Genomic DNA, 57060 nt, shown 5'->3' on the forward strand with positions numbered 1-57060 from the left:
TTACCCCGGGGGGGGGGGGGGCGCCCCCCCCCCGGGGGGGGGGGGGGCGCCCCGGGGGGGGGGGGGGGCCCCGGGGGCCCCCCCCCCCCCCCCGGACGCTGTGTTTTCGATGGGCGGGAGGCGGTGCCCCGCGCGTGCCACCAGACGCGCGGGGCACCGCCTCCCCTGTTGCCGGCGTCGCCCTTACGCCGGCGGTGGCCGCCTTCCCGGGAACCGTCACCTCCCGGGCGGCAGCACGCTGTTGACGGCCGGAGAGCCGGCGGCGGACCGCCCCGTCCGCCGGGGTGCCCGCGCTCCCCGGGAGCGACGCCGGCCGCGCCCGGCCGTCCCGGCCGTTCACGCTCCGTTCGCGCCCTCTTGATCGGATTTCTACCCCCCAGCACCGCGCATTCCACCTCTACGGGCCAGTAAATATGCCGACTGCGCGGGTACGGAACGCTGGTGACGCTCCCTCACCTCATGCCCCAGAAGGTCACGGTGCGTCAGGAGCGTGGCGCGCAAGGGACGTGGCGCGCCGGGGGTGCGGTGCTCCAAGGGTGCGGTGCGTCGGAGGCGCGGTGCGCCAGAGGCCCGGTGCGCCTGAGGTCCGGTGCATCAGAGGCGCGGCGCGTCAGAGGCGTGCCGTCCCGTGGCGGCCGGAGAACCGGCCGGGGGAAGCGGTCGGCAGACGGCCGGGGACACAGCGGCCGGAGAAGCGGCGGTCAGGGAATGACGACCACGGGCCGCTGCGCCCTTCTGGCCAGCCGCCCCGCGACCGAGCCGAAGATCCGGCCCACGATGCCGTGCGTCGAGCCGACCACGATCGCGTCGGCCTCGTACTCGTGTCCGACCTCTTCGAGCTCGTGGCAGATGTCGCCGCCGCGCTCCACGAGGACCCACGGAATCTCCGCGAGGTGGTCGGCGCAGGCGAGCTCCAGCCCCAGCACTTCCGTACGGTGGTCCGGCACGTCCACGAAGACCGGGGGCTCACAGCCCGCCCAGACCGTCGTGGGCAGCCGGTTGGCCACATGGACGATGATCAGGCCGGAGCCGGAGCGCCGTGCCATACCGATTGCATACGCCAACGCTCGTTCGCTCGACGTCGATCCGTCGAAGCCGACGACGACACCGTGCCGGAAGGCGGGATCGCAGGAGTGACGTGTCTGATCCGCCGCTTCGAGGTCAGCCGTCGGATCGGCGACCTGCTTGCGGTCCGCGGGTTCGGGGATTTCGTGACCGGCCATGGTGTCTCGGCGAAGGAGGTCCTTGCGGAGGGGCGGACGGGGAGCGGCGATTGACTTGATCCGGCAGTTGACTGAGCTGGCTTGATCGAGAGGTCGGCCCTGTAGTTCAAAGGGGAACAACACGACCGGGAATCATCTTCCCAATGCCTTACCCCAAGAGTACGGCGCCAGCCCTCCGCTGCCCAGAGCCCCGCGCGGACGGCGGACCCCTGATGCGGGAGCGGCCCCCCGCGGCCACACGGGCGGAGTACCGCTCGAACATTCCCCGGAGCATGCCGGAGCGTGGGCCGGATGGCAATGCCCCGGCCTGCCCCCGTACGTACCCATCGCGGTGACCCATGGACCCCCACAGCCGTTGTAGTACCAGCCTGCCTGGAGGGAGTACGCCGTGCCCGGTCCTTCGAACACATCAGCCGATCCGGTGAGCGATCTCGTCCGCTGGGCGGCGTTCAGCTGTGCCGTGGTGCCCCTCGTCCTCGTCCTGTGCGGCGCGTCCGCCGCCGGGGCGCTCGGCACCGCCGTGGGACTGGCGACGGTGACCTGTGCCTGCCGGGCCCTGCTGCGCCAGTCCGAGCGCACCGCCGCCCGTCCGTCGCCCGACGAGATCGCCCCACACCGCGGCCGGCACAGCCGTACCGGGACCGGAGCCCACCGGGGAGGGCGCCGCTCCGAGGGGCGTACGCCGGAGGAATGACGCGCCCGCAAGCCTGCCCAGGTTCGTTTTCGGCCAACTTCGTGTCCGAGTGCATCCCTTGGCAAAAGCGACCCGCAACCCGGGCCTGAGCTGGGAGGAAAGGACCGCGGGGCGTGGTTGCGCCCTACGGCTGACGGGCAGAGGCGAGAGGCGTACTTCCCAGCAGGCCCGACGAGTGGAACGCTTCGTGATCGAATGCTTCGCGCCAAGTTGCCATATCGACATACGAGCGGGTGGTGAACTTGGCACTCCATCCTCACGGGACGCAGTAGATTCGATCTTGGCAATCACGGCGGGGGAACAGTGCAGGACCGAGAGGGCGAGACGACCGAGGGGGGCTTAAGTGCCATGAGCCAGGACTCCGCTGCCGTACCAGATGCCGCACGCAAGCTCGCCGCCCGACGACGCCGCGAAATAGTCGCGGTGCTCCTCTTCAGTGGCGGCCCGATTTTCGAGAGCTCCATTCCGCTCTCGGTCTTCGGCATCGACCGCCAGGACGCGGGTGTTCCGCGGTACCGACTACTTGTGTGCGCGGGCGAAGATGCGCCTTTGCGCACCACCGGGGGGGCTCGAACTGTCGGCCCCCTACGGGCTGGAGGCGATCGCCCGCGCGGGCACCGTCGTCGTTCCGGCTTGGCGGTCCATCACACAGGCACCACCACCGGCCGCGCTGGACGCGCTGCGCCGGGCGCACGAAGAAGGGGCCCGCATCGTCGGGCTCTGCACGGGGGCCTTCGTGCTCGCCGCCGCAGGGCTCCTCGACGGCAGGCCCGCGACCACCCACTGGATGTACGCGCCGACGCTCGCCAAGCGTTATCCGTCCGTCCATGTCGATCCCCGCGAGCTCTTCGTCGACGACGGCGACGTGCTGACCTCCGCGGGGACCGCCGCCGGCATCGACCTGTGCCTGCACATCGTCCGTACCGACCACGGGGCGGACGCGGCCAACGCGCTCGCCCGGCGGCTGGTGGTCCCGCCCCGGCGCACCGCGTCGGACCTGGGACACCAGAGGTACCTGGACAGGTCATTACCGGAGGAGATCGGTGCGGACCCGCTCGCCGAGGTCGTGGCCTGGGCGCTGGAGCACCTCCACGAGCAGTTCGACGTGGAGACGCTGGCGGCCCGCGCCTACATGAGCCGCCGTACCTTCGACCGCCGTTTCCGGTCCCTGACCGGGAGCGCTCCGCTGCAGTGGCTGATCACCCAGCGCGTCCTCCAGGCGCAGCGGCTGCTGGAGACCTCGGACTACTCCGTGGACGAGGTCGCCGGACGCTGCGGTTTCCGGTCGCCGGTCGCCCTGCGCGGCCACTTCCGGCGGCAGTTGGGTGCCTCACCCGCGGCCTACCGCGCGGCGTACCGCGCGCGCAGGCCGCAGAACGGGGTGCCCGAGCAGGTCACCCGGTCGGACCGGCCGGAGCGCGGTGAGCGCCCCGGTGCCGGTGCGGACCGGTTCGCCGCAGCCGCGGCGGGCCATCTGCCGGGAGGCCACGGACCGCTGCACCACGGGCAGACGTCGCACAGCCAGGCGTCACACACCCAAGGGGGACTCGGCCCTGGCGGGCATACGCAGGGTCATCCCCAGAGCGGTCACGGTCCGGGCGGGCACCCCCAAGGTTCGCACGGGGGGCACGGCGGGCCGGGCGGGCACGGGTCGGGCGGCCAGCCGGGGCACAGTACGGCGGGCCACAACCAGCCGGTGCACAGCCAGGCCACCGCGCTCGCGCCGACAGAGCCGGGCAAACCGGAATCCGACGCCTACGCGCCGCGGCTTCCGGAACAGCCCGCCGGGCGGCCGGCCGGCCGCCCGGTGCTGCCCAGTCAGCGGGAGCGCCCCGTAGGGTGAGGCGTATGAACGATCGCATGGTGTGGATCGACTGCGAGATGACCGGGCTCTCGCTGGCGAACGACGCGCTCATCGAGGTGGCCGCCCTGGTCACCGACTCGGAGCTGAATGTCCTGGGCGACGGGGTGGACATCGTGATCCGCCCCCCGGCCGAGGCCCTGACCACCATGCCCGAGGTCGTGCGCCAGATGCACACCTCCTCCGGGCTGCTGGCCGAGCTGGACAGTGGCACCACGCTGGAGGACGCACAGGAACAGGTGCTCCAGTACCTCAAGCAGCACGTACCGGAACCCGGCCGGGCACCGCTGTGCGGCAACTCCGTCGGCACCGACCGGGGCTTCCTGCTCCGCGACATGCCGGAGCTGGAGAGCCACCTGCACTACCGGATCGTGGATGTGTCGTCCGTGAAGGAACTGGCCCGGCGCTGGTACCCGAGGGCGTACTTCAACAGTCCGGAGAAGAACGGGAACCACCGGGCGCTGGCGGACATCCGTGAATCCATCGCGGAACTCCGCTACTACCGGGAGGCGGTCTTCGTGCCGCAGCCCGGCCCGGACTCGGACACCGCGAAGGAGATCGCGGCCAGGCACGTCCTGCCCGCGGACCCGGAGTGACGCAGCTCGCTCCCGGCCTGACCCAAAGCCGGGAGCGAGCACCCCTCCAGACCCTGTACACTTTTTCTCAGCCGGTGGGGAACAAGACACCACACAGCACCGGTCATGGTGGGTATAGCTCAGCTGGTAGAGCACCTGGTTGTGGTCCAGGATGTCGCGGGTTCAAGTCCCGTTACTCACCCCAACGAGTAGGGCCCCCGGACGTGAAAGCGTCCGGGGGCCCTAGTCGTTGGCGGGGGTGGAAGCCTGGGGCCGGGGCTGGCGGATCCGAGGGCCCCCCGCGTTGGCGGGTGTGACGGCTGACACAGTTGCGGGGTGGGGGTCCTTCGGGGCGGTGCTCCGGGGGACTGAGGGGTCGAGGGGGTGGTGGCCCGGAGGGTCGAGAGACCGAGGGGCCGCCGGTGCCCCGGGGGCCGCCGGCCCGGAGGACCGAGGCCCAGCGCCCCGGCACCCCGGAGGCTCGGCGCTCCGGAGGCCCGGCGCCCTGGAGGCCGGCACCCCGGAGGCCCGGCGCTCCGGTGGCCCCGCAGTCGGCAGCTCAGTAGCCGACGGTGAAGCGCTCCCCGATGTGCTGCGGCTTCTCGATCTCGTCCAGGAGGGCGACGGCGTAGTCCTCGGCGGTGATCCGGCTGACACCCTCCGCGTCGGTGACCAGGTCGTCCAGGGCGGTGCGGTAGGTGCCGGTCCGCTCCCCGGGCTCGATCAGGGCGGCCGGGCTCACGTTGGTCCAGCGCACGTCCGTGACGGTGCGGTAGAAGTCCAGCGCGTCGCCGTGCGCGTGCATGATCTGGAGCAGGAACTCCGGCAGGCCCTCCGCGTCCCAGACCTGCTTGCCGTCCGGCGTACGGAGCGAGCCTGCGCCGCCCACGGAGATCAGCCGGGGCGCGGCCTCGCCGAGCGTGCGCACACCCGCGACCAGGGACTCGGCCGAGGGCTTGATCGTCGCGAGGTGCCCCGGGCCGTCACCGCCGCCCACCGCGCTGACCAGGACGTCCTGGCCCTGGGCCGCGGCCGCCACGGAGGCCGGGTCGAGGATGTCGCCGGTGGTCACGGTCAGGTTCGGGTCGGTCTTGGTGATCTTCGCGGGGTCGCGGACGACCGCGGTGACCTGGTGCCCGCGGCGCAGCGCCTCGTCGAGGACGCGGCTGCCGATGGTGCCGTTGGCTCCGAAAATGGCGATCTTGGACATGGCGGTACTCCCTGTGCCCCTGCCGGGGCGTGGTCTGGCTCGGGTCCGGCTTTCCGTTTTCCGTCATCAGCCGGGCTGACGTCTTCTACGCTAGGGGCGCGAACTCGACATACCGGGGTAGGCACGGGACCAACGATGGTGAAAAACCGACACGCCGCACAGGACGCCGGGGAGAGCATCCCGGAAGTCCCCTTCACCGCGCCGGCCGGACGACCCGCCGGGGTGGAAGTGCTGACCCTCGCCGAGCTGCGCGACCGCGCCGACTCCTGCGCCCTCGCGGTACCGCACCGTCCGGACTTCCACCATCTCCTGGTGGTGGACACCGGACATCTCCGGCACACCGTGGACTTCCGAAAGTATGAGCTGTCCGCGAATGACTGGATGTGGGTGCGTCCGGGACAGGTTCACCACTTCGGTGATTTGTCCCGGGCCGAGGGGCGGCTGGTGCTGTTCGAATCCGGCTTTCTCGATCCGGTGACGGCGGCCGCGGCCCGGCTGGAGGACTGGTTCGGCCCCGCAGCGCTCCGGCCGGCGGGAGAAGAGGCGCAGGCGGTCGAGACTGCCCTGCGCCACCTCCACCAGGAATTCGGGGCGCTGCGCGGCCTGCCCCTGGAGACGCACATCGAGGTGCTGCGGCACCTGCTGGCCGTACTGGTCCTGCGGGCCGCCCGGCTGTCCGTACGGGACGAGGGGGCGCGGGGCGGGGGCGCGCGGGGCCCGGGGGCGCGGGACGGCCGCGCGGCGGACGGCGAAAGCGGCGGTGTCTGCGAGGCGAGCGAGACCTTTCTCCGCTTCCGCGACGCGGTGGAGCGCGGCTTCACCCGCAGCCGCCGCGTCGAGGACTACGCGCGGGCGCTCGGCTACTCGCCCCGCACCCTCTCCCGCGCGACCGCCGCCGCCACCGGCGTGGGCGCGAAGGAGTTCATCGACCGTCGCGTGGTGCTGGAGGCCAAGCGGCTGCTGGCCCACGGCGACCAGACCGCCGCCCGGATCGCCGTACGCCTCGGCTTCGCCGACGCCGCGAACTTCGCCAAGTTCTTCCAGCACCGTACGGGCAGTACGCCGATCTCCTTCCGTGCGGAGGTACGCAGCCCGGAGTGAGGCCGCGGCGTGCGGAGCGGGGCGGAGGCCGGGCACGCCGGAGGGGGCGCGCGCCGGGCCGTGTGCCGGAACCAGTGGGAGCGCTCCCAAGGATTGGGGCGGGCGAGCGGGCCGTCAAGAGGGAAGGGGCACGCGTCCGACACGGGCTCCTGTGGCGAGAATTAAGCAACTCGCCTTTGAAATACGGTGAGTTGGCACTAACCTCCCGGCAACCAGTGGGAGCGATTCCATCCGTCGCGGGCCACCGTGCCCGCGGACGACCCGAGGAGTCGCTCATGCGCAGACCGTTACGCCTGTACGCGCTGGCGGTGACCGCGGTACTCGCTCTACCGGGCGCGTCACCGTCCACCCCGGCAGCCCCGGCCGCCTCGGCCACACCGCCCATCTCAGCCCTCTCGGCCACACCGCCCACCGCCTCGGACCCAGCGCTCACCGCGGTCTCCCCGGCCCCCTCGGTCACACCGCTCACGATGGCCGCCTCGGCCGTCTCGGTCACCCCATCCACCCCAGTAGCCCCACCCGCAACCGTTCCCTCGGCCGCTTCCCCCGCATCCGGCGCTTCCCGGGCCGCGCCGCCGCAGTTGCGCGTCGAGGGCCACCGTTTCGTCGACCGCGCCGGCACCCCGCACCGCCTGCTCGGGGTGAACCGTTCCGGCGCCGAGTTCTCGTGCGTACAAGGCCGCGGGATCTTCGACGGCCCGGTGGACGACGCGTCCGTCGCGGCGATCGCGGGCTGGGGCGCCAACGCCGTCCGCATCCCGCTCAACGAGGAGTGCTGGCTGGGCACGACCAACATCGACCCCCGGTACGCGGGCGCCGCCTACACCTCGGCCGTGCGCGACTACGTACGGCGGCTGACGGCCCACGGCCTGACGCCGGTACTCGAACTGCACTGGAGCCACGGCCGCTACACCGGCCCCTCGGCCGGCTGCGCCGACGAACACGCGAGCTGCCAGAAACCCATGCCGGACCGGCGCCACTCCCCCGCCTTCTGGTCCTCGGTCGCCGGCACCTTCAAGAACGCGCCCGAGGTCGTGTTCGACCTGTTCAACGAGCCGTACCCGGACCGCGCGACCCCGGACACCGAACGCGCCTGGGCCTGCTGGCGGGACGGCGGGAACTGCCCCGGCATCGGCTACGAGGTCGCCGGGATGCAGACCCTGGTGGACGCCGTACGGGCCACCGGCGCCCGCAACCCGGTCCTGGTGGGCGGTCTCGCGTACGCCAACGACCTCAGCCGGTGGACCGCGTACGCGCCGAAGGACCCGGCGGGCAATCTCGCGGCCGCCTGGCACGTGTACAACTTCAACGCCTGCGCCGACGAGGGCTGCTGGTCCCGGACGCTGGGGCCGGTCGCCGACCGCGTGCCGCTCGTCACCGGCGAGATCGGCGAGAACACCTGCGCCCACGCCTTCACCGACCGCGTCATGCGGTGGCTGGACGGGCGCCGGGCGTCGTACCTGGGCTGGACCTGGAACACCTGGGACTGCGCCGCCGGACCGGCCCTCATCCGCGACTACGCCGGGACGCCCACCGCGTACGGCGTGGGGCTTCGTGACCACCTGCGCGCCCTGAACCCGGCGTGAGTCCGGGGCCGAGACGCGTACTGGATCCCGTACCCAGAAAGGACGACCCGCTCATGAGACGTTCCGCTGAACACCTTTCCACCGCGCCCGACCGGCGCCGCACCGCGCAGCACCGCACCCGCTCCGTACGGAACCGCGCCGCCCGACGCCGCAACCGGGCCGTCGCGCTCGCGGCCTGCGCCCTGCTGACCGCCGCCGGGGCCGCCGACGTCCTGCGGGGCACCGCATACGCCGCACCGGACGCCGCCCGCGTCGACAACCCGTACGCGGGTGCGGGCGTCTACGTGAACCCGGAGTGGTCGGCGAAGGCCGCGGCCGAGCCGGGCGGCGGCAAGGTCGCCGGTCAGCCGACCGGCGTCTGGCTCGACCGCATCGCGGCCATCGGCGGCACCGGCGGCTCGATGGGCCTGCGTGGCCATCTGGACGCCGCCTTACGGCAGGCGGCGGGCCGGCCGCTCGTCGTCCAGCTGGTCATCTACAACCTGCCGGGGCGGGACTGCGCGGCGCTCGCCTCCAACGGCGAACTGGGGCCGACGGAGATCGACGCGTACAAGACCCGCTACATCGACCCCGTCGCGGCCGTCCTCGCCGACCCGAAGTACGCGTCGCTGCGGATCGTGACCACCGTGGAGATCGACTCGCTGCCCAACCTCGTCACCAACACCGGCGGGCGGGCCACCGCCACGCCGCAGTGCGACGCCATGCTCGCCAACGGCAACTACGTCAAGGGCGTCGGGTACGCGCTCAACAGACTCGGCGCGGTCCCGAACGTCTACAACTACGTGGACGCCGGGCACCACGGCTGGATCGGCTGGGACGACAACTTCGGCGCGTCGGCGCGGCTGCTGCACCAGGCCGCCACGGCCGAGGGCAGCACGGTCGACAAGGTGCACGGCTTCATCACCAACACCGCCAATTACAGCGCGCTGAAGGAGGAGAACTTCGCCCTGGGCGACAGCGTGGCGGGCCGGTCGGTACGGGAGTCGAAGTGGGTGGACTGGAACCGTTACGCCGACGAGCTGTCGTTCGCCCAGGCGTTCCGGCAGGAGGCGGTGCGGGCCGGGTTCCGCCCGGATGTGGGCATGCTGATCGACACCTCGCGCAACGGCTGGGGCGGCAGCGCGCGGCCCGCCGGCCCCGGGCCGCGGACGAGTGTGGACACGTACGTGGACGCGGGCCGGTACGACCGCAGGCTGCACGTCGGAAACTGGTGCAACCAGGCGGGGGCGGGGCTGGGCGAACGCCCTCGGACGGCTCCGGCGGCGGGCATCGACGCGTACGTATGGATGAAGCCGCCGGGTGAGTCGGACGGTTCCAGCTCAGCCGTCCCGAACAGCGAGGGCAAGGGCTTCGACCGGATGTGCGACCCGACGTACGAGGGCAACCCGCGCAACAACCACCACCGATCGGGCGCACTGCCGGACGCGCCCCTGTCCGGACACTGGTTCCCGGCGCAATTCCGGGAGCTGCTGAAGAACGCGTATCCGGCGGTGTAGGGCGACGGGGGCGGGCCGGCCCCGGGGCAAGGCGGGGGGGCAAAGCGCCCCAGGGGAGCAAAGCACGGGGGGCTGAGGCACGGGGGGGCGTAAGCCCCCCGGGGCCGGTCCCAGGATCGGGGACAGTCCCAGAGCCGGAGCAAGCCCGGGGTCGAGGCAAGCCCGGAGCTCGCGGCGGGCCCGGGCCGGGCCGATCCCGGGCCGGGCCGGCCCCAGGCTCGGGGCCGGACTCCGACCCGGGACCAGTCCCTGAGACGGGGACGGACCCATAGCCGGGGCCGGCCCCAGCCTCGGGGCCAGTCCCGGGGCCGGGGCCGGCCCCGGGGCTCGGGGCGCGGCCGGGCCGGTTCCAGGCTCGAAGCCGGACCCAGCTCCTGGGGCGAAGGCGGGCGCAGAGCCGGGGCCGGACCCAGGCCCCAGGCCAGCCCCGAACTCGGGCCATGCCACCGGACTTGGGGGCGGTCATTCGCGACGCTCAGGACGACTCCCGTCGCACCAGCTCCGTCGGGAGCACCAGGTGGCGCCCGGCCGGGGCGGCCTCGTCGGCCGGGCCCGCCGTTCCGGCTGTTCCGGCCGACCGGGCCGAGCCGGCCGCCGAGCGCGGGTGCGGGCCGCTGCCCTCCGTCTCCCCGGTGATCTGTGCCATCAGCAGTCCCGCCATCGCCCGGCCCATCTCCTCGATCGGCTGGCGGACGCTGGTGAGCGGCGGGTCCATGTGCCGGGCGATGGCGGAGTCGTCGAAGCCGACCAGGGCCACGTCGTCCGGAATGCGGCGGCCCGCCGTACGCAGTTCCTGGCGGGCGCCCGCGGCCATCACGTCCGAGGCGCAGAAGACGGCGTCCAGGGCGGGGCGGCGGGCGAGCAGTTCGCGCAGGGCGCGCCGGCCTCCCTCCTCGGTGAAGTCGCCGTGGGCGACGAGGGCGTCGTCCTCGGGGTGGCCGGCGGCGCGTACGGCCCGGCGGTAGCCGTCGAGGCGGCAGTGGGCCACGTACATGTCGGGCGGCCCGGCGATGGTGGCGACCTGGCGCCGGCCGCGGCCGATGAGGTGTTCCAGGGCACTCTGCGCGCCGCCGGTGTTGTCGGAGTCCACGTACGGAACGGTTTCCCCGGCGGTACGGCGGCCGTTCAGGACGGTCGGGATCGCCATCCGGCCCAGCAGGTCGGGCAGCGGGTCGTCACCGTGCACGGAGACCAGCAGGACGCCGTCGACGCGGTGCGCGGCGAGGTAGTCGGCGAAGCGGCGCCGCTCCTTGGTCGTACGGATCAGGGTGAGCAGCAACTGCATGTCGTGGTCGGCCAGTCCGGCGCTGACGCCGCGCAGGATGCCGGAGAAGTAGGGCTCGGCGAAGAGCCGGGTCTCGGCTTCCGGTACGACCAGGGCGACCGTGTCGGCGCGGTGGCCGGCCAGGGCGCGGGCGGCGCGGTCGGGTACGTAGCCGAGGTCGGCGACGGCCTGCTGCACCAGGGAGCGGGTCCGTTCGCTGACCCGGGGCGAGCCGTTGATCACGCGGGAGACCGTGCCGCGGCCGACGCCCGCGCGCGCGGCGACCTCTTCGAGGGTGGGTCTGCCGCCCCCGCGCCGTCCGCCTGCTGCCATCGCCGCCTCCGCCTGCCGTCCTGGCCGTACATTCAACAACGAACCGTCCGGCGGGTGTTGGCGCGCGAGCCCTTGACATGCGCACCCTGGAACGGCGACCCTTCACCTCATCACGACTGGGAGCGCTCCCACAGTACTGGACACCCCACATCCCGCACGTACGGTCTGCAGGGCACCAGGAGGAGACGCCATGCGAACGACGATCCGCGGCACCCGTCGGCGGGCGGTGGCCCTCACCACCGCCGCCGTGCTCGGGGCCGCGCTGCTCGGCGGCTGCGCCGAGGACAGCGACACCCCCGGCGTGAAGGGCTCGTCGGGAGCCGCCGCCGGGAAGACCACCCTGACGGTCGGCGTCTTCGGCGTCTTCGGCTACAAGCAGGCCGGGCTCTACGACGCGTACATGAAGCTGCACCCGGACATCACGATCAAAGAGACTTCGATCGAGCGGAACGAGAACTACTACCCGCAGTTCCTCACCCACCTGAGCACGGGCAGCGGGCTCGCCGACATCCAGGCGGTCGAGGTCAACAACATCGCCGAGGTCACCGCCACCCAGGCGGGCAAGCTCGTCGACCTCTCGAAGGCGCCGGGCGTACGGAAGGCCGACTTCATCCCCTGGAAGTGGGCACAGGCGACCAACGCGAGCGGCAGGACCGTGGGCCTGGGCACGGACATCGGGCCGATGGCGATCTGCTACCGCAAGGACCTCTTCGCCAAGGCCGGACTGCCGACCGACCGGAACGCGGTGGCCAAACTCTGGGCCGGCGACTGGGGGAAGTACCTCGACGTCGGCAAGCGCTTCCAGGACAAGGCGCCGGCGGGCACGTCCTTCGTGGACTCCGCCTCCGGTGTGTACAACGCGGTGATCTCCAGCAGCGCCGAACGCTATTACGACCGGAACGGCAAGCTGGTCTACAAGGACAGCCCGTCGGTGCGGCAGGCGTGGGACGCGGCGATGCGGGCGGCGACGGGCAAACTGACCGCCCGGCTCCAGCAGTTCCAGAAGTCCTGGGACCAGGCGTACGCCAACGGGCGCTTCGCGACGGTCTCCTGCCCGCCGTGGATGCTCGGCTACATCAAGGAGAAGTCCGGGGACCAGGGCCGCGACAAGTGGGACGTGGCCGCCGCACCCAAGCCCGGGAACTGGGGCGGCTCGTTCCTCGCCGTCCCGGAAGCGGGCCGGCACAAGAGCGAGGCGGTCAAGCTGGCGGCCTGGCTGACCGCGCCCGAGCAGCAGGCGAAGCTGTTCACGAAGCAGGCCAGCTTCCCCAGCGCCCGGGCGGCGTACGGGCTGCCCGCGGTGTCCGGCGCCAAGCACCCGTACTTCGGGGACGCGCCGATCGGCAAGATCTTCGCCGCGGCGGCCGAGGGAATCCCCGACCAGGTCCTCGGCCCGAAGGACCTCACCGTCAACCAGAACATCACCGATGTGGGGGTGCTCCAGGTCGACCAGCAGGGCAAGACCCCCGAACAGGGCTGGCGGGCAGCGGTCGAGTCGATCGACAACGCGCTGGACCAGTGAGCCGTGGACGGCCGGACGACCCGCACTTCCGACAGCCCCGCTTCCCACAGCCCCGCTTCCGACGCCCCCGCCGCCGTCCGCGTGCGGGAGCGCCGCAGCCGCCGCTACCGGCGGGACCTGCGCTGGAGCCCGTACCTCTACATCGCCCCGTTCTTCCTCTTCTTCGCCGCCTTCGGGCTCTTCCCCCTCCTCTACACGGGCTGGGCCGCACTGCACCGTGTGGAGCTGACCGCGCCCACCGACATGGAGTGGGCCGGGCTGCGCAACTTCACCCGGCTGCTCGGCGACGACTTCTTCTGGAACGCCCTGGGGAACACCTTCGTCATCGGCGTCCTCTCGACCGTCCCGCAATTGCTGATGGCGCTGGGCCTCGCGCACCTGCTCAACTACCGGCTGCGCGGCTCGATGTTCTTCCGGGTGGCGCTGCTCACGCCGTACGCCACCTCGGTTGCCGCCGCGACGCTGGTGTTCGTGCTGCTCTTCGGGCGCGACTACGGGCTGGTCAACTGGCTGCTGAACACGGTCGGCGCGGACGGCGTCGACTGGGAGAACGGGCCCTGGAGCGCCAAGCTGGCGGTCTCCACGATCGTCGTCTGGCGGTGGACGGGGTACAACGCGCTGATCTACCTGGCCGCCATGCAGGCGATACCGCACGACCTGTACGAGTCGGCGGCGCTCGACGGCGCCTCCCGGTGGCAGCAGTTCCGGTACGTCACGGTGCCGTCGCTGCGGCCGACGATCCTGTTCACCTGCGTGGTCTCGACGATCGGTGCCACGCAGTTGTTCGGCGAGCCGCTGCTGTTCAGCGGGAGCGCCGGGGCCTCGGGAGGCGCCGACCACCAGTACCAGACGCTGGGCCTGTACCTGTACGAGCAGGGGTGGGTGAACCTCCATCTCGGCCGGGCCTCGGCCATCGCCTGGACGATGTTCCTGATCCTGCTGGTGATCGCCGCGGTCAACGCGCTGATCGCCCGCCGGCTGCGCACGAGCCAGTGAGGAGGAGCCATGACCGCCCGACGCGCCGGCCGGCACCTGCACGGCGGCAAGGTGACCTACGCGGTGCTGATCCTCTTCACCGCGGGCTCGCTCTTCCCGCTGCTGTGGACCGCCGTCGCCGCCTCCCGCAACAACACCCGGCTGGCCCAGACGCCACCGCCGTTCTGGTTCGGCGGGAACCTGCTCAAGAACCTCGGTACGGCCTGGTCCGACGCCAACATGGGCGCGGCGCTGCTGAACACCACGGTGGTGGCCACGACGATCGCGGCGGGCACGGTGGTCTTCTCGACCGTCGCCGGGTTCGCCTTCGCCAAGCTGCGGTTCCGGGCGAAGAAGCTGCTGCTGTTGCTGGTGATCGGCACGATGATGGTGCCGCCGCAGCTCAGTGTCGTGCCGCTGTTCATGACCGTCGCCGAGCTGGAGTGGACCGACCAGTTGCAGGCCGTCATCCTGCCCACCCTCGTCAGCGCCTTCGGTGTCTTCTTCATGCGGCAGTACCTGCTCCAGGCGCTGCCCACCGAGCTGATCGAGGCGGCCCGCACGGACGGCGCGAACAGTTGGCGCGTGGTGTGGCACGTCGTCTTCCCGGCCGCCCGGCCCGCGATGGCGGTGCTCGGCCTGCTCACCTTCGTCCAGGCGTGGAACGACTTCTTCTGGCCGATCATCGCGCTGACGCAGAACGGCAACCCGACCGTGCAGGTCGCGCTGACCGGCCTCGGCCGCGGCTACATCCCCGACCAGTCCGTGATCATGGCGGGCGCGCTGCTCGGCACGCTGCCGCTGCTCGTCGCGTTCGTCCTGTTCGGCAAGCAGATCGTCGGGGGGATCATGCAGGGCGCGGTCAAGGGCTGACCGGTGAGCCACCGCGCCGCTCCCCCGGGGCCGTACGGTCCGTACGTGCTGTCGTACGGGCCGGACCGCGTCCGTGAACCACTCGCACCGTCCGCACCGCATGTACTGCCTGCACCGCTTGCACCAATCGCGCCACGCGCTCCGCACGGCCCGCGCCGTGCGCCGCGTCCTCGTGAACGGGAGTACCGCCATGTCCTGCCCCCTTCGCTTTCCGCCCGGCTTCGTCTGGGGTGCGGCCACCGCCGCCTATCAGGTCGAGGGCGCCGCCCGGGAGGGCGGCCGCACCCCGTCGATCTGGGACACCTTCAGCCACACCCCCGGCAAGGTCGCCGGGGGCGACACCGGTGACGTCGCCGTCGACCACTTCCACCGGCGCCACGAGGACGTGGAGCTGATGTCCGCCCTCGGGCTCGGTGCCTACCGCTTCTCCGTCTCCTGGTCACGGGTGCAGCCCACCGGCCGCGGCCCCGCCGTACAGCGCGGACTCGACTTCTACCGCCGGCTCGTCGACGACCTGCTCGCCCACGGCATCAAGCCGGTGCTCACGCTCTACCACTGGGACCTGCCCCAGGAGTTGGAGGCCGACATCCACGGCGGCTCCGCCTCGGGGGGCGGCTGGCCGCACCGGGACACCGCGCAGCGCTTCGCCGACTACGCGGCGATCGTCGCGGACGCCCTCGGCGACCGTGTCGAGTGGTGGACCACCCTCAACGAGCCGTGGTGCAGCGCGTTCCTCGGATACGGGTCGGGGGTGCACGCACCGGGCCGCACCGATCCGGAGGCCGCCCTGCGCGCCGCGCACCATCTCAACCTCGCGCACGGACTGGCCGCCCAGGCGCTGCGCGCCGCGCTGCCCGCCCGCGGCCGGGTCATGATCAGTCTCAACCCGGCGGCCGTACGCGCCCGCACCGGCGCACCCGAGGACCTGGAGGCTCAGCGGCGGATCGACGCGCTGGCGACGCGTATCTTCACCGGGCCCCTGCTGCGCGGCGCGTACCCCGCGGATCTCCTCGCGGACACCGCGCGTATCACCGACTGGACCTTCGTCCACGATGGCGACCTCGCCGTCATCAAGCACCCCCTCGACGCGCTGGGCATCAATTACTACACACCCACAGTGGTATCAGGCGGCACTGACAACGCCCCCCTGCCGCGGCACGACGGGCACGGCGCCGGGGCCCGTTCGCCCTGGCCGGGAGCCGATCGGGTGGCCTTCCACCAGCCGCCGGGCGACCGTACGGCGATGGGCTGGTCGGTGGATCCGACCGGCCTCCACGACCTGCTCATGCGCTTTCACCGGGAGGCTCCCGGGCTGCCCCTGTTCATCACCGAGAACGGCGCGGCCTACGACGACCGGCCCGACGCCGAGGGCGCGGTGCACGACCCGGAGCGCATCGCCTACGTCCACGGCCATCTCGCCGCCGCGCACCGAGCGGTCACCGACGGCGCCGACCTGCGCGGCTACTTCCTTTGGTCGCTGATGGACAACTTCGAATGGGCGTACGGCTACAGCAAGCGGTTCGGCTCGGTGTACGTGGACTTCACGACGCAGGTCCGTACGCCCAAGTCGAGCGCCCACTGGTACGCGGGAGTGGCGCGCACCGGCGAACTGCCCGCCCTGAACACCGATGTGACCGCCTCATGAGGGCGGCGGGACACAGCGGTGGGGGGGGTGGCCGCTGTGTCCCGCCCGGGGGTGTGGCTCGGTGCTGGTCCGGCCGGGGGTATGACTCGGTGCTGGTCCGGCCCGCTCTGGCGCGTGCTGCCGGTCAGCTCTCGCAGGTACCGGGCTTCAGTACGCGCCGAGCGCCTTGGTGAAGTCGAGCGGCTTCTGCGCGACGGAACTGCACGTCGGCTGAGCGGAGTTCTGCGGTCCGCCCGGGCACGCCTTGTCGCGTGTGGCGGACCACATCGAGAGCCAGCCGAGGCGCTTGGACTGAGCGAACGTGACCAGTTCCTTGGCGTCCTCGACCGTGAAGATCTCCTTCTGCACGTCGTTGACACCGATCATCGGGGTCACGGCGACGGCCTTCCAGGCGGCCGCGTCACCGAGGCCGAGGGCCTTCTTGAGCTGCGCCTGGGTGGCCGTGGCGGCCTGGACGGCGTACTTGCCCATGTCGCCGTCGTAGGAGGCGCCGTAGTCCATCGCCATGATGTTGACGGCGGAGATCCGCACGCCGTTCTTCTTGGCGTCGGCGATCAGGTTCACCCCGTCCTGCGTCAGGCCCTCGGGCATGACCGGCAGCGTGAAGGAGACGTCCAGCCCCGGGTGCTGCTTCTGGAGCTGGGCGATCGCCCGGGCGCGGCGGGTGTTGGCGGCGGCGTCCGGCAGCGCGCCGCCCTCGATGTCGAAGTCGGCCTTTTCGAGTGCGAACTTGTCGATGACCTTGCCGTACGCGGCGGCCAGCTCGCCCGCCGACTTGCAGGCCAGCCCCAGCTCGGAACCGTTGGCGCCGCCGAAGGAGATCCGTACGTCGCCGCCGGCCTGGCGCAGCGCCGGTATCTGCCGGGCCACCGCGTCGTCGCCCAGCCCGCCCGAGCCGCCCCACTTCGGTTCGCAGCCGCCGCCTCCGGAGGTGACGAAGGCGAGGTTGAAGGTCTTCACCCCGGTCTTCCTCGCGGTGCCGACCAGGTCGTACGCGGGGTACAGGGACGTGTCGACGTACGGGGAGAAGGCGCCGCCGGCCGTGGGCTCCGGAGCGGCTTCCGGCGCCTTGGTGGCCAGCGCGGAGCCGGCGGCGGCGAAGGCGCCGCCCGCCGCCAGCGCGGCCGCCGCTGCCGTACCGATCAGCCTGGCCTTGCGGCTCGTGCGGCGGCGGTGTGCCGAGGAACTCATGTCGTGCCTGCCTGTTCGTCGTGGGGAACGGTGGTGCGGTGGTGCGTCCCGCACGCTAGCGATCAGGAAACGGACACATGCCGGTTTCGGTACGGCAGTCGGAAGACTTATGGCGCCGTTAAGGGAGCGAAAGGGACCGGTTAAGCACAACGGCCGAACCGGCCCGGTGGGGGCCCCGCCATCGGCCCGGTGGGAGCCCGGCAATCCGCCCGGTGGGAGCCCGGCAACCGGCCCGACGGATGCGCGGCCGCGGCCCGGGCCGAAACGTTCATTCCCCGCCGCCACCGCCCTGCGCACGCCCCGCCGCCCGCCGCCCCCGCGACCGTCCGAGGCGCCGTCCCAGCCGCCGGCGCAGCCGGTGCCCGGTGTGCCGGCGGCGCCCGGCACGTGCCCGCCGCGCGCCGTCCAGCGCCAGCCACACCCGTACCTCGGTGCCGCCCAGTACGGACCGGCCGATCCGGACGTCCCCGCCGGTCGTCTCCGCGAGCCGCCGCACGATGTCCAGGCCGAGCCCGGTGGACCCGTCACCGCCGTCCCCGTGGCCGCGCCGCAGGGCCGCGTCCGGGTCGTCGATGCCCGGGCCCGCGTCCGAGACCAGCACGATCACCGCGTCCTCGGCGTTGTGCACGTCCACCGCGAAGGCGGTGCCCTCGGGGGTGTGCCGGAAGACGTTGCCGAGCATCGCGTCCAGCGCCGCGGCGAGGTCGGAGCGCGCGACAGGGATGCGTACCGGCCGGTCCGCGCCCGCGACGCGCACCGTGCGCCCCTCGTCCTCCGCGAGCGCCGACCAGAAGTCCATCCGCTCCCTGATCACCTCGGCCGCGTCGCAGCCGGCCACCGCGGCCATCTGCTGGGCGTGCGCCCTCTGCTGCCGCGCGGTACGGATGATCTGGTCGACCTCGCGTTCCAGTTGGGCGACCGCCTCGCGGGTCTGGTCGGCCGCGGGGCCCTCGCCGAGCGAGGCGGCGTTCAGGCGCAGCACGGTCAGCGGGGTGCGCAGGCGGTGGGAGAGATCGGCGGCCAGCTCGCGTTCGTTGGCCAGAAGCTGGACGACCTGGTCCGCCATCGCGTTGAAGGCGGCCGCCGCCGCGCGCAGTTCCCTGGGGCCGTCCTCCCGTACCCGTACGCCCAGCTTGCCCTGGCCCAGGTCGTGGGCGGCGCCGGCCAGCCGTTCGGCGGGCCGCACCATCCGGGTGCCGAGGCGGTCGGCGACGGCGACCGAGCCGACGACCAGCGCGAGGCCGACCACCGCCAGCACCACCCAGGAGGTGGTGACGCCGTTGGTGAGCGCGGCGTCCGGCACGTACACCTCGACCACCGCGATGCCGGAGGCCACCGCGGTGGGCTGGAGCAGGACCGAGCCGCCGGGCGCCGCCGCGATGGAGGCACGGCCGAGGTCGACCGCGGCCGCGACGTCCTCGGGCCGGGCCCGCCGGGAACCGATCTCGGCCGGTTCGCCTCCCTTGTCGTCCGCCGGCACATGGACGCCGATGTACCCGCCGGTCCCGCTCTCGGTGCTGGCGACGGCGCGTTCCAACTGCGCGTGACCGGTGGTGATGGCCAGGACGGGCCCGATGGTGGCCGCCTGCCGCTCCGCGTTGGAGAACGCGCGGTCCTTGGCCATTTCCTTGACGACGAGCCCGAGCGGTACGGCGAAGGCCACCACGACCATCGCGGTGACGGCCAGGCACACCTTGACCAGGGCCCATCTCACGGCGACGGCTCCAGGGGAAGGCCCCGGAAAGGTCCGGCGGCGCGCGCGGGCGGCTCCGGCGCGCACGCCCCCCGGCGCCCGGTCCGCGCGGGCGTCACAGCGGTGGCTCCAGCTTTACGCCGACTCCGCGCAAGGTGTGCAGATACCGCGGCCGAGCGGCCGTTTCGCCCAGTTTGCGGCGCAGCCAGGAGAGGTGGACGTCGATGGTCTGATCGTCGCCGTACGCCTGCTGCCAGACCTCGGCGAGGAGTTCCTTGCGGGGCACGACGACACCCGGGCGGCCGGCGAGGAAGGCGAGCAGGTCGAACTCGCGGCGGGTCAGGTCGAGTGCGGCGCCGTCCAGTTCGGCCTGGCGGCGCAGCGGGTCGATGCTCAGGCCGCCCACCTGGAGCACCCGGGACGGCGGCTCGCCGCCCGTCGCGGCGCCGCGGGAGCGGCGCAGCACGGCGGCCATCCGGGCGGAGAGGTGCTCCACCGAGAACGGCTTGGTCAGGTAGTCGTCGGCCCCGTCGTTCAGGAGGCGGACGATCTCGGCCTCGTCGTCCCGCGCGGTGGCGATGATCACGGGTACGTCGGTGATCCCGCGCAGCATCTTCAGGGCCTCGGCCCCGTCCAGGTCGGGCAGGCCGAGATCCAGGATGACGACGTCGAAGCCGACGTGGGCCACCTCGCGCAGCGCCTCCAGGGCCGTGCCGACGCTGCGCACCGTGTGGGACGCCTCGGTCAGATGCCGGATGAGGGCCGAGCGCACGAACTGGTCGTCCTCGACCACGAGCACACTTGCCATGGGCGGCACCGTACGCCATTCGAGGGCACTTCTTTACCTGAGGTTGACGCCGCGGGCCGTACCATCAGCCCTCATTTCGACGGGTGTTGACTGCCGCATCCATCCTGTCCCGGAACCTCCCGCGACATCACCTTCGTTCGCCCTCTCCGGGCCCTCCGGCCCTCTGCCCCGGTGGAGTGCGTGATGCAGTATGAGCCAGATGCACAGAGCACTGGTTCACACGGCGGCCTGGACGCTGGCGACGGGCGCCGCCGTCACGCTGTCGTGGTTCGGCGTGCACACGGTGCTGGCCGGGACGGCGTACGACCCGCCGCGCGCGCTCCCGCTCTCCGACAGCGCGCCGTCCGCGTCCGCCGGGACCGACGGCGGGGTCGCGCCTCGCGCCTCCTCCACGCACCGGCCCAAGCCGTCCGCTCCGGCCTCCCCCCGCCCCGGGCAGTCCACCCGACCTGGCGCTCATCCCAAGGGGGACGACGGCAGCACGTCCGACGGTGGTGGCGGAAAAGGTACGGGCAGCGGCCCGCACCCGCCGTCCGGCGCCGCCGCTTCACCCGCGACGGGCAGCACGGTGAAAAGTTTCTCCACCGCGGGCGGCCGTGTGGTCATCGACCTCGGCTCCCGCTCTGCCCAGTTGGTGTCGGCCACCCCGGACGCGGGCTGGCAGATGCAGGTGTGGCAGCAGGACCAGTGGCTCCGGGTCGACTTCCGGGGCGGCGCGGGACACACCTCGGTCATCTGCGCCTGGAACGGGCACCCGCCGACAGTCGAGACGGACAACCACGCGACGTGAGGCAGGCATTGCCCCGGGCCCTCCCCGCGCCGCCGGGCAGCCCGCGCGGCCTCCCCGGCTCGCTCAGATGAAGACGGCGGGCGGCGGGGACGGCGAGTCCACCGCGGTCGCGTCCGTCACCGGCTGCGCTCCCCCGGTGAAGTCCAGGAGCGCGCGCCCGTGCTCGACCCGGCCCTGCTGAGGGTCGGTCGCGGCCCGCCGGGTCAGTTCGGCGACCGGGAGCGGGCCGGCGGCGGCGAGCAGTACGGCGTTCCCGAAGCGCTTGCCCCGGAGGACGGCCGGGTCGGCGGTCAGACACAGCTCGGGGAAGACCGTACGGACCGTGGCGACCTGCGCCCGCACGAAGGCCAGCGGCGGGCCGTCCGCGAGGTTCGCCGCGTACCAGCCGCCGGACCGCAGCGTCCGCGCGACCTCGCCCGCGAACTCGGCGCTGGTCAGGTGCGCCGGAGTCCGCGCGCCGCTGAAGACGTCCGCGATCACCAGGTCCGCCCAGCCGTCCGGGATCTTGGCGAGCCCCGCGCGCGCGTCCGCGTTGCGCACCCTGATCCGCCAGCCGCCGTCCAAGGGCAGCTCCCGGCGGACCAACTGGACCAGCGGCGCGTCGATCTCCACGACCTGCTGGGTGGAGCGCGGGCGGGTGGCCGCGACGTAGCGCGCCATCGTCAGCGCCCCGCCGCCCAGATGCACCACCTGGAGGGGCTTGCCGGGCGGCGCGGCGAGATCGGCGATGTGACCGAGGCGGCGCTGGTACGCGAAGTCCAGGTACGCCGGGTCGTCGAGGTCCACATGGGACTGCGGCGCCCCGTCGACGAGCAGGGTCCAGCCGCGCGGCCGGTCCCGGTCGGGACGCAGTTCGGCGACGCCGCCGTCCACGGTTGCCACCACGGCTTCGGGCCCCGTACGGGACCGGCCGCGCCTGCTCTTCGCCATGCCTCCAGTATGCCGCGTAGCCGCAGGTCAGAGTGGACGGCAGAGGGCAGCGGCCGGGGCGGGCCCGGGACCGGGACCGGCTGCACGGGCAGCGGCCACGTCGGGGCCGATATCAGCGGCAGCGGTCGACGGCCTCGATCGTGCGGGCCGCCTCGCCGAGGGCCTCGCGCAGGACGACGGGGTCGGTGGCCGTGCCGCACGCCCCGTCCGGGGACACCAGCCAGTCGGTGCCCGTGACGGGCGGCTCGGCGGGGGCGCCGCCGGCGTTCCGCGCGCCCCCTTCGGGCGCCTCGCGCTCGTACGTCTGGGTACAGGCGCTGCCCGGCAGGTCCCAGCCGTCGGCCGTGCCCGGCGGCACGAGGAAGCCGAGGGTGTCGCAGGCGTCGTCGTGCAGGACCGGGCCGACACCGGCCCGCAGCCGCAGGATGTCGACCGCCTCCAGTCCCTGGCGGGCCGGCACCGTCACCAGGTCGCAGGTCCGCGGCGCCTCGGGGAGCGGACCGCGGTCCGCGGAGGGCCAGCACCGGTCCGCGGCCGGTGAACCGTGCGCGCCCGGACGGCCGTTGGGGTGCGCCGCGCGCCCGGCGCGCCCGGCTCCGCCGCGCGCCGTCCCCCCGGCACCCGCCTCGCTGTTGACGGCGGTCCTGACGTCGGCCACACCGGTCTCCCGCACGGAAACCCCTCCTCTGCACACGCCGCTCCCTTTACTTCCTGTTCAACGTCCGGACACGTCAACGGCTACGGCGGCGGGCCGCCGCAATGGATGGCACTTCATGGCGGATCGGGGGTGAGATATCCGTTTTGTAGCCAAACCCTGTGTGTCGGTCCGGTCACAGCTAGTACCGTCGTCCCGCCGCACCGCCAGGCCGCGGCACCGCCACGGAGAGGGCACGGAGGCTCCGCCATGGCATCGCCAGCCGCGAGATCAGCGTCGTCCCAGCACGTTCCCGCACAGCCCAACCACGCCTTCCGGCAGTTGCGCGGCCGGCTGTCACCGGGTGAGTTCGCGGCGTCGGTGCGCCGCGCCGCGCGCGACATCGGGGAGCAGGTCGCGTGCGACGCCCGTTACGTGGGCCGCGTCGAGGCCGGGGAGATCCGGTGCCCGAACTACGCCTACGAACGGGTGTTCCGGCACATGTTCCCCGGACTCACCCTCGCGGACATGGGGTTCGCGCCGCGCGAGACGGTGCGCGGGCGGCGGGCCCGGGCGGCCCGTGCGGACGGCGGAAGGGAGGCGGGCGGCGGCACCGGGGCGCCTCCCGGTACACGGACGGGCGCCGGACCGGCGGCCGGGCGCCCGGAAGGGCCCGGGGCCGGACCCGGGCGTCGTGACACGGACATCCAGACCGGCAAGGAGAGCGACGTGCTGCGTCGCGCGTTCATCACGGGCGGCCCGGCCGCCGCGCTGGGGCTCACCGCCCTGCCACCGTTCGTCCCGAAGGCCGCGGCCGGTCCCGGCCTGCCGGACGCGGCGCCCCGCGCACCGCGCCCCTCCCCGGCGGACGGGCCCGGACGGGCCGGCGCGTCGGAGGCGGCCGCCGTGGAGGAGGCGGTGCGCCGGATCCGGCTGCTGGACGACCGGCACGGCGGCGAGGGCCTCTACCGGCGCGCCGTGCAGCCGCTGCGGACCGCCTACGAGCTGCTGGACGCCGGGGTGCAGCGCAGCTCCGTCAGCGACCGCCTGTACGCGGGAGCGGGCGAACTGGCCATCTCCGTCGGCTGGCTCGCGCACGACTCGGGCCGTTTCGGCGACGCCCGGTCGCACTACGCCGAAGCGCTGGCCACCGCCCGGGTGGCCGATGACGCGGCCCTGGAGGCGCACGCCTTCTGCAACACCGCCTTCCTGGCGCGCGACGCGCACCGCCCCCGAGAGGCCGTACGCGCCGCGCAGGCCGCCCAGCAGGCCGCGAAGAACCTGGGTTCGGCGCGCCTGCTGTCCCTCCTGGCGCTGCGCGAGGCGGGCGGCTGGGCGGGCCTGGGCGACCGCAGGAGCTGCGAGCAGGCGCTCCTGCGGGCGCAGCGGCTGTTCGCCCGGGGGCCGTCCGACAACGACCCGGAGTGGATGTCCTTCTACGGGGAGGCCGAGCTGGCGGGTCTGGAGGCGCAGTGCTGGTCCGCACTGGGCGAGCAGGGGCGCGCGGCGACGCACGCGCGCCGGGCGGTGGCACTCCAGGACCCGCACTTCACCCGGAACATCGCCCTGTTCACCGCGGAACTCGCGGGCGATCTCGCGCTCAGCCGGGCACCGGAGGAGGCCGCGACGGCCGGTACCCGGGCGCTGGCCCTCCTGGAAGACGTCCGGTCGGCCCGTATCCGCACGATGCTGGACTCCACGGCGCGGGCGCTGCGGGCGTACCGGAGCGGCGCGGGAAGGGCGGGCGACGAGGTCGGCGCGTTCCTGGACCGGCACGCCGCCACCCGGCCGCCCGTACGGACGACGGTCGGCAAGGGCGGGCGGCGGACGGCCTACGGTGCGCGGCCGGGGCAGCAGAGCGATGCGCACACGGCCTGACCGGGCTCCGGGCGGGAGGGGCCGGGGGGCAGGAGCCTCCAGGGGCGGGGTACAGCCCGAGAGGCAGCGGGTACGGCCCGAGGGGTGGCGGGGTACGGCCCGAGGGGCAGGCACGGGCCCTGCGGCTGCGGCGCGCCGCTGTCCTCCGGGCCCGTCGCACCGGGGTTCAGCCCAGGTGGCCGGTGTCGTTCCAGCGCTCGATGGCGGGCTCCCCGTACGCCCAGCCCAGTACGGACAGGGACGTCGGCTCCAGGCGGATGCGGGCGGCGAAGGAGACGTCCAGGCCGAGCCAGCGGGCCCCCAGGGAGCGCAGGATGTGGCCGTGCGCGAAGACCAGGACGTCCCGGTCGGCGGAGCGCGCCCACTCCACGACCTCGTCGGCCCGCGCCGCTACCTGGGCCAGCGTCTCGCCCTCGGGGACGCCGTCGCGCCAGATGAGCCAGTCCGGGCGCCCGGCCTTGATGTCGGCCGGGGTCAGGCCCTCGTACGCGCCGTAGTCGACCTCCATCAGCGCGTCCCAGTCCTGGGCCCGGTCGCCGAAGCCGGCCAGCCGGCAGGTCTCCTTCGCGCGCACCAGGGGGCTGGTGCGGACCTCGACGTCCGGCAGGCCGTCCCAGGGCTCGCGGTGCAGCCGCTCCCCCAGGAGCTCGGCGCCGCGGCGGCCCTCCTCCAGGAGCGGAATGTCCGTACGGCCGGTGTGCTTGCCGGACAGGGACCACTCCGTCTGCCCGTGCCGGGCCAGCAGAATGCGCGGTGCCATGGGGAATACCTCTGGCCGATTGCTCGGCTCTTCCGTCTTCGGAGCCCGCTCCGGGGCTGTGCTGCTCGACTGATGCGCGTCCGGTGCTCGTCCGGCGCCCGGCTCGCGTCGCCTCGTTGCGGTGGCCGTCCGTTCCATCATCGCGCATCGCCCGGGACCAGCGGGGTGGCCCCTCCCCGCCGGGAGCATCGCGCCGTACGACGTACGGTGGAGGGTCGGCGTTTTCCGCGCCGACGGGTGCCGCTCCGCGCCGCACCCCCTCGCACCAGGCCCGCGACCGATCCGCCACGGGCCACGCATGTTGGAGAACGACCAGGATGGACGCCGTAGCGCGCCGCCCAGCGGCAGCCGGCAGCCGGCTCCGGTGGTGGACGGAACTGCCACTGCTCGCCCTCGTGTACGCGGCCTACTCCGCGGGCCGTCTCGTGGCCCGCGGCGACGCGCTCACCGCCGCCGGGCACGGGCAGACGATCCTGCGGTGGGAAGAGCTGCTGCGTCTCGACCCGGAACGCGCGCTGAACCGTCTCTTCACCGCCACGCCCGCCCTCGGCGTCCCCGCCGACTTCGCGTACGCCGCGCTGCACTACCTGATCACGCCCGTGGTCCTGGTGTGGCTGTGGAACCGGCGCCCCGCGCACTACCGGGCGCTCCGTACCTGGCTCATGATCGCCACCCTCATCGGGCTGGTCGGCTTCACGCTGCTGCCGACCGCGCCGCCCCGCCTGCTGGAGGCGGGCAGCGGGTTCGCGGACACCATGGCGCACTTCTCGTCCTACGGGTGGTGGGGCGAGGACGCGAGCGCGCCGCGCGGGCTGGGCGGCATGACGAACCAGTTCGCGGCGATGCCCAGCCTCCACGTGGGGTGGGCGCTGTGGTGCGGCGTGGTGCTGTGGCGGCACGGCCGGTCGCGGCCGACGCGGGCGCTGGGGGTGGCGTACCCGCTGCTGATCGTGCTGGTGGTGATGGGCACCGCCAACCATTACCTGCTCGACGCACTGGCCGGTACGGCCGTGATGGGCCTGGGCCTGCTGCTGACGCGCCCGGCGCTGCGGCTGGTGGACGGGGTGCGCGGCCGGTTCCGGGCGGGCGGCACGGGGGCGGGCGTCGGCCGAGACGCGGGCGTCGGCCCGGGCAGCCACGCGGCGGGCGCCACTCCCCTCGCGGCAGCGGACACCCCCGTGACAGGCGCGGGGAACGCCCCTCTCGCGGGTGCGGAAAACGGCTCTCTCGCGGGTGCGAAGCGTGATCTTCGGGCCGCCGGGGCGCCGGGGGCACACGCGAATGTCAGTGGCGGATGCCAGACTTCCGCGGGTGAACGTTTTCCGCGACAGCCGACCCGCCGCGGCCGACCGGCCGCCGGAGCCGCCGCCGCAGCCGACGACGGGGCTGCGGCAGCGGCTCGGTGAGCTGCGCGGCCCCGGCGTACGGCCGCGGCCGCTGGACGCCCGCGCGCTCGCCGCGCTGGCCGCCAACCCCGGCTGCCGCCGCCGCGCGCTGCTGGACGGCGCCGGGGTCGACAAGACGGCGCTCGCGGGCGCGCTCGGCTCGCCCGCGGCTTTCGGGCAGTCGCAGTTCGCGCTGGCCCGGGGCAACTCCTTCGAGGCCCGCGTCAAGGCGGACGGCGGCGCGGACCTGATGCTGCTGCTGTACGAGCGCTCGGGCGGCGGCGCGGAGGCCCCCGAGCCCGGCCGGGTCGCCGTCCCCGACCTGTCCGCCGCCGGTCCCGAGGGGCGTGCCGCCCGTACGGCGCTGGCCCTGCGCGAGGCCACCACCGCCGGCGGCTGGACGCTGCTGGACCACCCGCTGATCACCCTGGACGTGGCCGGGTCGCCCGCCTACCTGGAGCCGGACGCTGTCGTGGTGCATCCGGACGGCGGCTGGACGGTCGTGGAGATCAAGTCCTTTCCGATGATCGACGGTTCCGCCGACCCGGCCAAGGTGGGCGCGGCGGCCCGGCAGGCCGCGGTCTACGTACTGGCGCTGGAGCGGGTCGCCGCCCAGGTGCTCGCCAGTACGGGCCGTACGGTGACGGTGCGGGACCAGGTGCTGCTGGTCTGCCCGAAGGACTTCGCGAACCTCCCCACCGCCGAGGCCGTCGACATCCGCAAACAACTGGCGACGACCAGGCGGCAGTTGCAGCGGCTCACCAAGGTCGAGGAGATCGCCGGGCAGCTCCCGCCCGGCACCACCTTCGACCTGCGGCTCGCGGACGACGGGAAGACGGTGACGCGGTCCGCCGCCGAGCTGGCCGAGGCGGTCGAGTCCGTGGACGCGGCGTACGCGCCGGAGTGCCTGTCCACCTGCGAGCTGGCGTTCCACTGCCGGGAGCAGGCGCGCGCCGCGGGCGCCGTGGAGTCGCTGGGCCGCGGGGTGCGCGGTGAGCTGGGCGGGCTGCGTACGGTCGAGGAGGTCCTGGCGGCGGCGCGTACGGAGAGCGCGGCGGACGACGCGACGGACGGGTCAGCGGGCGCCGCCGCGACCGCCTGCGCCCCGGACACGAACGCGGGCGCGGGCGCGGATACGGACGCGCCCGCCGCCGAAGCGCTGCGCCGGGCGGCGGCCCTGCGCGCCGAGGCGCTGGCCGGTGCGGGGGCGGGGGCGGGTGGCGCGAGGGACACGACGAGCCGGTCCGTGGGACGGGCCGACGGGGCCGAGGGGGTGCCGGCATGTCGTTGATCGAGGTGCTCGCCAGGATGGAGGCGGTGGCGGCGGGCCGTGCCCAGCCGCTGACGACCGTCCGGCACCGGCATCTGTCCGCCCGCCCGCTGGTGTTCGTCCCGCTGACGACCGCGGGTGAGGCGGGCGCCCCGCTGGGCGCCCTGGTCGGCACGGACCGCGAGAAGCCGCTGCTGCTCGCCGTACCCCAGCCACGCGACCGTGACCTGCGGTTCGCGTTCCTCGCCGAGCTGGCCGAGACCGTCCTGCCGTACGTGGACGGGTACGCGGACACCGTCGAGACCGAGCAGCGCAAGGAGACCGACCCCGAGACCGGCAAGAAGGTCCCGGTCGAGGTCGAGCTGTGCGCCGACGCGCCGCAGATCGTGGTGCCCAGCACGGCCGGCGTGGAGTACGTACGCCTGCTGGGCCGGTCCATGCGGTTCCGGCGGACCGCCGACCAGGACCCGGACACCCCGCATCCGGCGCCGCCCCATGTCCCGATGCTGGGCCGCTGGTTCACGCACTTCGGCGAGCGGGCCCGGGTCCCGGGCGCGAGCCTGCTGCTGCCGATGACCGGGCTCCTCGCCCGCCACTGGGCGACCGGCCAGAGCAACCTGGAGGACCAGCACCTGGGCGCGCTGCTCGCCTGGATCGACCCGCCCGAGGGCGAACCCGGAGCGACGGCCGCGCGGCGCGCGGAGACGGCACGGGACGCGGACGGCCTACTGCTGTGTCCGCCGGCCGGCCCGGCCACGGACCCGGCGTTCGACAACAAGCGCCTCGCCCCGGCGATGGCCCGGTACGACGTGGGGCTGCCCGGCGCCGAGGCCGCGATCCGCGAGCTGGTCGAGAGCCAGCTGCGCCCCGCCTGGGACGCCGTGTGGCACGGCATCGACCTGCTGCGGGCCTTGCCGGAAGGCTCCAGAGTGGCCGACCGCTGGAAGCGCGACCGCTGGTCGTACACCGCGCACCGCGACCGGGTACGGGCCGGTGAGCCGCCGCAGCCCAAGCGGGACGACGCCATCACGGCCGCCCGCAAGCTCGCCTCCCGGGAGACCGCCCAGGCGCAACTGGACGCGCAGGAGGCGTTGGACGACCCGCTGGTCATGGCGGGCCGGCGGCTCGCCGGCGAGGCGCTGGCCGGCGAGGTGACCGGTGTCGAGATGGCGTATTCGGAGGGCAGGCGGCCGATGCCGCGCCCGTTGGTGACGCTGGCGACGGACGACCGGCCGCAACTGACCGAGGGCGGCAAGCTGTACCGCGCGCTGCCGGACGGCAAGGCCCAGCCCGCCGAGTTCGTCGGGTACACGGCGGACGGGCCGGGTGAGCTGGTGGTCCGGCTGACCGGCGGGATGGGGCGGGGGAAGACCCCGGAGTCCGGGTCGGTGCCCGAGCCCGGCGACATCGTGTGCTGGACTCTGTTCGAGCACCAGCCGCGCGGCGGACCGGAGTTGCCCGAGCCCGAGGACACGCCGTGGACGCATGGCGGGCCGCCGGCGGCCGACACCGCCGTACCGCCCGTGGACCAGCCCGATCCCGTCACCGCGGAGGACTTCCTGTGACCGAGGCCCGCCCCGCGCACCCGGACGTGCCGGCCGCCCGGCGGCCGGACGGCGCACCGCACACCGCCCCGGGCGCGGCGCCGTCCGCCCCCGGCGCGGCGTCCTTCGACCCGAGCGCGGCGGCGGCCGAGGCCACCGACGCGATCGTGCGCAGCACGCTGCACGGCACCCACCGCGGCGTCGTAGTCGACTCACCGCCGGGCGCGGGCAAGTCCACCCTGGTGGTACGGGCGGCTCGCGAACTGGCCGCGGCCGGACGCCCATTGATGATCGTCGCGCAGACCAACGCCCAGGTGGACGACCTGGTGCTGCGGATCGCCGAGAAGGACCCCGAGCTGCCGGTGGGCCGGCTGCACAGCAGCGAGCCGGGCGCGTTCGACCCCGCGCTGGCGGAGCTGCCCGCTGTCCGTACGTCGTCGAAGGTCGCCGACCTGGCCGGGCTGGACATCGTCGTCTCGACGGCCGCCAAGTGGGCTTACACGAAGGTCGACGAGCCGTGGCAGCACGCCATCGTGGACGAGGCGTACCAGATGCGCTCGGACGCCCTGCTCACCGTCGGCGGGCTGTTCGAGCGGGCGCTGTTCGTGGGCGACCCCGGGCAACTGGACCCGTTCAGCGTGGTCGGCGCCGAGCAGTGGGCCGGGCTCGCCTACGACCCGTCGGCCAGCGCCGTGACGACCCTGCTGGCGCACAACCCCGGCCTGCCACAGCACCGGCTGCCGGTGTCGTGGCGGTTGCCCGCCTCCGCGGCGCGGCTGGTCTCCGACGCGTTCTACCCCTACACGCCGTTCCGCAGCGGCACGGACCACGGTGACCGGCGGCTCGCCTTCGGGGTGCCCTCCGACGGCTCGGGAGTCGACCGGGTGCTGGACGAGGCCGCCGCATCCGGCTGGGGCCTGCTCGAACTGCCCGCCCGCCACACGCCGCGTACGGACCCGGAGGCGGTGCACGCCATCGCGCGGGTGGTGCGGCGGCTGCTCGACCGGGGCGGCGCGGCCACCAGCGAGCGCGGCCCCGATCCCGCGCCGCTGACCGCCGACCGGATCGCGGTCGGCACGGCCCACCGCGACCAGGCGGCGGCGGTACGGGCCGCGCTGGCCGGGCTCGGCGTCGGCGGCGTCGCGGTGGACACCGCCAACCGCCTCCAGGGACGGGAGTTCGACGTCACGGTCTTCCTGCACCCGCTCTCCGGCCGCCCCGACGCGACCGCCTTCCACCTGGAGACCGGCCGGCTGTGCGTACTGGCCTCGCGCCACCGGCACGCCTGCATCGTGGTCAGCCGGGCCGGCATACCGGAGCTGCTGGACGAACATCCCTCGGCGGACCCCGTCCAGCTGGGCGTCACGGTCAAGTTCCCGGACGGCTGGGAAGCGAACCACGCGGTCCTGGCCCATCTGAACGAACACCGGGTGGCGTGGCGGCCCTGACCGGTCGGCCGGGGCAGCCGGGCGCGGTCGGGTCGGCCGGGCGCGGTCGGGCGCGGTCGGGTCGGCCGGGCGCGGTCGGGCGCGGTCGGGTCGGCCGGGCGCGGTCGGGCGCGGTCGGGCGCGACCGGATCGCGAGGCTGTCGGAGCCGGCCGGTGCGCTGTCCGGGTCGGCCCGCGCGGCGTGGCGTGCCGCCGCGCGCGAGAGCGGGCGGGGGGCGGGAGCCGGCCGGAGCGGCGCACTGGTGCCCGGGTGCGCCGCGTGCGGCCGTACGGTGGCGGTGCAGGCGCGGAACGGGGGCGCGCGGCATGCGACGTGCCGCTCCCGGCGGGCGGCTGAACCCCGTAGGGGCGCGTCGCCAGGCGCACTTGCGCGACGCGGGACAATGGAACGCGGCACACGATCCAGGAGGTACGTACATGTCCGAGCCGCAACCGGCTTCCGACCCGCGCGGAGCCGCCTCCGCGCCCCGGCGCCTGAAACCGGCTCCGCTGCTCTTCGAGCCTCCGGAGGCCACGTCCGACCCCGAGCACTTCTTCGACCTGGAGTCCATCGAGGACCCCAAGGAGCTGCTCGCCCGCTCCACCGAGCTGACCCTCGCCTTCCGCGCGGCGGCGGACCGGGCCACCGAGTTCCAGGCGATGGCGGCGGCCCACCTCGCCGATCCCCGGCGCTTCGACCGGCTGCCGCTCTCCGTGATCGCGGAGCGCGCGGACTGGACCGAGGACTACGCGGCGAAGATGGTGGAGTTCGGCCGCGGCCTGCTGCGCGGCGGTGGCGGCAGCCGCCTGGACGCCACCACCGACTGAACGGTTCAGCGGCTCCGGCGCCCGCTTCCCGCCCGCTTCGGCCTCACCTCGGCCCTCGGCCCGTGATCCCACTCGTTGATCATGGGTCGCTGGCATATGCGAGCGCGGGAACATACCCCACACCGCCCCGTCCTGTCCCGATTTCGGCCATTCCGCAGAAACGGAACACCGCATACCGGTAAACCGGGCCCATGAGCGACTGGCCCTCCGAACACCCTCGCCGCCCCGCCCCCGCGGCGTTCCACACCGCGGCGTACGTCACCCTCGCCGGCGCCGACTGGCTCGCCTCCGCCGACCCGTGCCCCGAGAACGTGCACGCCCGGTGGGCTTCCTGTCCGGAGGCGCCGAGCACGCTGCCGTGCGGCACGGTCTTCGACGTGATCAACGCGCCCGCGCTCTTCGGCCGCGACCTGGTGGACCGCTTATGGACCGCGGGGCCCGGGTCCGGCCCCGTCGCCACCCATCGCGGCCGCATCCTGCTCTTCGCCGAGCCCGGCACGGCCCGGCGGCTGCCCGCCCTGCTCGACTGGGAGGAGTGGTCCGGCTCCGTACCGCCGCTGCTCTGCCACGGACCGGGCGACGCGGTGACCGTCCCACCCCTCTTCCCCCAGCGGCCACCCCAGCCGGACCCGCCGCACACCCCCCACACGTCCCCTACGTCTCACACGTCCCCCAAGCCCCACACCACTCACATCCCCCACACCGATCCGACACCCCCGTCCGGCCACAGTGCCCAGGACCTCACCGCCTCCCGCTGGCTGGTGGCCCCGGACGTACGCCACCCCTGGCTCCCCGGACCGGGCGCCCTCCTCTGGGCCTGCATACGAGCCGCCCGGCGCGCCACCGCCACCGTCGCCACCGCCGCCCCCACAGCACCCGACGACGCCCCCGCCGACCTCTCCACCACCCGAACGGCGCCAAGCCTCACCCCACCGCTGTGACCAGCGCCACCACCGCCCCGGAGCCCCGGAACACGGGCCCGCCCGGAGCGTCCCGCCCCGCACACCCCGGTGCGGGGCGGGCCTCGCTGAATCGATTTTTGCGCCACCCGATCAGGATGCTAATGTTTTCCACGTCAGCAGGCGCCGCTAGCTCAGTTGGTTAGAGCAGCTGACTCTTAATCAGCGGGTCCGGGGTTCGAGTCCCTGGCGGCGCACCGACAGAAGAAGGCCCCCACCTCGGTGGGGGCCTTCTTCGTACGCCGTGGAACCGCCGGGCCGCCGGGCCGCCGGGCCGCCGCCCGGACACCCGCCCTCAGCCGCTACGCTCCACCTTGACCGTCCAGTCCCCCGAGGACGACCGCCCGTACACCTGTACCCGCACCCCGTCCTTGGGGTCGTCCAGGCTTTCGCCTTCGCCGAGCGGCGCATCGGCAAGCCGGGGGAATACGGAAGTCCCCCAACACGCCTCGGTACCGGGGTGTCCGTCCAGTACCTCCATCGGGCCACTGCCGGACGCGGTCTCGCTGTGCACGCGGTAGACCAGCACGCCCTCGGTGCAGACCTCGTGATCGTTTCCCACCGCGCCGCGCGCCTCGACGGCCAGCGCGCTGCGCGGACCGGTGCGGACGACCAGCAGCCGCGTCCGCCGTGCGTCGCCCGGCCCCATGGGTGCGGACAGCGGCCGCAGGGCGTGCACGGAGGAGCGCCGGTCCCGGCCGAGGGAGACGCACGTCACCTGGCGGCCGCCGAGCCAGCCGACCTTCCACTTGTGCCAGCCGAAGGGATCGGGGGCGAGGCCGAACTGGCTGCCCATGAGGTCCCAGTCGCCCACGTACGTGTCCCAGTCGCCCTTGCCCTCCCGGGGCCGGTGGTAGAGGTCCGGCAGGTCGAAGACGTGGCCGGTCTCGTGGGCGAGGACGTTGCGGTCCGGCGGGCTCTGCTCGAAGAGGGTGACGAACCGGCTGAGGTCGGCGTCGTCGGCGCGCAGCGGCAGGTCGAGGTTGACGACCTTGGTGGCGTCGGAGTCGACGCCGGCCGCGTCCGGGTCGGCGACGAGGTAGACGACGTCGTAGCGGCTGAAGTCCACCGAGCCGTCGGCGGCGGCGACCGCGTCGCGGAGGTAGGCGGCGCGGTCGCCGGCTTCCCAGTCCCGGCGTATGCCGTACGCGCTGGAGGTCCGCGGCATCCGTACCCAGCGGCGCTGGACGTCGGGGCGCAGGGTGAAACGGCCGTAGGACGCGCGCTCGAAGAAGCGGGTGGTGGCCGGGAAGTAGTCGGCGGCCAGTTCGCGGGGGTCGACTACCGGCTCGGAGTCGGGGAAGGACAGGAAGACCATGACGGCGTCAAGGGTGCGGACCGGGCGCGGGTAGGCGCGGTTCCAGGTGTCCAGCCCCTCGGAGTGGTGGGCGTCGGTACGGGCCAGGGCGCAGGGCGGCGTTCCCTCGGACGCGGTGGCGGGGCCCGCGATGACGGAGGTGGCTATGACGGCACTGAGGGAGGTGGCCACGGCGGCCACCCGGCGCAGCACGCGACGGCCCACCTCCGGAGGTTGCTGGGCGCGTGGCACATCGACCTCCCGGTACGGATTCGGAGCACCCTCACCACTTTGTGGGGAATTGCCGGATTCCGTCCTGTTCCGGGGCCCCAGACGAGTGACCGGCCCAACTCCCCACCCCGTAACGGAAAGTCACTATCGATCGTTGACCGGATACGCACGAACACAGCCGGACGGAAATGGCCAAACTTCCGCCACGGGTGCCGATGATCACGGTTACGTCGCTGGATAGGCCCTTGCGGCAGCCTCTATGATCGCCACACTTTCCAGCGCGGATTCCCCCCTCCATCACGAGACAAGCGCCATGCGGGAGCGAGCAGTGAGCGGATACCCCGGCGGCACGGGCCGCGCGCCCGGAACGACGCTCTCCGCGGTGACGGAGCGTAAAGAACCGACCAATGAATCCGACGGAGGCCCGGACGGCGCCTCCGGCCCGGCACCCACCGACGACCCCACCGCGGCCGCCGGCCCCATCCGGTCCACCACGGCCGACGGACACCCCCGGCCAGGCCCGTCCGGCCCACCCGGCGAGCCGCGGCCCGGCGCCCGCGGCGAACCCGACGCCGGCGACGGCTCGGCGGCCTCGCTGCGCGACTACCGCGCCGCCTTCCGGGCCGCCCGCACCCCGCTGGCCGTACTGAACCGCGACGGCCTGGTGCTCGCCGCCAACCCCGCCTTCGGCGAACTGGTCGGCGCGGCACCGGACGACCTGGTCGCGGCCACCGCCGCCGATCTGACCGAACTGGGCACCGACCCGCGCATCTGGGCCGCGTACCGGGAGGTCCTGCGCGGCCACAGCGACCGGCTGCGGTGCACCCGACGCCTGAAACATCCCGACGGGCAGTTCCTGTGGGCCGAGGTGACGGTCGAGCCGCTGCCGGACGAGGACTGCGTCCTGCTGTCCGTGGCGGACATCAGCGACCGGCACGACCTGCTGGCCCGGCTGCGCCACCTCCAGATGCACGACCCGGTGACCCGGCTGCCCAACCGCGCGCTGTTCTTCGAGCGGCTCGCGGGCGCGCTGGAGTCGGCCGCCTTCGAGCAGCACGGTACGGGCCGGGTCGGCCTGTGCTACCTCGACCTGGACGGCTTCAAGGCCGTCAACGACACCCTCGGGCACCGCGTCGGCGACCGGCTGCTGAGCGCCGTGGCCCAGCGCCTGACGCACTGCGCCGAGAGCCTGGCCGAGCGCGGCGCGGTGCGCGGCGGCAGCGGCCACCTGGTGGCGCGGCTGGGCGGCGACGAGTTCGCCCTCCTGGTGGAGGACTCGGCCGGTACCGAACAACTCGCCGAACTGGCACAGCGCGTCCTGGACGCGCTCCAGCGACCGTTCGACCTCGCCGGTCAGCGGCTGTCGGTCTCGGCGAGCATCGGCGTCGTGGAGCGCGCGGCGACCGGCACCACGGCGACCGGCCTGATGCAGGCCGCGGACACCACGCTGTACTGGGCGAAGGAGGACGGCAAGGCCCGCTGGACGCTCTTCGACCCCGAGCGCAACGCGCACCGGATGACCCGCCAGGCGCTGTCCAGCACGCTGCGGCCCGCGGTGGACCGCGGCGAGTTCACCCTGGAGTACCAGCCGCTGGTCGGGCTCGGCGACGGGCGGGCGCAGGGCGTCGAGGCGCTGGTGCGCTGGCGGCATCCGCAGTTCGGCACACTGTCGCCGAATCGGTTCATCGGATTGGCGGAGGAGAACGGCGCCATCGTCGAGCTGGGCCGCTGGGTGCTGGCCCGCGCCTGCCACCAGGCCCGCGCCTGGCAGCTGGCGCGTCCCGGAGCCGAGCCGCTGTTCGTCAGCGTGAACGTCGCCGTACGGCAGGTGTGGGACTCCGACCTGGTGGCGGACGTGGCGGGCATCCTCGCCGAGACCGGGCTGCCGCCCGCCCTGCTCCAGCTGGAGCTGACCGAGTCGGCCGTGATGGGCTCGGCCGGGCGCCCGCTCCAGGCGCTCCAGGCGCTGAGCGAGATGGGCGTACGGATCGCCATCGACGACTTCGGCACCGGCTACTCGAACCTGGCCTACCTCAGCCGGCTGCCGGTGTCCGTGCTGAAGCTGGACGGCTCCTTCGTGCGGGGCTTCCGCTCGCAGGAGCACCCGAACCCGGCGGACGAGACGATCGTGGAGGCGCTGGTGGCGCTCGCGCACCGGCTGGGCCTGACGGTCACCGCGGAGTGTGTGGAGAGCGCCGAGCAAGCGGAACGGCTGCGCCGTATCGGCTGTGACACCGGGCAGGGGTGGCTGTACTCCCGCCCGGTGCCCCCGGACCGGGTCTGCGACCTGATCGGCGCGGGGCGGCAGACCGGCGCGTAGTGGCCACGGAGGGAGCGGGCGGAGCAGCGCGCTCCCTCCACCCGCTGCGCGCTCCCTCCGCCCGCTCCGATGCATCCGCCCGTTCCCGGAGCGGTACCGAAGTCGCGCCGTTGTCCGCGCGACGGTCACACCGTCGGGCTTACGGCCGTCACACCGTCGGCAGCCCGTACGCGTCCGCGATCAGCTCGTACGAACGCAGCCGCACGTCGCCGCCGTGCGCGTTGGCAGTGATCATGAGCTCGTCCGCGCCGGTGCGCTTGGCGAGGTCGTCCAGACCGGTGCGGACCGCGTCGGGCGTGCCGTAGATGATGTTGGACAGCCAGTTGTCGACGAAGTCGCGCTCCATGCCGCTGAACGCGTACGCCGCCGCCTCCTCGGGGCTGGGCACCAGCCCGGGGCGCCCGGTGCGCAGCCGGATCATGGACAGTGCGCCGGTGAGGACCTGGCGGTGCGCCTCCTTCTCGTCCTCGGCGGCCAACGCGGCGACGCCGATCAGCGCGTACGGCTCGGAGAGGACCGCGGAGGGGCGGAAGGACTCGCGGTACAGGTCCAGGGCGGGGAGGGTGTTCGCCGCCGAGAAGTGGTGGGCGAAGGCGAACGGCAGGCCCAGGCGGCCCGCCAACTGGGCGCTGAAGCCGGAGGAGCCGAGCAGCCACAGCGGCGGCCGGTGCGCGGACTGGACGCCGCCCGGGGACGTCGCCTGGACCGGGCCCGGCACCGCGTGGATGCGGCTGTAGGGGTGCCCGTCGGGGAAGTCGTCGTCCAGGAAGCGGGTCAGCTCGGCGAGCTGCTGCGGAAACTCGTCGGCCCCCTCGTGCAGCCGCTCGGTGCGGCGCAGGGCGGCAGCGGTGGCGCCGTCGGTGCCGGGCGCGCGGCCGAGGCCGAGGTCGACGCGGCCGGGGGCCATCGCCTCCAGCGTGCCGAACTGTTCGGCGATCACCAGCGGCGCGTGGTTGGGCAGCATGACGCCGCCGGAGCCGAGCCGGATGCGGTCGGTGTGTGCGGCGAGGTGCGCCAGCAGGACCGCGGGCGACGAGGACGCCACACCGGGCATCGAGTGGTGCTCGGCGACCCAGTAGCGGTGGAAGCCGCGGCGCTCGGCCGTGCGGGCGATGCCGACGGCGGTCCGTACGGCCTCGGAGGCGGTGTGCCCCGCGCCCACGGTCACCAGGTCCAGTACGGACAGGGGGACGGGCGCGGTGCCGCGGGCCGCGCCCCGGATGCCGTCGCCGTGCCGGGAATCCCCGTTCCGCGCGTCACCGTTCCGGGCGTCGCCGTCGCGGGCGTCGTCGGCCGGGGTGCCGGCACCGGTCCCGGCCCCGTCGCCGGATCGCTTTCCGTCGTGGTCCCGGATGTCGTCGTGGTCGCCGCTCACGGTGCGGGCCCTCCTCGCGTCGCTGGTCTGCCCGGGGAACAACCGGAGCACTTCTCCGGTTATTCCCGAACGCGCGCAGCGGGCCCCCGAGGCCGGCCCCCGGCTACCCCGCCGGCGCCCCCGCGAACAGCGTGCCCAGCGCCGGGCAGAGGACCGTCCGGTCCAGCAGCCGCAGCCCCTCCCAGGCGGTGACCTGGTTGGCGGTGAGCACCGGCTTGCCCAGCTCCGCCTCGATGGCGGGCAGGTGGTCCGCGGTGTGCAGAGCCGTGTCGGGGAGCAGTACCACCTGGGCGTCGGTGTGGTCCCCCGTACGGGCGAGGAGGAGGACCTTCTCCAGGCCCCAGGTGCCGACCTCGGCGGCGGTGATGATCCCGCTGCCGCGGGTCGAGACGACTTCCGTACCCGCGGACTTCAGGAAGGCGCGGAAGCACTCGGCGACGTCGTCGGGGTAGGTCGCCGCGATGGCCACGCGCTCCGCGCCCAGGGCCCGTACGGCGTGCGCGAAGGCGAAGGACGTACTGGAAGCCGGCAGCCCGGCGGTGGCCGACAGCTCGCGCACCTGCTCCTGGGCGCCCTCCCAGCCGAAGACGAAGCTGGCGCTGGTGCAGGCCCAGACGACGGCCTCGGCGCCGCGGCTCTTGAGTTCGGCGACGCCGGCGGCGAGCCGGGCGGCGGAGCCCATCTCCAGCAGCGCGTCGACGCGGTGGGCGTCCTCGCCGATGTCGGTGTGGACGAGCGGCAGACTCAGTCCGTTGCCGAGGAGCGCTTCGAGCCGGGGGTAGTCGTCCTCGGCGGAGTGGCCGGGGTAGAGGAAGCCGACCGTGGATGCCATGCACGTCTCCTGACGGGGTGGGGGGATGCGTACGGGGGTGTGTGCCGCGGTGCGCGCGCCGCCCCGGGCGTACGTGCGCGGGGCGCGCGGGTGGACGCGGGGTGGGGGCGGCGGCCGGGCGGGCGCCGCCCGTACCCGTCAGACCGGCGCCGGCGGGCCGGGCTCCTCCGGGGGATGAAAGGGCGGTACGTCCGGTCCGTCGGCCGGTTCCGCCTCGGAGGACGGGACCGCCGACCCGGCGAACGCCGCTTCGGACAGACCGCCGCACCTCGGTATCCCGGCCCCTTCCTCGGGGGCCCAGGAGGCGGTCATGGAGGCCGGTCCGCGTCTGGCGACGGGGTCCACCAGCGCCTGGTACGGGCCGACGGCCTCGGCTCCGATGGCCCGCAGGGAGGCCCACATGGTGACCTGGTTGGCGGACAGGACCGGCATCCGGAGTTCGGCCTCCAGCTGCGGGATGACGTCGTACGTCGGCAGGTTCGTACAGCTGATGAACAGCGCGTCCGCGGCGCCGACGACGGCCTGGCGGGCCATGTCGACGACGTCCCGGTACGGCACTCTCCAGATGTGCCGGGTCAGGCCCAGGTAGGCGCGGCCGGTGACGGTGACGCCGGCTTCCTTCAGGTACTCCTCCAGGGAGTCGGTGACGGACTTGGTGTAGGGGGTGACGACCGCGATCCGCCACGCGTTGATCTCGCGCAGCGCTTCGAGGAGCGCGCCGGAGGTGGTGAGCGCCGGAAGCCGCTCCCCCGCCCGGGTCATGGCGGCGCACATGGCGCGCTCGCCCGCCACGCCGCCGACGAAGCTGCCCGAGGTGCAGGCGTACGAGACGACCTGCGGGGAGACGGCGCACAGCGCCTGGACGGCGGCGTGCAGGGTTTCGTGTTCACTGACCAGGCGGGCCAGGTCGAGGCTCACCTCGACGGGCACGAAAGGGGTCCGGGTGAGGTGGAGGGACACATCGTCGGGGATCCAGCGCCACAGCTCGCGGTCCAGGGCGAAGTCGAACGGAGCGACGACACCCACACCGAGCTGAGGCTTCGGTCCCCCCAGAAATGAGACGTCCATGATGCCCCCAGAAGAGCGAAGGGCTGGTAAGGGCAAGGCCTTTGGCCAGGGGTTCGTGGTGCGACCGGCACGAGCCGGGGACGTCGGGACAGAGCCGTTGTTGACACGGTAGTTACGACTTCTTAGCGTGGTCAATCCTCGCATCTCAGGCATCTGTCGGCGCCTCCTTTCATTCAAGGGGGCTCACGTTTCAGAACGGTTTCTGGCCTATGTCCGAAAGCACCGTCCTTGTCCTCGGCTCCGACCCGCCTCCCAAACTGGACCGGCTGGCCGGCCGGGCCCGGCTGGTCTACGCCGACGACAAGACCTTCGCCGACCGACTGCCGCACGCCGACGTGGTGTTGGCGTGGGACTTCACCTCCGACGCGGTCCGCGAGGCCTGGCCCGGCGACGGACCGCGCCCCGTATGGGTGCACACCGCGAGCGCGGGCGTGGACCGGCTGATGTGCCCGGAGCTCGCCGCGGACACGACCCTGGTGACCAACGCGCGCGGCGTCTTCGAGCAGCCGATCGCCGAGTACGTGGCGGGTCTGGTGATCGCCATGGCAAAGGACTTCTACGGCAGTTGGGAGCTCCAGCGGCAGCGGCGCTGGCGGCACCGGGAGACACTGCGGGTGGCGGGCAGCCGCGCCGTGGTGGTGGGCTCGGGGCCGATCGGCCGGGCCATCGGCCGGACCCTGCTGGCACTGGGTGTCAGGGTGGATCTGGTCGGGCGGCGGGAGCGTACGGACGATCCCGAGTTCGGCCGGGTGCACGCGGGCGGCGCGCTGCACGGTCTGCTGGGCACGGCCGACTGGGTGGTGTGCGCGGCGCCGCTGACCGAGGAGACCCGCGGCATGTTCGACCGGGCCGCGTTCGGCCGGATGCGGCAGCGGGCCCGCTTCGTCAACGTGGCGCGCGGAGCGCTCGTCGTCGAGGACGACCTGGTGGCGGCGTTGCGGGAGTGGCGGATCGCCGCGGCGGCCCTGGACGTCTTCGAGCACGAGCCGCTGACCTCGGACAGCGTCCTGTGGGACGTGCCGCACCTGATCGTCTCCCCGCACATGAGCGGCGACACGCTGGGCTGGCGGGACGCGCTGGCCGAGCAGTTCGCGGACAACTTCGACCGGTGGGCGGCGGGCGAGCCGCTCACCAATGTGGTGGACAAGCGGCTGGGCTACGTACCGGGCTCCTGATCTTCCGGGACCGTGGGAGCGGAGTGTGCGCGCAGGGTTCGTGAAGGGAGGTCGGGATGGCTGAGGTGACGGATCTGGCCGACTGCTCGGCGGTGCGGCTGGTCGCCGGGTACGCGGCGGGCGAGTTCTCGCCGGTCGAAGCGGTGCAGGCGGTACTCGAACGGGCAGGGTGGGCGCAGGAGCGGGTGAACGCCTTCACCCGGATCGACGCGGACGAGGCGCTGGCCGCGGCGAAGGAGTCCGAGGAGCGGTGGCGGTCCGGGCGGCCCGCCGGGCTGGTGGACGGGGTACCCGCCACGGTCAAGGACCTGCTGCTGACCCGTGGGGCGCCGACGCTGCGCGGCTCGCACACGGTGTGCGAGGAGGGCGCGCGCTGGGACGCGGACGCGCCGTCGGTGGCGCGGCTGCGCGAGCACGGCGCGGTGTTCGTGGGCAAGACGACCACGCCCGAGTTCGGGTGGAAGGGCGTCACGGACAGCCCGCGGCACGGGGTGACAGGCAATCCGTACGACCCGTCCCGTACGGCGGGCGGCTCCAGCGGCGGCAGCGCGGCGGCCGTCGCGCTCGGCGCGGGGCCGCTGAGTCTGGGCACGGACGGCGGCGGGTCGGTGCGCATCCCCGGGGCGTTCTGCGGGATCTTCGCGCTGAAGCCGACGTACGGGCGGGTGCCGCTGTATCCGGCGAGTCCGTTCGGGACGCTGGCGCACGTCGGGCCGATGACCCGGGACGCGGCCGACGCCGCCCTGCTGATGGACGTGATCACCGGGGCCGACTGGCGGGACTGGTCGCAGCTCGCACCGCCCGCCGGGTCGTTCCGGGAGGAGCTGGAGCGACCGGTCGCCGGGCTGCGGGTGGCGTACAGCCCGTCGCTGGGCTGGGACGTGCCGGTACGCCCGGAGGTCGCCGCCGCGGTGCGGCGCGCGGTGGACCGGCTCGCCGGGCTGGGGGCGCACGTCGAGGAGGCCGACCCGGACATCGCCGACCCGGTGGAGGAGTTCCACACCCTGTGGTTCAGCGGCGCGGCCCGGGTGGTGCAGCACCTGAGCCACGCGCAGCGGGAGCTGCTCGACCCCGGTCTGCGGGAGATCTGCGCGGAGGGCGCGCGGCGCAGCGCGCTGGACTACCTGGCGGCGGTGGACGTACGGATGGCGATGGGCGTGGCGATGGGCCGCTTCCACAGCACGTACGACCTGCTGGTGACGCCGACCGAGCCGATCACCGCCTTCGAGGCGGGCGCCGAGGTGCCGGCCGGGTCCGGGCACACGCGCTGGACGGGCTGGACCCCGTTCACGTACCCCTTCAACATGACGCAGCAGCCCGCCGCGACCGTGCCGTGCGGCGTGGACGGGGACGGGCTGCCGATCGGTGTGCAGCTCGTGGGTGCGCGGCACGCGGACGCGCTGGTGCTGCGCGCCGCGCACGCCCTCTGCACATCGGGGGCCGCGCGCCTGCCCGCGCCGCCTACGCCCGGCGGAAGCTGAGGGTCTCCCCCAGCGCGCCGGCGCGCCACAGGTCCTGGCAGGCGTCGGCCATCCGGTCCAGGCCGTCCACCACCGAGCCCCACACGATGCCCGGCACCCAGCCCGCGTCACCGTTGATCAGCAGGTTGTTGCGCTCGTAGAACAGCGCGAGGTCGACGACGGTGGCGCGGCCCTGGTGCTTGGCCTGGCTCTCGTAGCCGTACGAGGCGGTGCCCAACTGGGTGTCGCTGAAGGTGAAGTAGCACAGGTCACCGGGGATGGGCGTGATGGTCGGGTTCTCCAGAGGGGGCTCCTCCGGGGCGAACGGCGGGACGAGGGCGTAGATCTCGTTGCGGGCGTACTTGGCGTGGTAGACGTCGCCGCCGAGCGGCAGGGCGTCCCAGACGGCCTTGCAGGTGACCGGCGCGCGGTCGTCGAGCAGCTTGGCGGTGCAGCTCACGCCCCGCTTGTCGAGGGAGACTTCGATGAAACGGTCGACCATTTTGCCTCCTAACGGTGCTTTGCGCCTCCATGGTGGACCAGCGGGCAGCCCGATGCACACGGGACCACCGGACGCGGCACCCTCGGCTCTCCCCGCGGCGCGCGGCCGCTGACGACCGTCGCCAATCAGCCAACCGCACAACGGAATTGCCGCCCCCGAACGGGTGTCGTATGCACGCATGACCGACATGCGCCACGACCCCGCACCGCTTGCATCAAGGGCCGGAAACGATAGGCATATTTTCAACGGGCTCGGGTAGCCGCGCGCCCATGGCTCCACCACAGGGGAACAGCTCAGGAAACACCGCATCAGGGTTACGCCGCCGCTCACTGCTCGCAGGAGCGGCGGCGCTGGGTTTGACGGGGGCGCTGGGGGCGACGGCCGGCTGCTCACAGGTCGACATCACCGGAGCTACGGACGGGGGACACCTACTCGACGATCTTCGCAGCAGGAAAGTCGTACGGATGGGCATCGCCAGCGAGCCGCCGTACGCGTCGATCAACAGCCAGGGCGAACTGACCGGCGAGGCACCCGCCGTGGCCAAGACCATCTTCCAGCGGCTGGGAGTGGAGCGCTTCGAGCCGGTGCCGGTGGAGTTCCAGGCACTCGTGCCCGGACTGCACTCCTTCCAGTACGACGTGATCGTGGCCGGCATGTTCATCAACAAGGCCCGCTGCCAGGCCGTGCTCTTCTCCGACCCGGACTACGAGTCGAAGGACGGCTTCCTCGTGCCGAAGGGCAACCCGAAGAAGATCACCTCGTACGAGGACGTGGCAGAGGGCGGCTTCCGGATGGGCACCGGCATCGGCTACGCGGAGATCGACTACGCGGTCGGCAACGGCGTCGCCAAGGGGAAGATCCAGACGTACGGCGACCAGATCGCCGGCCTGGAGGCCCTGGAGGCCGAGCGCATCGACTGCTTCGCCGGCACCGCGCTGACCATGATGGAGGCGCTGAAGACCGGCAAACACCCCACGGTGGAGATGACCCGCCCCTTCACCCCGGTGGTGGACGGCAGACCCCAACGGGACGGGGGCGGCTACGGCTTCCGGATCGGCGAGACGACGCTGCGCGACGCCTTCAACGGCGAGCTGCACAAGATGAAGAAGAGCGGCGAACTCCTGCGCATCGCCCGGCCCTTCGGGTTCACCGAGGAGTTCATGACCGACCTCACGGCGAAGGAGCTCTGTGCCCGGTGACCGGAGCCTTGTGGGAACTGTTCTTCGAAGGGGTGTGGATCACCGTCCAGCTCATGGTCTACAGCGCCGTGCTGGCCGCCGCCGTCGCCTTCGGCATCGGCCTGGCCCGTACGTCCCGGCTGTGGATCGTGCGCTTCCTGTCCGGTGTCTACGTGGAGTTCTTCCGCGGCACCTCGGCGCTGGTCCTGATGTTCTGGCTGTTCTTCGCGCTGCCGCTGCTGGGCTGGCAACTGGCCGGCCTCTGGGCGGGCACCCTGGCGCTCGGCCTGTCCTACGGGGCGTACGGCTCCGAGGTCGTGCGCGGCTCCGTCCAGGCGGTGGCCCCCGCCCAGCGTGAGGCGGCGATCGCGCTGAGCTTCACGCCGTGGCAGCGGCTGCGCAAGGTCATCCTGCCGCAGGCCGTGCCGGAGATGATGCCGCCGTTCAACAACCTGCTGATCGAGCTGCTCAAGGGCACCGCGCTGGCCTCGCTGCTGTCGATCGGGGAGCTGACCTTCCAGGCCAAGCTGGCCCGGCTCTCCACGGGCCAGAGCGCCCAGGTCTACGGGATCATCCTGGTCCTCTACTTCGTGATCGCGTTCGTGGTGACCCGGATCATGCGCCTTCTGGAGCGCCGGGCCAAGGCGTCGATCGGCCGCGCGCCGGAGAAGTCCGGCTGGTTCTCGCGGCGGCTGCCGATCGGCGGGCCGGGCCCGCAGGTGCCCACCGCCCCCGGAGGTAAGCCGTGAACAACTGGTCCTGGGAGTACGTCGGCGACATCCTGCCCGACCTGCTCCACGGCTTGTGGATCACCGTGCAGGCGACGCTGCTCGGCTCGCTGGTGGCGTTCGTGCTCGGCCTGGTGTGGGCCCTGGCGCTGCGCTCCCCCAGCCGCTGGGTGACCTGGCCGGTCAGCATCGTCGTGGAGTTCGTGCGCAACACTCCGCTGCTGGTGCAGTTGTTCTTCCTCTTCTTCGTACTGCCGGGCTGGGGCCTGACCTTCGACCCGCTGACCACCGGCGTCATCGGCCTGGGGCTGCACTACTCGACGTACACCGCCGAGGTCTACCGGGCGGGCATCGACGGCGTCCCGGAGGGCCAGTGGGAGGCGGCGACGGCGTTGAGCCTGCCCCGCCGGCGCACCTGGACCGCGGTGATCCTGCCGCAGGCGTTCCGCCGGGTGGTCCCGGCGCTCGGCAACTATGTGATCGCGATGTTCAAGGACACGCCGATGCTGGCGGCCATCACGGTCGCGGACCTGCTCTTCCAGGCGAACAGCATCAGCGCGACCACCTTCGACTACATGGAGCCGATCACGGTCGTCGGCGTCCTGTTCGTCGTGATCTCGTACCCCACCTCTCTTCTCCTGCGAGTCCTGGAGCGTCGCCTTGTCCGCTGACAGCACCCCCACACAGCCGGGACAGCCGGCGCAGCCCGAGCCGCCCACGGTCGGCACCGCGGAGGACGGCCCCGAGCTGGTCCGCTTCGACCGGGTCACCAAGCGCTTCGGCGCGCACACCGTCCTGGACTCGCTGGACATGACGGTCTACTCCGGCAAGCACGTGACGCTGATCGGCCCCTCCGGGTCCGGCAAGACCACGATCCTGCGGCTGCTGATGACGCTGCTGAAGCCGGAGGAAGGGAAGATCAAGGTCGGTGACGCGTACCTCACCCACGAGGAGAAGAACGGCAAGCTCGTACCGGCGGGCGAGAAGCACTGCCGGGAGGTGCGCAAGAACATCGGGATGGTTTTCCAGCAGTTCAACCTCTTCCCCAACATGAAGGTGCTGCGCAACATCACCGAGGCGCCGGTGCACGTGCTGGGCCTGGGCAAGGACGCCGCCGAGGAGCGGGCCCGCGGGCTGCTGGACCTGGTGGGCCTGACGCAGCACATCGACAAGTACCCGTCGCAGCTCTCCGGCGGCCAGCAGCAGCGGGTGGCCATCGCGCGCGCCCTGGCCATGCGGCCGCAGGTGCTGCTGCTGGACGAGGTGACCAGCGCGCTCGACCCGGAGCTGGTGGCCGGCGTGCTGGACGTCCTGCGCGACATCGCGCACACCACCGACATCACCATGCTCTGTGTGACCCACGAGATGAACTTCGCGCGGGACATCTCCGACTGCGTGATGATGTTCGACCAGGGACGGGTGATCGAGTTCGGGACGCCGGAGAAGATCTTCAGCGAGCCGGAGAACGACCGCACCCGGGAGTTCCTGAGCGCGGTCCTCTGACCGGCGCGGTCCGTTCCACGCGGCGCCCGGGAGCGGCTGCGGCCGCGTTCCGGGTGCCCGTCGGGCGGCGCACCCGGGCTCCGTCACGGCCCGGGATGACCTGGGCATATGCCGGTGGACCACGCCCCTGTACAGGTGCGTGGCCATCCCCCCTTTTCGGTCAAGACCCCCTCCGGCGGGCGGCTTCGGCCGCTATCGTGGTACGTGCCCCGCTGCCCGGGAACGGCCGGTAATGTTCGTCGGTCGTGACCGCCGGCGACGGCAGCGACGCAAACGGTCACAACCTGCTAGGGGGACACCGTGGCGCTGAAGCCCGAGCCGACCGCGCCCTTCCACTCGGTGCAGTACGCCCTGCGCGTACTCGAAACCGTCGCCCGGCACGCCTGCGGTGTGTCGGACGTCCAGATCGCCCGCGAGACCGGTCTGCCGACCGGGCACCTCGCCCACATGCTGGCGATGCTGCGCCGTGAGGGCTATGTCGCGCAGGTCGCCGACGGCGCGTACGTCGTCGGCGAGTCCCTGGTCCTGCTCGGCTCGGGCGGCGGCCGCGAGGAAGCGCTGCGCGACAAGCTCCAGCGCACCCTCGTCGAGCTGCGCGACTCGGTGGGCGCGGCGGTCTACATCAGCCGCTACATCGACGGCGAGGTCAAGATCCTGCACTACGCCGACGGACCGCGGGCCCCCAAGGTCAACGAGTGGGCGGAATTCCGCCGGACGGCACATGCCAGCGCGGTCGGCAAATGCCTGCTGGCCCAGTTGGACCACGACGGCCGGATGGACCACCTCTCCCGGCACAAGACCGCCCGCCTCACCTCGCGGACGATCACCAACGAGAAGGTGCTCTTCCACAAGCTCGACAGCCAGCCGCCGACCGTCCCGATGCTGGACCTCCAGGAGTACGCGGTGGGCACGGTCTGCGCGGCCGTACCGATCACGGCGGGCTCCACGGTCGGCTGTCTGGCCCTGTCGCTCCCGCTGGAGCACGCCCACCGGCTGCGGCAGGCCGCCGACGCGCTGAACCGGCGGGCGGCTCCGGTGCTGCTGTCGCTGACGCTCTGATTGCGGGGCGCCCGGCCCCGGGTTCCGAGCCGCCGGGAGGGCGCCGGACGGGGCGGGCGGCGCCGTGGTCAGGAGCACCCCCGCGGACCAGGTAGTATTTCTTTTGTCAGCGCGCGCCGCTAGCTCAGTTGGTTAGAGCAGCTGACTCTTAATCAGCGGGTCCGGGGTTCGAGTCCCTGGCGGCGCACCTGGGAGTGGGCCTCTCGGAGCACAGCTTCGAGAGGCCCACTCGTGTTTTTCCGTACGTTCTTCCGCTCAGTACTCGATGTCCGAGCAGGCATAGAACGCGTTACCGGTGTCGGCGATCGTCCAGACCCCGACGATCAGATGCCTGCCGGTCTTCCCGCCGGGCAGCGTGCCCGGGTGCGAGTACGTGGTCGGCGGCTGCTGACCGTTGTAGGGGACGGTCAGGAACGGGGCCGGTTCCAGGTCCGCCCGGGTCAGCGGACGGCTGGGGTTCCAGCCGTTCCTGGTGATGTAGTAGCGGAAGTCCGTGGTGCGGTGCGGGGCGGTGAAGCGCCAGCGGAAGGTGTACGAGCCCGCGCTCACCTTGGTCGCGGGCCACTGGCCGGCGCGCGGGTCGTCCAGCTCCTTGAAGCGGCTGTTGCCGCCGGAGCAGATCCTGCCGTCGGCGGGTCCGCCGTTCGGGAAGCCCTTGGGCCCTTCGACACTCTGCGGCTCCCACTGGATGGCGCCGCAGTTCTTCACCGTGCCGTTGGCGCACAGTTTCTGTCTGCTGACGGGGGCGTCGGTGTAGCCGTGGCTGCCGGCGCCGCTGGTCGACAGGACCGTCGCGCCGATGACGCCCAGTCCCACGACGGCCGCGCTGATCCGTTTGCGCATGCTTCGCTCCCGGAATGAGGGGGGTTTCCTGCGAGCCGAGTGCACTGCGGTCCAGACCAACCAGCAGAATATTCCCGCCGGTCGGTGCTGCCTAGGGGAGGCGGGCCGACGGATGCGAACGGGCTCGCGGGAGGGAGCGGGGCGCGCGGGCGGAGAGGGCCTCCCCGGAGGAAGGACAGGGAGGCCCGCGCAGGCTCCGGCGCCGGTTACGACAGGTTGACGTCGGAGCAGGCGTAGAACGCGTTGCCGGTGTCGGCGATGTTCCAGACACCCAGGATGATGTGGTGGCCGGACTTCTGGGTGGGCACCGTGCCCTGGTGCTGCACGGTGGCGGCCGGCTGCCGCCCGCCCATCGGCACCGTCACGAACGGCTCGGGTTCGAGGTCGGCCCGGGTGAGCGGCTTGCTCGGGTCGTAGCCGTCCTTGGTGATGTAGTACCGGAAGTCGGTGGTGGCGTGCCGGGCCGTCAGGCGCCACTGGAAGGTGTAGCCCTGGCCGCCCTTGAGGTGGGTGGCGGGCCACTTGCCGCCGCGCGGGTCGTCCAGCTCCTTGAACCCGCTGTTGCCGCCGGAACATATCTTGCCGTCGGCGGGACCGGCGGCCGGGAAGCCCTTGGGGCCCTCGACACTCTGCGGCTCGTACTGGATCGCGCCGCAGTTCTTGACGGTGCCCTTGGCGCAGAGCGCCTGGCGGCTGGGGGGTGCGTCGCTGTAGCCGTGGCTGGAAGCGCTGCCCGTGGCGAACAGGGACACTCCGGCGATGCCGAGACCGACCACGGCAGCGCTGAGCTTCTTACGCATGTGGTGCTCCTGAAGAACGAGGGGGGTGTTCCATGAGCTGCTGACGTGCGCGTCGTGCGGTCTAGACCAAAAGGAAGGGTAGTGACGCTGCATGGACATGTCCAGACCAATAACAAGCGGACGGCCGGTTGCCGCTTCCCTACGGCCGTCCCAACAGCTCCCGCGGAATCACGCCACGGCGTTCAGCCGGCCGGCGTCCGGAAACCCGCCCGGGTGCGCGGCGCAGTGCACCAGACCCGCGTACGTACGCCGCAGCGCGATCAGTGCTTCCTGCGCCTCGCGGTAGACCGCGGCGTCCGGGCCCCCGCGGTGCGCGAGGGTGCGGACGGGCGCGCAGTGCCGGTCCAGAACGGTCAGCCAGGCGCGCTGGGCGACCGGCAGATGGCGGCGCAGCAGATGCCGGCCGCTCTCCCCCGACCGGCGCCCGCCCGCGCCGAGCACCGCGTCGGCCGCCAGGAACACCGGCGGCTCCAGTGCCCCCTGCTCCGCGAGCGCGCCCAGCACCGCGCCCTGCCGTGCGGAAGCCGGGGCCGCCCGCAGCTCCGCCGCCTCGCTCCGGAGCTGAGCGCGCAGCGCGTGCTGGATGCGGATCAGGCGGCGCAGCGCCGTACCGGTGGACGCGTCTCCGGGGGCGCACCCGGCGAGCGTCCCGGCCAGCCGCAGCAGCCAGATGCCGTGCGCTTCCAGCCGGGTGGTGGCCAGCATCAGCCGGTCCAGCCGGCCGAGCGGCTCCCCTTCCGGCGACCAGCGCACGACGGGGACCAGCGCCTCCGTACGGGCGAGCTGGTCGATGGGCAGACGGCGGCGCGGCTTGCGTTCGGGCGCCCAGTTCAGGAGGGCCAGCGTGGGGAGCGCCACGAACTGCTGGTGGTCGACGCGGTGCGCGACGGCCGACCACAGGGCGAGGAAGGCGGCGTCGGCGGTGCGCGGGGAGGCGGGGGCGGCCGGGTCCAGGGCGCTCCAGCCGCAGGCCGCCGCGATCACCGCCACCCGCAGGGACGCGGCGTCGGCGTTGCGCGGTGACAGCCGCGAGACGCGCTGCCGCAGCGCCGTCAGTTCGCCGTTGCGCCCCGCCCGGGCGACCAGGTCACGGGCGGTCTCCGCGTCCGGCGCGGTGGCGGCCGCGCCGGCCAGCTCGCTCAGCCGCTCCCAGGTGCCGGTCATGGTCCGTACGGGCGGCCGCTCCGGCAGGAACCCGTGCGCTCCCGGGTCGGACGTCCCGCCAGGAGCCCCGCCGGGCGTCCCCTCGGGGGGAGCGGAGTCAGGTATGGCGGAGCCCGGTGCGGCCGGGCCGGGTATCGCGGGGTCCGGGCCCGCGGACGGTCCGTCGGGCGGGGCCGGAAGGGTGGTGGGCGCTGTCGACGCCATGACGGTCGGCCTTTCTGCAGGAGCGGGCCCGCGCGGCAGCGGGCGGCGGACGGCTGACCGCGCGGTCAGCCGACCCGCCCGTACAAGGTGGGACGGTAGGCGGCGAAGGACGAGATCCGGACCGACCGGCCGGACCGCGGCGCCTCCAGGTACTGGCCGCCGCCGAGGTAGATCGCCACGTGATGGACGCCCGACGAGGAGCCGTCGGTCGACCAGAAGACCAGGTCACCGCGGCGTAGCTGGGACCGTGTGATCGGTTCGGCGGCGCGGTACTGCGCGTCGGCGACCCGGGGCAGCGAGATGCCCGCACGCTGGTACGCCTGCTGGACCAGGCCGGAGCAGTCGAACGCGGACGGGCCGTTGCCGCCCCACGCGTAGGGCTTGCCGATCTGCGCCATCGCCCACCGGATCGCGGTCTCGGTGCCGTACCGGGTGGGGGTGCCCTTGCCGGTACCGCTGCCCGGGGAACCGGAGTCCGCGCCGGCATCGCTGCCGTCGGGCACGTCGTCGCCCGGTCCGCCCGGCCTGCCCGTACGGGCCTCGTAGCGGTCCCGGTGGCTGGTCCACCACCAGCTGCCGCCCTGCTGGTACCAGTACACCCGGTCGACGGCGTCCCAGCCGGACCGGCCCCGGAAGGTGGGGTCGGGGTTGTGGCCGCGCGCCCCCGTACGGGTCGTGGAGGGCGCGGCGGACGTGGCCGGCGCCGTGGCGGACCTGCTGCCCGCGTGCCGGGCGTACTTCGCGTAGTGGCTGGTCCACCGCCACCAGCCGGTGGCGTCCCGGTACCAGTACTTCGTACCGTCCCAGCCCGCGTGGCGGGGCGCCGGTTCGGCGCCCGCCGTACCCGCCGCCGCGCCGACGAGCGTCACCGCGCCCACCGCCGCCGCGACCACGCCCCGCACCGTGCACCGCGCCCGGCTCCCGCCGTGGCGCGCCGCGGACTCGACCGCGGCCCCGCTGCAGAAGGCGCATCCGCAGTCGGCCCCGACGACCTCGAAGAACACCGGTGTCCGCATCCCACTGCCTGCCTCTCCGCTGTGTCAGCTCTGTCAGCTCTTGCCGGCGGCGCTGCCGCGCGCCGTGTAGAAAGCCACGGTCAGGTCCTTGACCAGGGCTTTTCGTTCGTAGTCGTCCAGCTCCACCAGCCCTCTGCTGGTCAGCCGGTGGACGGTGTCGTCGACCGCGTCCACGACCGAGGTCAGCACGCTGTCGCGGTGCTTGGCGTCGATCGCCGCGATCTGCCGTCGCTGCATGGCCGCCGCCACCTCGGGCGCGTACTCGATCCGGGTGGGCTGGACGGAGAAGACCTCGATGCCGACCGGGCGGCAGTCCGCGGCGAGCACCTGGGTGAGGGCCTCGCCGACCGCCTGGGCGTCGCGCAGCGTCGGCGCCTCCTCGTGGAACGCGTCCGCCGGGAGCTGCGACAGCACCCGCGCCATGCCCGACTCCACCTGTTCCCGCAGGTAGGCGGTGTGATCGCGGACGGTGAGCAGGGCCCGTGCGGTGTCCCTGACCCGCCAGACGACGAGCACCACGACCCGCAGTTGGATGCCTTCCGCGTCGACCGCCGGCATCGCCTCGCTGCGCCAGTGCCGCAGCCGTACGTCGACGCGGCGGCGCAGCACCAGCGGGTTGATCCACACCAGGCCGGTGCGGCGCACGCTGCCGCGGTAGCGCCCGAAGAGGGTGAGCACCCAGGCGCTGCCGACCCGCCCGCGGGCCAGCCCGCCGAAGGCGTACACCGCCACCACCGCGCCGAGGCCGGCCAGGGCCCACTCCCACAGGTGGGGAGCGGGCCGGACGGCGATCTCCAGGCCCAGGGCCCGGACCACCGACGCGGGCAGCATGCCCCGCCGCCACAGGAACGCCACGGAACAGGCGATCGCCAGCAGACCGGCGAACAGGGCCAGCCAGCCGGAGAGGGAGAAGCCGCGCCGCTCGGCCAGGCCGGAGTCCTCTTCGGGGACGGGGCGCCCGGTGCTCCCGCGGAGTTCGCGGAACCACGAGGGCCCGCCGCCCGTGGCCGTACCGGCGTCCGCGTCCCGGCCTCCGGGAGCGGCGGACGCGTCCTCCGTACGGGACCGGCTGCCCGCGGCGGCCACCCCGAGTGCGCCGTCGAGCGCGGCGCGCTCCGCGGTGTCCAGCAGGCCGGTCGCGGCGGCGATACCGGCCACGGCGGCGTCGGCGGGGGTGACGCGGGCGGGCTCCCGGCCCGTCGGCGGGGCCGCCACCCGTGGCTGCTCGGTGGTGTCCGCCTCGGCGGGCCCGGTGCCGGTGTCCGGTTCGGCGCGGAAGAGCATGTCCATGGGGATGCTGTCGCCGTGCCCGGCGGTCCGCAGGCGAGCGGACCAGGGGGGTGGTGCGGGTGCGTCCGTGCTTCCGGTCGCCTCAGCACCCCCGGCTGACGTGCCCTCAACTTCACTGCTCTCCCCCGTCCCTGACTTCGCGTCAGTACGGTCGGCCGCCGTCGCGAGCGCAGCCCTCTCCCCCGCCCCGCCCGCCCCGCCACGCTCCGCCCCCGGTTCCCCCGCCGCGTCGTTCCCGCTGTCCGCTGTCTCGGTCTTCGTCGCCATCGTGCGCTCCGTCATCGGAAGAGTCGCCGCCATGTCTCGGGGCCGGGGTAGCCGTCGGCGTCCCGGCCGGTCCAGCCCTGGGCCCGCTGGAACGCCTCGACGTTGCGGCGGTCCGCCTCCGTCCACCGGGGCCCGGGGCCGGAGCTGTAGTACTTGCCGAAACCCTTGCTCACCAGCCGTTTTCCAAGGCTGGTGACATATCCGTTCGACTGGCCGGGCCGGAACCAGCCCCGGCCGGGGAAGGCCGTGGCGCCACCGCCGCCGGAGCTGCCGATGTCCCGGCCCACCCCGTTGACCAGGTACGACCAGGTCGCCGGGCCCGGGATGCCGTCCGCCTCGGCGCCGGTCCAGCCCTGGGCGCGCTGGAACGCCTCGGTGGCCCCGCGGTCCGCCTCGCTCCAGCGCGGGCCCGGCCCGGACCGGTAGAACCGGCCGCCGCCGCGCTCCACCAGCATCCGGCCCAGCCGGGTGACGTACGCGTTGTCCGCGCCCGGCCCGAACATCCCCGCGCCGGGAAACGCCGAGGTGCCGCTGCCCGGGTCACCGCCCGGATCGCCGCCTTCGGCGAGGCCGCGGTAGCGATAGGCGACGTACCCCGCCGAATTGCTCCAATAGGCGTACGGCGTGGACCGTTTCACCGTGTGGGGCCGGGTCTGCTCGTACGCGATGTAGCGCGTACGGGAGGAATCGGCCCAGCCGCCGAAAATGGTGGCGTGCGACCCGGCGCCCGGATTTCCCGGGTTGTGGAAGAGCAGCATGTCGCCGGGCCGCAGTTCGCTCTTCGTTATACGGATGCCGTACTGGGCCAGGCTTCCGGTCCACTGGTTGCGGCCGAGGTTCCAGGCCATCGAGATGAATCCGGAGCAGTCCTGGCGGTATCCGTCGGACCAGAAGCGGCTCATGTCGTACGGGACCTGGGCGCTGACCCAGCGCTGGGCCCGCGCGATGATCTGGTCCCGGGTGAGAGGCCGGGGCGAGGAGGCGGCCACGGCCCGCCCGCGGCCGCTGCCCGTTCCCCCGTACAGCCCGCCGACCTGCCCTTGCGGGGTCGCGCCCGAGGTCAGGGAGAGGGCCGGGGTGTCCGGCCGGGCGGCCCGGAGGTGGCCGGGGCCGTGGGCCACGGCGGGGGTGAGCAGGGCCCGCTCGCGGCCGGCCGGCGCGCCCGTACCGGCCCCGGCGCCGAGCGCGGTGGCCGCCCCGGATCCGGCAACGCCGCTGCTCAGGACCGTTCCGGCGGTCGCCACGAGGACCAGCGCGCGGCGGGTGCCGTGCGCGGCGGGGTGCCCGCCGTCCCGGACCGCGAGCGCGTGCTGGAGCGCGCGCCGCTCCTGGGCGCAGCCGCCGCACGGGCAGCCGCCCGCGGGGTCGTATTCCACGAATCCCGGCTCTGCCATTCCCGGTCCCCTCCAGGCTCGTTCTGTTCCCGTTCGCCTTCGCACGTGCCCCAGCTTCTCAACTGGTAGGAGATATCGCATGTTGACGGGGCAACTGATGATCATCCATTACGAAAGCATACTCACAGACCAAAACGGTCATCCGGCTCGACGAAGGTCCCGAGATCACGGGACTTTCGCCCTGCCGGACCGCGGAATCCGGCCCGGCACCAACACTCCCCGGACGGACGCAAGAACAGGTGACACAGGTCACACATTCGGCGGGCCCGGGCGGCCGGGCGGGTGGTCAGGAGCACCCCTGGAGTTCGTGTAAAGTTTTCCATGTCAGCGCGCGCCGCTAGCTCAGTTGGTTAGAGCAGCTGACTCTTAATCAGCGGGTCCGGGGTTCGAGTCCCTGGCGGCGCACGTCACACCGAGGCCCCTCGCAGTTGCGAGGGGCCTCGGTGCTTTTCCGGGCGGCCGCCCCGGCCACTGCCCCGATCCCCGCCTTTCCCCGCGCCGGGCCGGTGCATCGCTGGTCAAAACGGTGATCGGGGTGCACAGTCGCACAATGGCGCGCGACAACCAGGAGCGGATCAAGAAGCTCATCATCGACCGGCGGCTGGCCCCCGGGGCGCCGCTGCCCACCGAGACGGACCTGATGGAGCTGCTCGGGGTCAGCCGGAACTCCGTCCGCGAGGCACTCAAGGCGTTGCAGGCGATGGGCATCGTGGAGATCCGGCACGGCTTCGGCACGTACGTCGGACCGATGTCGATGGCCCCGATGACCGAGGGCCTGGCCTTCCGGACGGTGGCCGGACACTACCGGGGCGAGGACAGCCTGCTCCAGCTGCTGGAGCTGCGCGAGGCGGTGGAGACCGGGCTGATCGCACGACTGGCGGGCCAGGTGCCGGGGGCGGCGCTCGCGGAGCTGGACGAGCTGGTGGAGCGGATGGCGGCGGAGGCCGCGGAGGGGGCGGTGCGGGCCGACACCGACCGGGCCTTCCACGCCGCGCTCTACCGGGGGCTGGACAACCGGCTGCTGAGCGAGGTGCTGGACGCGTTCTGGGAGGCGTTCCACCGCGTACGGACGGACCTGGCCGGGCTGGGGGCCGACCCGCGGGTCACCCACCGGCAGCACGCGGAGATCCTCGCGGCGGTACGCGACGGTGACGCGCAGCGGGCCGAGCAGGCCGTACGCAGCCATTTCGACAACATCCGTCTGCGGCTGCGCAGTTCGGGTCAGAAGTAATGCCCCCTCCGACCTGACCCGTCCAGCAATGCACTCGCATGTCCGGTAAACCCCTCGTTTCGCCCTTGCGATCAAGATATGAGCTTCGAGACCCTGACGGGATACTGGAGCCCAACTGAGCCTGTGCACGCTCATGTTGGGGGACACACCGGTTGCGATGAGTGTGGGAGTGGGGCCCCGCTGCGCGAGAGCGAGTCGGAGCGGGAATCATGCAACCGGAAGGCGGCCGTCCTGCGTCGTAGGCGTAGGCGGCCGACACCACTTGCGCCCGGGTCGGCCGAGGGGGGCCGGACACTCGGGCCTTGAGAAGACGGGCACGCAGCCAGCATGCGTGCCGGGGGGATGGACTCATGACGTCGCCGCCTACCGGCGCCCGGCAGGAGCACCAGTACGACCCGTCCGCGACGACACGCCTGCGTGTGCCGCGCCAGCACTGGCCGCGCCGGCAGCCGCGCAGACCGCTGCCGCGCTACGACTACGAGCACTACAGCCGCCTCGCCGGACCACTCACCCAGCCCGACCCCGACCGGCCCTACAAGGTGCGCTACCGCAGCCTGCTGGCGGACGAACCGCACCGAATACGCGCGGCGTTGCTGCTCGGCGCCGCTCCCCTGCTCTCGCTCGGCCTGCTCGCCTGGCTGATGCAGCCGGCCCACTGGACCGAACGCGACCACCCCGCCCACGACTTCCTGCCGGTGCTGGACATCGTCATGCTGGTCTCGATCGGGCTGATCGAGTTCTTCCGGTGCATGAACGTGCTGTCCAACGCCCACGCCACCCTGGTCGCCCGCGACCCCATCCCGGTCGTCCCCGAACACGGCACCCGCGTCGCCTTCCTCACCTCCTTCGTACCCGGCAAGGAACCCCTGGAAATGGTGACCAGGACACTGGAGGCGGCCGTCAGGATCCGCCACCGCGGCCTGCTGCACGTCTGGCTCCTCGACGAGGGCGACGACCCGGACGTCAAAGCGGTCTGCGAGCGCCTCGGCGTCCACCACTTCACCCGCAAGGGCATCCCGCAGTGGAACCAGAGGAAGGGCCCGCACCGCGCCAAGACCAAGCACGGCAACTACAACGCCTGGCTCCAGGCGCACGGTGACGCCTACGACTACTTCGCCTCCGTCGACACCGACCACGTACCACTGCCCAACTACCTGGAGCGGATGCTCGGCTTCTTCCGCGACCCGGACGTCGGCTTCGTCATCGGCCCGCAGGTGTACGGCAATTACGACACGTTCGTCACCAAGGCGGCGGAGTCGCAGCAGTTCCTCTTCCACGCGCTGATCCAGCGGGCCGGCAACCGCTACGGCGCGCCCATGTTCGTCGGCACCTCCAACGCCGTACGCATCAGGGCGCTGCAGCAGATCGGCGGCCTGTACGACTCGATCACCGAGGACATGGCGACCGGGTTCGAGATGCACCGGCACCGGAACCCGGACACCGGCCGGAAGTGGCGCTCGGTCTACACCCCCGACGTGCTCGCGGTCGGCGAGGGACCCAACGCCTGGACGGACTTCTTCACCCAGCAACTGCGCTGGTCGCGCGGGACGTACGAGACCATACTCAAGCAGTTCTGGAAGGCGCCCTTCACCCTGCCGCCGGGCAAGTTCTTCAACTACACCATGATGGTCATCTTCTACCCGATGTCCGCCATGAACTGGATTCTGG

General features: G+C 73.1%; 45 protein-coding genes, 4 tRNA genes and 3 pseudogenes (1 of these 52 cut by a window edge). 32 read left to right on the forward strand and 20 right to left on the reverse strand.

The genetic code is table 11. From position 1 onward, the window contains the following. Positions 1–701: 701 nt before the first annotated feature. Positions 702–1223, reverse strand: a complete 522-nt coding sequence (locus AB0A97_RS05215) for a universal stress protein (protein ID WP_361144582.1) — start codon at positions 1221–1223, stop codon at positions 702–704. 388 nt (positions 1224–1611) lie between these two features. On the opposite strand from AB0A97_RS05215, the gene AB0A97_RS05220 reads away from it, so the two are divergent. The 4 genes and pseudogenes from AB0A97_RS05220 to AB0A97_RS05235 all read left to right on the forward strand — a co-directional run bounded on the left by AB0A97_RS05220 (position 1612) and on the right by AB0A97_RS05235 (position 4558). Then, on the forward strand, positions 1612–1917 hold the full coding sequence (locus tag AB0A97_RS05220; protein ID WP_031004675.1) for a hypothetical protein: 306 nt from the start codon (positions 1612–1614) through the stop codon (positions 1915–1917). A 348-nt stretch (positions 1918–2265) separates the two neighbouring features. Further along, a pseudogene (locus AB0A97_RS05225) lies at positions 2266–3391 on the forward strand (helix-turn-helix domain-containing protein); the annotation flags it as partial. 374 nt (positions 3392–3765) lie between these two features. Continuing rightward, positions 3766–4374 carry an oligoribonuclease gene (gene orn / locus AB0A97_RS05230; RefSeq protein ID WP_030018887.1) on the forward strand — a complete coding sequence of 203 codons (609 nt, stop codon included), beginning with the start codon at positions 3766–3768 and terminating at the stop codon, positions 4372–4374. A 108-nt stretch (positions 4375–4482) separates the two neighbouring features. Next, positions 4483–4558 (forward strand) — tRNA-His (locus AB0A97_RS05235). A gap of 354 nt (positions 4559–4912) precedes the next feature. Here AB0A97_RS05235 and AB0A97_RS05240 read toward each other — a convergent pair. After that, positions 4913–5563 carry an NAD(P)H-binding protein gene (locus tag AB0A97_RS05240; protein ID WP_361144585.1) on the reverse strand — a complete coding sequence of 217 codons (651 nt, stop codon included), beginning with the start codon at positions 5561–5563 and terminating at the stop codon, positions 4913–4915. A 135-nt stretch (positions 5564–5698) separates the two neighbouring features. Here AB0A97_RS05240 and AB0A97_RS05245 point away from each other — a divergent pair, with 135 nt between their 5' ends. From AB0A97_RS05245 to AB0A97_RS05255, 3 genes are all read left to right on the forward strand, one after another. Next, entirely contained in the window at positions 5699–6664 is a 966-nt protein-coding gene (locus AB0A97_RS05245) for an AraC family transcriptional regulator (RefSeq protein WP_361144588.1), read from the forward strand. A gap of 275 nt (positions 6665–6939) precedes the next feature. Further along, the gene (locus tag AB0A97_RS05250; RefSeq protein ID WP_361144591.1) at positions 6940–8250 is read left to right on the forward strand and encodes a cellulase family glycosylhydrolase; all 1311 of its coding nucleotides are present in this window, start codon (positions 6940–6942) and stop codon (positions 8248–8250) included. A 53-nt stretch (positions 8251–8303) separates the two neighbouring features. Then, positions 8304–9746 carry a glycoside hydrolase family 6 protein gene (locus AB0A97_RS05255; protein ID WP_361144594.1) on the forward strand — a complete coding sequence of 481 codons (1443 nt, stop codon included), beginning with the start codon at positions 8304–8306 and terminating at the stop codon, positions 9744–9746. Between the two features lie 475 nt (positions 9747–10221). Here the strand turns inward: AB0A97_RS05255 and AB0A97_RS05260 are convergent, their stop codons facing one another. Beyond that, positions 10222–11343 (reverse strand): LacI family DNA-binding transcriptional regulator, encoded by a 1122-nt coding sequence (locus AB0A97_RS05260; protein ID WP_361144597.1) that lies wholly within the window; start codon positions 11341–11343, stop codon positions 10222–10224. A gap of 190 nt (positions 11344–11533) precedes the next feature. Here AB0A97_RS05260 and AB0A97_RS05265 point away from each other — a divergent pair, with 190 nt between their 5' ends. From AB0A97_RS05265 to AB0A97_RS05280, 4 genes are all read left to right on the forward strand, one after another. Further along, positions 11534–12865: an ABC transporter substrate-binding protein gene (locus AB0A97_RS05265; protein WP_361144600.1), complete on the forward strand. Its 1332-nt coding sequence runs from the start codon at positions 11534–11536 to the stop codon at positions 12863–12865. An 81-nt stretch (positions 12866–12946) separates the two neighbouring features. Next, complete coding sequence (locus AB0A97_RS05270; protein ID WP_361145307.1) at positions 12947–13861, forward strand: sugar ABC transporter permease; 915 nt, start codon at positions 12947–12949, stop codon at positions 13859–13861. Between the two features lie 9 nt (positions 13862–13870). Then, positions 13871–14713, forward strand: coding sequence for a carbohydrate ABC transporter permease (locus AB0A97_RS05275; RefSeq protein WP_361144604.1), 843 nt, complete (start codon positions 13871–13873; stop codon positions 14711–14713). A 190-nt stretch (positions 14714–14903) separates the two neighbouring features. Further along, positions 14904–16358: a GH1 family beta-glucosidase gene (locus tag AB0A97_RS05280; protein WP_361144607.1), complete on the forward strand. Its 1455-nt coding sequence runs from the start codon at positions 14904–14906 to the stop codon at positions 16356–16358. Positions 16359–16505: 147 nt separating this feature from the next. Here AB0A97_RS05280 and AB0A97_RS05285 read toward each other — a convergent pair. The 3 genes and pseudogenes from AB0A97_RS05285 to AB0A97_RS05295 all read right to left on the reverse strand — a co-directional run. Beyond that, positions 16506–17399 (reverse strand): annotated as a pseudogene (locus AB0A97_RS05285) (chitinase); the annotation flags it as partial. Positions 17400–17817: 418 nt separating this feature from the next. Continuing rightward, the gene (locus AB0A97_RS05290; protein WP_361144610.1) at positions 17818–19263 is read right to left on the reverse strand and encodes a HAMP domain-containing sensor histidine kinase; all 1446 of its coding nucleotides are present in this window, start codon (positions 19261–19263) and stop codon (positions 17818–17820) included. A gap of 94 nt (positions 19264–19357) precedes the next feature. Beyond that, positions 19358–20050, reverse strand: a complete 693-nt coding sequence (locus tag AB0A97_RS05295; RefSeq protein WP_361144613.1) for a response regulator transcription factor — start codon at positions 20048–20050, stop codon at positions 19358–19360. 199 nt (positions 20051–20249) lie between these two features. Here AB0A97_RS05295 and AB0A97_RS05300 point away from each other — a divergent pair, with 199 nt between their 5' ends. Further along, positions 20250–20840 carry a hypothetical protein gene (locus AB0A97_RS05300; RefSeq protein ID WP_361144616.1) on the forward strand — a complete coding sequence of 197 codons (591 nt, stop codon included), beginning with the start codon at positions 20250–20252 and terminating at the stop codon, positions 20838–20840. A 63-nt stretch (positions 20841–20903) separates the two neighbouring features. On the opposite strand, the gene AB0A97_RS05305 is transcribed toward AB0A97_RS05300, so the two are convergent. Both AB0A97_RS05305 and AB0A97_RS05310 read right to left on the reverse strand, forming a co-directional pair. Next, complete coding sequence (locus tag AB0A97_RS05305; protein WP_361144619.1) at positions 20904–21770, reverse strand: fused MFS/spermidine synthase; 867 nt, start codon at positions 21768–21770, stop codon at positions 20904–20906. A gap of 112 nt (positions 21771–21882) precedes the next feature. Next, positions 21883–22443, reverse strand: coding sequence for a hypothetical protein (locus tag AB0A97_RS05310; protein WP_361144622.1), 561 nt, complete (start codon positions 22441–22443; stop codon positions 21883–21885). Positions 22444–22674: 231 nt separating this feature from the next. Here AB0A97_RS05310 and AB0A97_RS05315 point away from each other — a divergent pair, with 231 nt between their 5' ends. After that, positions 22675–24282 (forward strand): tetratricopeptide repeat protein, encoded by a 1608-nt coding sequence (locus tag AB0A97_RS05315; protein WP_361144625.1) that lies wholly within the window; start codon positions 22675–22677, stop codon positions 24280–24282. Between the two features lie 166 nt (positions 24283–24448). On the opposite strand, the gene AB0A97_RS05320 is transcribed toward AB0A97_RS05315, so the two are convergent. After that, a complete protein-coding gene (locus AB0A97_RS05320) occupies positions 24449–25042 on the reverse strand; it encodes a histidine phosphatase family protein (protein WP_361144628.1) in 594 nt (197 codons plus the stop codon). Positions 25043–25359: 317 nt separating this feature from the next. Between AB0A97_RS05320 and AB0A97_RS05325 the strand changes: the two genes are divergently transcribed. From AB0A97_RS05325 to AB0A97_RS05355, 7 genes are all read left to right on the forward strand, one after another. Further along, positions 25360–26448, forward strand: coding sequence for a phosphatase PAP2 family protein (locus tag AB0A97_RS05325; protein WP_361144631.1), 1089 nt, complete (start codon positions 25360–25362; stop codon positions 26446–26448). Beyond that, complete coding sequence (locus AB0A97_RS05330; protein ID WP_361145310.1) at positions 26429–27718, forward strand: hypothetical protein; 1290 nt, start codon at positions 26429–26431, stop codon at positions 27716–27718. Before AB0A97_RS05325 ends, AB0A97_RS05330 begins: the two co-directional genes overlap by 20 nt. Continuing rightward, a complete protein-coding gene (locus AB0A97_RS05335; protein ID WP_361144634.1) occupies positions 27709–29262 on the forward strand; it encodes a hypothetical protein in 1554 nt (517 codons plus the stop codon). Before AB0A97_RS05330 ends, AB0A97_RS05335 begins: the two co-directional genes overlap by 10 nt. Before the next feature lie 143 nt (positions 29263–29405). Continuing rightward, on the forward strand, positions 29406–30689 hold the full coding sequence (locus tag AB0A97_RS05340) for an AAA domain-containing protein (protein ID WP_361145313.1): 1284 nt from the start codon (positions 29406–29408) through the stop codon (positions 30687–30689). A 417-nt stretch (positions 30690–31106) separates the two neighbouring features. Continuing rightward, positions 31107–31496, forward strand: a complete 390-nt coding sequence (locus AB0A97_RS05345) for a hypothetical protein (protein WP_361144637.1) — start codon at positions 31107–31109, stop codon at positions 31494–31496. A gap of 191 nt (positions 31497–31687) precedes the next feature. After that, positions 31688–32437 (forward strand): hypothetical protein, encoded by a 750-nt coding sequence (locus tag AB0A97_RS05350; RefSeq protein WP_361144640.1) that lies wholly within the window; start codon positions 31688–31690, stop codon positions 32435–32437. 141 nt (positions 32438–32578) lie between these two features. Then, positions 32579–32652 (forward strand) — tRNA-Lys (locus tag AB0A97_RS05355). Positions 32653–32750: 98 nt separating this feature from the next. Here AB0A97_RS05355 and AB0A97_RS05360 read toward each other — a convergent pair. Then, positions 32751–33977 (reverse strand): M6 family metalloprotease domain-containing protein, encoded by a 1227-nt coding sequence (locus AB0A97_RS05360; protein ID WP_361144642.1) that lies wholly within the window; start codon positions 33975–33977, stop codon positions 32751–32753. 265 nt (positions 33978–34242) lie between these two features. Between AB0A97_RS05360 and AB0A97_RS05365 the strand changes: the two genes are divergently transcribed. Then, positions 34243–36303 carry an EAL domain-containing protein gene (locus AB0A97_RS05365; protein ID WP_361144645.1) on the forward strand — a complete coding sequence of 687 codons (2061 nt, stop codon included), beginning with the start codon at positions 34243–34245 and terminating at the stop codon, positions 36301–36303. Between the two features lie 148 nt (positions 36304–36451). Here the strand turns inward: AB0A97_RS05365 and AB0A97_RS05370 are convergent, their stop codons facing one another. The 3 genes from AB0A97_RS05370 to AB0A97_RS05380 all read right to left on the reverse strand — a co-directional run bounded on the left by AB0A97_RS05370 (position 36452) and on the right by AB0A97_RS05380 (position 39578). Next, on the reverse strand, positions 36452–37525 hold the full coding sequence (locus AB0A97_RS05370) for an LLM class flavin-dependent oxidoreductase (protein ID WP_361145316.1): 1074 nt from the start codon (positions 37523–37525) through the stop codon (positions 36452–36454). Positions 37526–37781: 256 nt separating this feature from the next. Next, positions 37782–38510, reverse strand: a complete 729-nt coding sequence (locus AB0A97_RS05375) for a decarboxylase (protein WP_361144648.1) — start codon at positions 38508–38510, stop codon at positions 37782–37784. Between the two features lie 138 nt (positions 38511–38648). Then, positions 38649–39578, reverse strand: coding sequence for a decarboxylase (locus AB0A97_RS05380; protein WP_361144651.1), 930 nt, complete (start codon positions 39576–39578; stop codon positions 38649–38651). A gap of 209 nt (positions 39579–39787) precedes the next feature. Between AB0A97_RS05380 and AB0A97_RS05385 the strand changes: the two genes are divergently transcribed. Both AB0A97_RS05385 and AB0A97_RS05390 read left to right on the forward strand, forming a co-directional pair. Further along, complete coding sequence (locus AB0A97_RS05385; protein ID WP_361144654.1) at positions 39788–40753, forward strand: D-2-hydroxyacid dehydrogenase; 966 nt, start codon at positions 39788–39790, stop codon at positions 40751–40753. Positions 40754–40809: 56 nt separating this feature from the next. Then, positions 40810–42234, forward strand: coding sequence for an amidase (locus AB0A97_RS05390; RefSeq protein ID WP_361144657.1), 1425 nt, complete (start codon positions 40810–40812; stop codon positions 42232–42234). Here the strand turns inward: AB0A97_RS05390 and AB0A97_RS05395 are convergent. Next, positions 42215–42715 (reverse strand): DUF3830 family protein, encoded by a 501-nt coding sequence (locus AB0A97_RS05395; protein WP_361144660.1) that lies wholly within the window; start codon positions 42713–42715, stop codon positions 42215–42217. The two genes, AB0A97_RS05390 and AB0A97_RS05395, sit on opposite strands and share 20 nt — an antisense overlap. 269 nt (positions 42716–42984) lie before the next feature. Here AB0A97_RS05395 and ehuB point away from each other — a divergent pair, with 269 nt between their 5' ends. The 6 genes from ehuB to AB0A97_RS05425 all read left to right on the forward strand — a co-directional run bounded on the left by ehuB (position 42985) and on the right by AB0A97_RS05425 (position 47370). After that, entirely contained in the window at positions 42985–43914 is a 930-nt protein-coding gene (ehuB, locus tag AB0A97_RS05400; RefSeq protein WP_361144663.1) for an ectoine/hydroxyectoine ABC transporter substrate-binding protein EhuB, read from the forward strand. After that, positions 43911–44642 (forward strand): ectoine/hydroxyectoine ABC transporter permease subunit EhuC, encoded by a 732-nt coding sequence (gene ehuC / locus AB0A97_RS05405; RefSeq protein ID WP_361144666.1) that lies wholly within the window; start codon positions 43911–43913, stop codon positions 44640–44642. The genes ehuB and ehuC overlap by 4 nt, the downstream gene beginning before the upstream one ends. Beyond that, positions 44639–45292, forward strand: coding sequence for an ectoine/hydroxyectoine ABC transporter permease subunit EhuD (ehuD, locus tag AB0A97_RS05410; RefSeq protein WP_361144669.1), 654 nt, complete (start codon positions 44639–44641; stop codon positions 45290–45292). The genes ehuC and ehuD overlap by 4 nt, the downstream gene beginning before the upstream one ends. A gap of 76 nt (positions 45293–45368) precedes the next feature. Further along, positions 45369–46124 carry an ectoine/hydroxyectoine ABC transporter ATP-binding protein EhuA gene (gene ehuA, locus AB0A97_RS05415; RefSeq protein WP_361145318.1) on the forward strand — a complete coding sequence of 252 codons (756 nt, stop codon included), beginning with the start codon at positions 45369–45371 and terminating at the stop codon, positions 46122–46124. A gap of 300 nt (positions 46125–46424) precedes the next feature. Continuing rightward, positions 46425–47183 (forward strand): IclR family transcriptional regulator C-terminal domain-containing protein, encoded by a 759-nt coding sequence (locus AB0A97_RS05420; RefSeq protein ID WP_031011220.1) that lies wholly within the window; start codon positions 46425–46427, stop codon positions 47181–47183. Positions 47184–47296: 113 nt separating this feature from the next. Then, positions 47297–47370: transfer RNA gene (locus AB0A97_RS05425), tRNA-Lys, on the forward strand. A gap of 68 nt (positions 47371–47438) precedes the next feature. On the opposite strand, the gene AB0A97_RS05430 is transcribed toward AB0A97_RS05425, so the two are convergent. The 6 genes and pseudogenes from AB0A97_RS05430 to AB0A97_RS05455 form a co-directional block, all read right to left on the reverse strand. After that, the gene (locus AB0A97_RS05430) at positions 47439–48026 is read right to left on the reverse strand and encodes a lytic polysaccharide monooxygenase (protein WP_361144673.1); all 588 of its coding nucleotides are present in this window, start codon (positions 48024–48026) and stop codon (positions 47439–47441) included. A gap of 206 nt (positions 48027–48232) precedes the next feature. Further along, the gene (locus AB0A97_RS05435; protein ID WP_361144676.1) at positions 48233–48826 is read right to left on the reverse strand and encodes a lytic polysaccharide monooxygenase auxiliary activity family 9 protein; all 594 of its coding nucleotides are present in this window, start codon (positions 48824–48826) and stop codon (positions 48233–48235) included. A 168-nt stretch (positions 48827–48994) separates the two neighbouring features. Continuing rightward, complete coding sequence (locus AB0A97_RS05440) at positions 48995–50194, reverse strand: hypothetical protein (RefSeq protein WP_361144679.1); 1200 nt, start codon at positions 50192–50194, stop codon at positions 48995–48997. A gap of 65 nt (positions 50195–50259) precedes the next feature. Next, the gene (locus AB0A97_RS05445; protein WP_361144682.1) at positions 50260–51210 is read right to left on the reverse strand and encodes a C40 family peptidase; all 951 of its coding nucleotides are present in this window, start codon (positions 51208–51210) and stop codon (positions 50260–50262) included. Between the two features lie 33 nt (positions 51211–51243). After that, positions 51244–52185, reverse strand: a pseudogene (locus tag AB0A97_RS05450) (SPFH domain-containing protein); the annotation flags it as partial. Positions 52186–52778: 593 nt separating this feature from the next. Then, a complete protein-coding gene (locus AB0A97_RS05455; RefSeq protein WP_361144684.1) occupies positions 52779–54161 on the reverse strand; it encodes a peptidoglycan-binding protein in 1383 nt (460 codons plus the stop codon). Positions 54162–54492: 331 nt separating this feature from the next. Here AB0A97_RS05455 and AB0A97_RS05460 point away from each other — a divergent pair. The 3 genes from AB0A97_RS05460 to AB0A97_RS05470 all read left to right on the forward strand — a co-directional run. Beyond that, positions 54493–54566 (forward strand) — tRNA-Lys (locus AB0A97_RS05460). A 145-nt stretch (positions 54567–54711) separates the two neighbouring features. Next, a complete protein-coding gene (locus tag AB0A97_RS05465; protein ID WP_361144686.1) occupies positions 54712–55392 on the forward strand; it encodes a FadR/GntR family transcriptional regulator in 681 nt (226 codons plus the stop codon). Positions 55393–55742: 350 nt separating this feature from the next. Then, positions 55743–57060, forward strand: partial view of a cellulose synthase catalytic subunit gene (locus AB0A97_RS05470; protein WP_361144689.1) — the 5' portion only. Its footprint extends 641 nt past the window's final position; only the first 1318 of its 1959 coding nucleotides appear in the window; the start codon lies at positions 55743–55745; the stop codon falls past the right edge of the window.

Origin of the sequence: Streptomyces sp. NPDC045470, from assembly GCF_040646595.1 — a bacterium.
In the GTDB taxonomy this organism is placed as follows: domain Bacteria; phylum Actinomycetota; class Actinomycetes; order Streptomycetales; family Streptomycetaceae; genus Streptomyces.

Bases quoted from the DNA above. Each gene is read 5' to 3' on its own strand.
- AB0A97_RS05215 (WP_361144582.1), bottom strand. From the start codon at position 1,223: ATGGCCGGTCACGAAATCCCCGAACCCGCGGACCGCAAGCAGGTCGCC.
- orn (WP_030018887.1), top strand. From the start codon at position 3,766: ATGAACGATCGCATGGTGTGGATCGACTGCGAGATGACCGGGCTCTCG.
- AB0A97_RS05240 (WP_361144585.1), bottom strand. From the start codon at position 5,563: ATGTCCAAGATCGCCATTTTCGGAGCCAACGGCACCATCGGCAGCCGC.
- AB0A97_RS05245 (WP_361144588.1), top strand. From the start codon at position 5,699: ATGGTGAAAAACCGACACGCCGCACAGGACGCCGGGGAGAGCATCCCG.
- AB0A97_RS05250 (WP_361144591.1), top strand. From the start codon at position 6,940: ATGCGCAGACCGTTACGCCTGTACGCGCTGGCGGTGACCGCGGTACTC.
- AB0A97_RS05255 (WP_361144594.1), top strand. From the start codon at position 8,304: ATGAGACGTTCCGCTGAACACCTTTCCACCGCGCCCGACCGGCGCCGC.
- AB0A97_RS05260 (WP_361144597.1), bottom strand. From the start codon at position 11,343: ATGGCAGCAGGCGGACGGCGCGGGGGCGGCAGACCCACCCTCGAAGAG.
- AB0A97_RS05265 (WP_361144600.1), top strand. From the start codon at position 11,534: ATGCGAACGACGATCCGCGGCACCCGTCGGCGGGCGGTGGCCCTCACC.
- AB0A97_RS05275 (WP_361144604.1), top strand. From the start codon at position 13,871: ATGACCGCCCGACGCGCCGGCCGGCACCTGCACGGCGGCAAGGTGACC.
- AB0A97_RS05280 (WP_361144607.1), top strand. From the start codon at position 14,904: ATGTCCTGCCCCCTTCGCTTTCCGCCCGGCTTCGTCTGGGGTGCGGCC.
- AB0A97_RS05295 (WP_361144613.1), bottom strand. From the start codon at position 20,050: ATGGCAAGTGTGCTCGTGGTCGAGGACGACCAGTTCGTGCGCTCGGCC.
- AB0A97_RS05300 (WP_361144616.1), top strand. From the start codon at position 20,250: ATGCACAGAGCACTGGTTCACACGGCGGCCTGGACGCTGGCGACGGGC.
- AB0A97_RS05305 (WP_361144619.1), bottom strand. From the start codon at position 21,770: ATGGCGAAGAGCAGGCGCGGCCGGTCCCGTACGGGGCCCGAAGCCGTG.
- AB0A97_RS05315 (WP_361144625.1), top strand. From the start codon at position 22,675: ATGGCATCGCCAGCCGCGAGATCAGCGTCGTCCCAGCACGTTCCCGCA.
- AB0A97_RS05320 (WP_361144628.1), bottom strand. From the start codon at position 25,042: ATGGCACCGCGCATTCTGCTGGCCCGGCACGGGCAGACGGAGTGGTCC.
- AB0A97_RS05325 (WP_361144631.1), top strand. From the start codon at position 25,360: ATGGACGCCGTAGCGCGCCGCCCAGCGGCAGCCGGCAGCCGGCTCCGG.
- AB0A97_RS05335 (WP_361144634.1), top strand. From the start codon at position 27,709: ATGTCGTTGATCGAGGTGCTCGCCAGGATGGAGGCGGTGGCGGCGGGC.
- AB0A97_RS05345 (WP_361144637.1), top strand. From the start codon at position 31,107: ATGTCCGAGCCGCAACCGGCTTCCGACCCGCGCGGAGCCGCCTCCGCG.
- AB0A97_RS05350 (WP_361144640.1), top strand. From the start codon at position 31,688: ATGAGCGACTGGCCCTCCGAACACCCTCGCCGCCCCGCCCCCGCGGCG.
- AB0A97_RS05365 (WP_361144645.1), top strand. From the start codon at position 34,243: ATGATCGCCACACTTTCCAGCGCGGATTCCCCCCTCCATCACGAGACA.
- AB0A97_RS05375 (WP_361144648.1), bottom strand. From the start codon at position 38,510: ATGGCATCCACGGTCGGCTTCCTCTACCCCGGCCACTCCGCCGAGGAC.
- AB0A97_RS05380 (WP_361144651.1), bottom strand. From the start codon at position 39,578: ATGGACGTCTCATTTCTGGGGGGACCGAAGCCTCAGCTCGGTGTGGGT.
- AB0A97_RS05385 (WP_361144654.1), top strand. From the start codon at position 39,788: ATGTCCGAAAGCACCGTCCTTGTCCTCGGCTCCGACCCGCCTCCCAAA.
- AB0A97_RS05390 (WP_361144657.1), top strand. From the start codon at position 40,810: ATGGCTGAGGTGACGGATCTGGCCGACTGCTCGGCGGTGCGGCTGGTC.
- AB0A97_RS05395 (WP_361144660.1), bottom strand. From the start codon at position 42,715: ATGGTCGACCGTTTCATCGAAGTCTCCCTCGACAAGCGGGGCGTGAGC.
- ehuB (WP_361144663.1), top strand. From the start codon at position 42,985: ATGGCTCCACCACAGGGGAACAGCTCAGGAAACACCGCATCAGGGTTA.
- AB0A97_RS05430 (WP_361144673.1), bottom strand. From the start codon at position 48,026: ATGCGCAAACGGATCAGCGCGGCCGTCGTGGGACTGGGCGTCATCGGC.
- AB0A97_RS05435 (WP_361144676.1), bottom strand. From the start codon at position 48,826: ATGCGTAAGAAGCTCAGCGCTGCCGTGGTCGGTCTCGGCATCGCCGGA.
- AB0A97_RS05440 (WP_361144679.1), bottom strand. From the start codon at position 50,194: ATGGCGTCGACAGCGCCCACCACCCTTCCGGCCCCGCCCGACGGACCG.
- AB0A97_RS05445 (WP_361144682.1), bottom strand. From the start codon at position 51,210: ATGCGGACACCGGTGTTCTTCGAGGTCGTCGGGGCCGACTGCGGATGC.
- AB0A97_RS05455 (WP_361144684.1), bottom strand. From the start codon at position 54,161: ATGGCAGAGCCGGGATTCGTGGAATACGACCCCGCGGGCGGCTGCCCG.
- AB0A97_RS05465 (WP_361144686.1), top strand. From the start codon at position 54,712: ATGGCGCGCGACAACCAGGAGCGGATCAAGAAGCTCATCATCGACCGG.